The organism is Collinsella sp. AM43-1 (assembly GCF_003467925.1).
Lineage (GTDB): Bacteria > Actinomycetota > Coriobacteriia > Coriobacteriales > Coriobacteriaceae > Collinsella.
The window spans coordinates 59,475-116,198 of sequence record NZ_QSFR01000008.1 but is presented as its reverse complement, the minus strand read 5'-3'; the positions used below and the strand labels follow the sequence as shown (position 1 = coordinate 116,198).

At 59.5% G+C, this 56,724-nt stretch carries 53 protein-coding genes and 1 tRNA gene (2 of these 54 running past the window's edge); 37 read left to right on the top strand and 17 right to left on the bottom strand.

Annotation, left to right across the window (positions count from 1 at the left end):
- Both hypB and DW925_RS05425 read left to right on the top strand, forming a co-directional pair.
- Window positions 1–265, top strand: the 3' portion of a protein-coding gene (gene hypB, locus DW925_RS05430) for a hydrogenase nickel incorporation protein HypB (RefSeq protein ID WP_117736066.1). The gene continues 419 nt to the left of window position 1, outside the view; 265 of the gene's 684 nt are visible here — the last part of the coding sequence; its start codon lies beyond the left edge, outside the window; it ends in the stop codon at window positions 263–265.
- Window positions 266–319: 54 nt separating this feature from the next.
- Window positions 320–2,896 (top strand): DNA topoisomerase I, encoded by a 2,577-nt coding sequence (locus tag DW925_RS05425; RefSeq protein ID WP_117790557.1) that lies wholly within the window; start codon window positions 320–322, stop codon window positions 2,894–2,896.
- A gap of 142 nt (window positions 2,897–3,038) precedes the next feature.
- Here the strand turns inward: DW925_RS05425 and DW925_RS05420 are convergent, their stop codons facing one another.
- The gene (locus DW925_RS05420; RefSeq protein ID WP_117790556.1) at window positions 3,039–4,022 is read right to left on the bottom strand and encodes a zinc-ribbon domain-containing protein; all 984 of its coding nucleotides are present in this window, start codon (window positions 4,020–4,022) and stop codon (window positions 3,039–3,041) included.
- A gap of 240 nt (window positions 4,023–4,262) precedes the next feature.
- On the opposite strand from DW925_RS05420, the gene tmk reads away from it, so the two are divergent.
- From tmk to DW925_RS05355, 13 genes are all read left to right on the top strand, one after another.
- Window positions 4,263–4,946, top strand: a complete 684-nt coding sequence (gene tmk, locus DW925_RS05415) for a dTMP kinase (RefSeq protein WP_117790555.1) — start codon at window positions 4,263–4,265, stop codon at window positions 4,944–4,946.
- Window position 4,947: 1 nt separating this feature from the next.
- Entirely contained in the window at window positions 4,948–6,075 is a 1,128-nt protein-coding gene (locus tag DW925_RS05410; RefSeq protein WP_117790554.1) for an ATP-binding protein, read from the top strand.
- Window positions 6,066–7,766 (top strand): regulatory iron-sulfur-containing complex subunit RicT, encoded by a 1,701-nt coding sequence (locus DW925_RS05405; RefSeq protein WP_117790553.1) that lies wholly within the window; start codon window positions 6,066–6,068, stop codon window positions 7,764–7,766. The genes DW925_RS05410 and DW925_RS05405 overlap by 10 nt, the downstream gene beginning before the upstream one ends.
- A gap of 102 nt (window positions 7,767–7,868) precedes the next feature.
- Window positions 7,869–8,675, top strand: a complete 807-nt coding sequence (locus DW925_RS05400; protein WP_233509134.1) for a ComF family protein — start codon at window positions 7,869–7,871, stop codon at window positions 8,673–8,675.
- Entirely contained in the window at window positions 8,626–9,795 is a 1,170-nt protein-coding gene (locus tag DW925_RS05395) for a hypothetical protein (protein WP_147349514.1), read from the top strand. The genes DW925_RS05400 and DW925_RS05395 overlap by 50 nt, the downstream gene beginning before the upstream one ends.
- 750 nt (window positions 9,796–10,545) lie before the next feature.
- Window positions 10,546–11,538 carry an ABC transporter substrate-binding protein gene (locus DW925_RS05390; protein WP_158565746.1) on the top strand — a complete coding sequence of 331 codons (993 nt, stop codon included), beginning with the start codon at window positions 10,546–10,548 and terminating at the stop codon, window positions 11,536–11,538.
- A gap of 317 nt (window positions 11,539–11,855) precedes the next feature.
- A complete protein-coding gene (gene hpf, locus DW925_RS05385; RefSeq protein ID WP_117790550.1) occupies window positions 11,856–12,440 on the top strand; it encodes a ribosome hibernation-promoting factor, HPF/YfiA family in 585 nt (194 codons plus the stop codon).
- Between the two features lie 79 nt (window positions 12,441–12,519).
- A complete protein-coding gene (locus DW925_RS05380; protein WP_117635812.1) occupies window positions 12,520–13,473 on the top strand; it encodes a DegV family protein in 954 nt (317 codons plus the stop codon).
- Between the two features lie 98 nt (window positions 13,474–13,571).
- Window positions 13,572–14,651, top strand: a complete 1,080-nt coding sequence (locus DW925_RS05375; RefSeq protein WP_117790549.1) for an NAD(P)-dependent oxidoreductase — start codon at window positions 13,572–13,574, stop codon at window positions 14,649–14,651.
- A 5-nt stretch (window positions 14,652–14,656) separates the two neighbouring features.
- Window positions 14,657–15,085, top strand: a complete 429-nt coding sequence (locus DW925_RS05370; RefSeq protein WP_055310425.1) for a hypothetical protein — start codon at window positions 14,657–14,659, stop codon at window positions 15,083–15,085.
- 15 nt (window positions 15,086–15,100) lie between these two features.
- Entirely contained in the window at window positions 15,101–15,799 is a 699-nt protein-coding gene (locus tag DW925_RS05365; protein WP_117564743.1) for a HEAT repeat domain-containing protein, read from the top strand.
- A 6-nt stretch (window positions 15,800–15,805) separates the two neighbouring features.
- Entirely contained in the window at window positions 15,806–16,891 is a 1,086-nt protein-coding gene (locus tag DW925_RS05360; protein ID WP_117637059.1) for an isocitrate/isopropylmalate dehydrogenase family protein, read from the top strand.
- A gap of 126 nt (window positions 16,892–17,017) precedes the next feature.
- Complete coding sequence (locus DW925_RS05355) at window positions 17,018–18,106, top strand: hypothetical protein (protein WP_117790548.1); 1,089 nt, start codon at window positions 17,018–17,020, stop codon at window positions 18,104–18,106.
- A 113-nt stretch (window positions 18,107–18,219) separates the two neighbouring features.
- Here the strand turns inward: DW925_RS05355 and DW925_RS05350 are convergent, their stop codons facing one another.
- Both DW925_RS05350 and DW925_RS05345 read right to left on the bottom strand, forming a co-directional pair.
- Window positions 18,220–18,456 carry a helix-turn-helix transcriptional regulator gene (locus tag DW925_RS05350; RefSeq protein WP_117564746.1) on the bottom strand — a complete coding sequence of 79 codons (237 nt, stop codon included), beginning with the start codon at window positions 18,454–18,456 and terminating at the stop codon, window positions 18,220–18,222.
- Between the two features lie 9 nt (window positions 18,457–18,465).
- The gene (locus tag DW925_RS05345) at window positions 18,466–19,104 is read right to left on the bottom strand and encodes a DUF2975 domain-containing protein (RefSeq protein ID WP_117583568.1); all 639 of its coding nucleotides are present in this window, start codon (window positions 19,102–19,104) and stop codon (window positions 18,466–18,468) included.
- Between the two features lie 701 nt (window positions 19,105–19,805).
- Here DW925_RS05345 and DW925_RS05340 point away from each other — a divergent pair.
- From DW925_RS05340 to nagA, 8 genes are all read left to right on the top strand, one after another.
- Window positions 19,806–20,249, top strand: a complete 444-nt coding sequence (locus DW925_RS05340; RefSeq protein ID WP_117564748.1) for a PTS fructose transporter subunit IIA — start codon at window positions 19,806–19,808, stop codon at window positions 20,247–20,249.
- Window positions 20,249–20,530 carry a preprotein translocase subunit YajC gene (yajC, locus tag DW925_RS05335; RefSeq protein ID WP_117635806.1) on the top strand — a complete coding sequence of 94 codons (282 nt, stop codon included), beginning with the start codon at window positions 20,249–20,251 and terminating at the stop codon, window positions 20,528–20,530. The genes DW925_RS05340 and yajC overlap by 1 nt, the downstream gene beginning before the upstream one ends.
- Before the next feature lie 36 nt (window positions 20,531–20,566).
- Entirely contained in the window at window positions 20,567–21,049 is a 483-nt protein-coding gene (gene agaV / locus DW925_RS05330) for a PTS N-acetylgalactosamine transporter subunit IIB (protein WP_089572404.1), read from the top strand.
- Between the two features lie 90 nt (window positions 21,050–21,139).
- On the top strand, window positions 21,140–21,940 hold the full coding sequence (locus DW925_RS05325; RefSeq protein ID WP_089572403.1) for a PTS sugar transporter subunit IIC: 801 nt from the start codon (window positions 21,140–21,142) through the stop codon (window positions 21,938–21,940).
- A complete protein-coding gene (locus tag DW925_RS05320) occupies window positions 21,930–23,012 on the top strand; it encodes a PTS system mannose/fructose/sorbose family transporter subunit IID (protein WP_117790547.1) in 1,083 nt (360 codons plus the stop codon). The genes DW925_RS05325 and DW925_RS05320 overlap by 11 nt, the downstream gene beginning before the upstream one ends.
- Window positions 23,013–23,197: 185 nt before the next feature.
- A complete protein-coding gene (locus tag DW925_RS05315; RefSeq protein ID WP_117635805.1) occupies window positions 23,198–23,929 on the top strand; it encodes a GntR family transcriptional regulator in 732 nt (243 codons plus the stop codon).
- Between the two features lie 114 nt (window positions 23,930–24,043).
- Window positions 24,044–25,210: an SIS domain-containing protein gene (locus DW925_RS05310; RefSeq protein WP_117640368.1), complete on the top strand. Its 1,167-nt coding sequence runs from the start codon at window positions 24,044–24,046 to the stop codon at window positions 25,208–25,210.
- Window positions 25,211–25,328: 118 nt separating this feature from the next.
- A complete protein-coding gene (gene nagA / locus DW925_RS05305) occupies window positions 25,329–26,498 on the top strand; it encodes an N-acetylglucosamine-6-phosphate deacetylase (RefSeq protein WP_117790546.1) in 1,170 nt (389 codons plus the stop codon).
- Window positions 26,499–26,573: 75 nt separating this feature from the next.
- On the opposite strand, the gene DW925_RS05300 is transcribed toward nagA, so the two are convergent.
- Window positions 26,574–27,158: a flavodoxin domain-containing protein gene (locus tag DW925_RS05300; RefSeq protein WP_118372965.1), complete on the bottom strand. Its 585-nt coding sequence runs from the start codon at window positions 27,156–27,158 to the stop codon at window positions 26,574–26,576.
- 156 nt (window positions 27,159–27,314) lie between these two features.
- Here DW925_RS05300 and DW925_RS05295 point away from each other — a divergent pair, with 156 nt between their 5' ends.
- From DW925_RS05295 to DW925_RS05280, 3 genes are all read left to right on the top strand, one after another.
- On the top strand, window positions 27,315–28,196 hold the full coding sequence (locus tag DW925_RS05295; RefSeq protein ID WP_117790544.1) for an aldose 1-epimerase family protein: 882 nt from the start codon (window positions 27,315–27,317) through the stop codon (window positions 28,194–28,196).
- Window positions 28,197–28,255: 59 nt separating this feature from the next.
- The gene (locus DW925_RS05290; protein ID WP_035137670.1) at window positions 28,256–29,191 is read left to right on the top strand and encodes a hexose kinase; all 936 of its coding nucleotides are present in this window, start codon (window positions 28,256–28,258) and stop codon (window positions 29,189–29,191) included.
- A gap of 197 nt (window positions 29,192–29,388) precedes the next feature.
- Window positions 29,389–29,862, top strand: a complete 474-nt coding sequence (locus DW925_RS05280; protein ID WP_089572396.1) for a YhcH/YjgK/YiaL family protein — start codon at window positions 29,389–29,391, stop codon at window positions 29,860–29,862.
- A gap of 136 nt (window positions 29,863–29,998) precedes the next feature.
- Here the strand turns inward: DW925_RS05280 and DW925_RS05275 are convergent, their stop codons facing one another.
- From DW925_RS05275 to DW925_RS05265, 3 genes are all read right to left on the bottom strand, one after another.
- Complete coding sequence (locus tag DW925_RS05275; RefSeq protein ID WP_117766459.1) at window positions 29,999–30,364, bottom strand: hypothetical protein; 366 nt, start codon at window positions 30,362–30,364, stop codon at window positions 29,999–30,001.
- Window positions 30,365–30,378: 14 nt separating this feature from the next.
- Entirely contained in the window at window positions 30,379–30,888 is a 510-nt protein-coding gene (locus DW925_RS05270; protein WP_117790543.1) for a hypothetical protein, read from the bottom strand.
- A gap of 247 nt (window positions 30,889–31,135) precedes the next feature.
- A tRNA-Thr gene (locus tag DW925_RS05265) sits at window positions 31,136–31,211 on the bottom strand.
- A gap of 207 nt (window positions 31,212–31,418) precedes the next feature.
- Here DW925_RS05265 and DW925_RS05260 point away from each other — a divergent pair.
- Complete coding sequence (locus DW925_RS05260; RefSeq protein ID WP_117637050.1) at window positions 31,419–31,901, top strand: PTS sugar transporter subunit IIB; 483 nt, start codon at window positions 31,419–31,421, stop codon at window positions 31,899–31,901.
- A gap of 326 nt (window positions 31,902–32,227) precedes the next feature.
- Here the strand turns inward: DW925_RS05260 and DW925_RS05255 are convergent, their stop codons facing one another.
- Entirely contained in the window at window positions 32,228–33,280 is a 1,053-nt protein-coding gene (locus tag DW925_RS05255; RefSeq protein WP_117790542.1) for an aldose epimerase family protein, read from the bottom strand.
- A gap of 206 nt (window positions 33,281–33,486) precedes the next feature.
- Between DW925_RS05255 and DW925_RS05250 the strand changes: the two genes are divergently transcribed.
- A complete protein-coding gene (locus tag DW925_RS05250; protein WP_233540240.1) occupies window positions 33,487–34,251 on the top strand; it encodes a DeoR/GlpR family DNA-binding transcription regulator in 765 nt (254 codons plus the stop codon).
- A gap of 507 nt (window positions 34,252–34,758) precedes the next feature.
- Here DW925_RS05250 and lacG (DW925_RS05245) read toward each other — a convergent pair.
- The 3 genes from lacG (DW925_RS05245) to DW925_RS10255 all read right to left on the bottom strand — a co-directional run bounded on the left by lacG (DW925_RS05245) (window position 34,759) and on the right by DW925_RS10255 (window position 38,034).
- On the bottom strand, window positions 34,759–36,180 hold the full coding sequence (gene lacG, locus DW925_RS05245) for a 6-phospho-beta-galactosidase (protein WP_199577043.1): 1,422 nt from the start codon (window positions 36,178–36,180) through the stop codon (window positions 34,759–34,761).
- Between the two features lie 75 nt (window positions 36,181–36,255).
- Window positions 36,256–37,815, bottom strand: a complete 1,560-nt coding sequence (locus tag DW925_RS05240; protein WP_233540239.1) for a PTS lactose transporter subunit IIBC — start codon at window positions 37,813–37,815, stop codon at window positions 36,256–36,258.
- A 9-nt stretch (window positions 37,816–37,824) separates the two neighbouring features.
- Window positions 37,825–38,034 (bottom strand): hypothetical protein, encoded by a 210-nt coding sequence (locus tag DW925_RS10255; RefSeq protein WP_233540238.1) that lies wholly within the window; start codon window positions 38,032–38,034, stop codon window positions 37,825–37,827.
- Window positions 38,035–38,318: 284 nt separating this feature from the next.
- On the opposite strand from DW925_RS10255, the gene DW925_RS05235 reads away from it, so the two are divergent.
- Complete coding sequence (locus DW925_RS05235) at window positions 38,319–39,320, top strand: LacI family DNA-binding transcriptional regulator (protein WP_117790541.1); 1,002 nt, start codon at window positions 38,319–38,321, stop codon at window positions 39,318–39,320.
- A 412-nt stretch (window positions 39,321–39,732) separates the two neighbouring features.
- On the opposite strand, the gene DW925_RS05230 is transcribed toward DW925_RS05235, so the two are convergent.
- Window positions 39,733–41,493, bottom strand: a complete 1,761-nt coding sequence (locus DW925_RS05230) for a PTS lactose transporter subunit IIBC (RefSeq protein ID WP_022094682.1) — start codon at window positions 41,491–41,493, stop codon at window positions 39,733–39,735.
- Between the two features lie 176 nt (window positions 41,494–41,669).
- Window positions 41,670–43,118 (bottom strand): 6-phospho-beta-galactosidase, encoded by a 1,449-nt coding sequence (gene lacG / locus DW925_RS05225; protein ID WP_117790540.1) that lies wholly within the window; start codon window positions 43,116–43,118, stop codon window positions 41,670–41,672.
- Between the two features lie 344 nt (window positions 43,119–43,462).
- Here lacG (DW925_RS05225) and DW925_RS05220 point away from each other — a divergent pair, with 344 nt between their 5' ends.
- Window positions 43,463–44,491, top strand: a complete 1,029-nt coding sequence (locus DW925_RS05220) for a LacI family DNA-binding transcriptional regulator (protein ID WP_233540243.1) — start codon at window positions 43,463–43,465, stop codon at window positions 44,489–44,491.
- 267 nt (window positions 44,492–44,758) lie between these two features.
- Here DW925_RS05220 and lacG (DW925_RS05215) read toward each other — a convergent pair whose 3' ends face one another.
- Both lacG (DW925_RS05215) and DW925_RS05210 read right to left on the bottom strand, forming a co-directional pair.
- Window positions 44,759–46,198: a 6-phospho-beta-galactosidase gene (gene lacG / locus DW925_RS05215; RefSeq protein ID WP_117790538.1), complete on the bottom strand. Its 1,440-nt coding sequence runs from the start codon at window positions 46,196–46,198 to the stop codon at window positions 44,759–44,761.
- A gap of 70 nt (window positions 46,199–46,268) precedes the next feature.
- Window positions 46,269–48,038: a PTS transporter subunit EIIC gene (locus DW925_RS05210; RefSeq protein ID WP_117790537.1), complete on the bottom strand. Its 1,770-nt coding sequence runs from the start codon at window positions 48,036–48,038 to the stop codon at window positions 46,269–46,271.
- Between the two features lie 357 nt (window positions 48,039–48,395).
- Between DW925_RS05210 and DW925_RS05205 the strand changes: the two genes are divergently transcribed.
- From DW925_RS05205 to DW925_RS05175, 7 genes are all read left to right on the top strand, one after another.
- A complete protein-coding gene (locus DW925_RS05205) occupies window positions 48,396–49,400 on the top strand; it encodes a LacI family DNA-binding transcriptional regulator (protein ID WP_117790536.1) in 1,005 nt (334 codons plus the stop codon).
- Window positions 49,401–49,614: 214 nt separating this feature from the next.
- The gene (locus tag DW925_RS05200; protein ID WP_089572387.1) at window positions 49,615–49,953 is read left to right on the top strand and encodes a PTS lactose/cellobiose transporter subunit IIA; all 339 of its coding nucleotides are present in this window, start codon (window positions 49,615–49,617) and stop codon (window positions 49,951–49,953) included.
- 326 nt (window positions 49,954–50,279) lie between these two features.
- Window positions 50,280–51,269 carry a hypothetical protein gene (locus DW925_RS05195; RefSeq protein ID WP_117790535.1) on the top strand — a complete coding sequence of 330 codons (990 nt, stop codon included), beginning with the start codon at window positions 50,280–50,282 and terminating at the stop codon, window positions 51,267–51,269.
- 307 nt (window positions 51,270–51,576) lie between these two features.
- Window positions 51,577–52,005: a galactose-6-phosphate isomerase subunit LacA gene (lacA, locus tag DW925_RS05190; protein ID WP_006234830.1), complete on the top strand. Its 429-nt coding sequence runs from the start codon at window positions 51,577–51,579 to the stop codon at window positions 52,003–52,005.
- A 63-nt stretch (window positions 52,006–52,068) separates the two neighbouring features.
- Complete coding sequence (lacB, locus tag DW925_RS05185; protein ID WP_117758684.1) at window positions 52,069–52,593, top strand: galactose-6-phosphate isomerase subunit LacB; 525 nt, start codon at window positions 52,069–52,071, stop codon at window positions 52,591–52,593.
- Window positions 52,594–52,971: 378 nt separating this feature from the next.
- A complete protein-coding gene (locus DW925_RS05180) occupies window positions 52,972–53,853 on the top strand; it encodes an aldose 1-epimerase family protein (protein WP_117790534.1) in 882 nt (293 codons plus the stop codon).
- Between the two features lie 56 nt (window positions 53,854–53,909).
- Window positions 53,910–54,845 carry a hexose kinase gene (locus tag DW925_RS05175; RefSeq protein WP_117790567.1) on the top strand — a complete coding sequence of 312 codons (936 nt, stop codon included), beginning with the start codon at window positions 53,910–53,912 and terminating at the stop codon, window positions 54,843–54,845.
- A 241-nt stretch (window positions 54,846–55,086) separates the two neighbouring features.
- Here the strand turns inward: DW925_RS05175 and DW925_RS05170 are convergent, their stop codons facing one another.
- Window positions 55,087–56,715: a UDP-glucose--hexose-1-phosphate uridylyltransferase gene (locus DW925_RS05170; RefSeq protein WP_233540237.1), complete on the bottom strand. Its 1,629-nt coding sequence runs from the start codon at window positions 56,713–56,715 to the stop codon at window positions 55,087–55,089.
- Window positions 56,706–56,724: the final stretch of a galactokinase family protein gene (locus tag DW925_RS05165; RefSeq protein WP_117790533.1), read on the bottom strand. Its footprint extends 1,187 nt past the window's final position; only the last 19 of its 1,206 coding nucleotides appear in the window; its start codon lies beyond the right edge, outside the window; the stop codon is at window positions 56,706–56,708. The genes DW925_RS05170 and DW925_RS05165 overlap by 10 nt, the downstream gene beginning before the upstream one ends.

Sequence of the window (56,724 nt, the reverse complement as noted above, 5' to 3'; positions counted from 1 at the left end):
GAACCTGTCCATCATGATCCTCTCGGTGCCCGAGGGCGACGACAAGCCCATCAAGTACCCGGGCATCTTCCAGCACGCCGGCGCGCAGCTGCTCAATAAGGTCGACGTGGCCCCGGCTTTCGATTTTGACATGGATAGGTATACTAAGACACTCGATGACCTCAATCCGCAGGCGCCGCGGTTTGCCGTGAGCGCGCGCAAGGGCGAGGGCATGGATGCCTGGTGCGATTGGCTCATCGGGCAGATTGAGCAAGCAAGGGCGTAAGTCGGCCGCCAAGAGGGCGGGCGCAGCCGCAGACACACGAGATAGGAGCCTCTTTTGAAGCTCATCATCGCTGAGAAAAACGACGCCGCGCGTCAGATCGCCGAGCGTCTGTCCACGGGTAAGCCCAAAAAGGACAAGGTGTACAACACCGCCATCTACCGTTTTGAGTGGAAGGGCGAGGAGTGCGTGACGATCGGCCTTGCCGGTCACATCCTGGCACCCGATTTTTGCGACAGTGTGCTGTTCGATAAAAAGTTGGGCTGGTATTCGGTCACGGAGGACGGCGAAATGCTGCCGGCCGATATGCCCGATGGCCTGGCCCGCCCGCCGTACGACACCAAGCGCAAGCCGTTCCTTGCCGATGGCATTTCCATCAAGGGCTGGAAGCTCGAGAGCCTGCCCTATCTCACCTGGGCGCCCGTCATTAAGCTTCCGGCCGAGAAAGAGCTCATCCGCTCGCTTAAGAACCTCGCCAAAAAGTCCGACAGCGTCATCATCGCCACGGACTTCGATCGCGAGGGCGAGCTGATCGGTTCGGACGCCCTCAACAAGGTGCGTGAGGTGGCGCCCGATTTGCCGGTTGCCCGCGCCCAGTACTCTTCGTTTACCAAGGCCGAGATCACGCAGGCCTTCGATAATCTCGTCTCGCTCGACCAGAACCTGGCCGATGCCGGTGAGAGCCGCCAGCACATCGACCTCATTTGGGGCGCGGTGCTCACGCGCTATCTGACGCTCGCCAAGTTTGGCGGCTTTGGCAACGTGCGCTCCGCCGGCCGCGTGCAGACACCGACGCTTGCCCTGGTGGTCGAGCGCGAGCGCGAGCGCATGGCGTTTGTGCCCGAGGACTATTGGCAGATTTGCGGCATGGGTGCCGCGCAGGGCGCTGCCGAGGACGATCGCTTTAAGATCGCGCACAAGACAGCGCGCTTTACCGACAAAGATGCTGCCGAGATGGCGTACGGCCACGTCGACGGCGCTACGACGGCGACCGTTGCCGCGGTGACCAAGCGCTCGCGTAAGCAGCAGCCGCCCACGCCGTTTGCGACGACCTCGCTGCAGGCTGCCGCCGCGGCCGAGGGCATCTCGCCTGCGCGTACGATGCGCATCGCCGAGTCCCTCTACATGGCCGGTCTTATCAGCTACCCGCGTGTCGACAACACCGTGTACCCCGCGACGCTCGATCTGGGCGCCGTGGTGAGCGACCTGGCAAAGATTAACCCGGCGCTGGCGCCCGTATGCAAAAAGGTGCTCGCCGGCCCCATGAAGCCCACGCGCGGCAAAGTCGAGACCACCGACCACCCGCCTATCTATCCCACGGGCGAGGGCGATCCGTCCACGCTCGACGGCGGCCAGCGCAAGCTCTACGACCTCATCGCCCGCCGCTTCCTGGCGACGCTTATGGGTCCCGCGACCATCGAGAACACCAAGCTCGAGCTCGACGTGAACGGTGAGCCGTTCGTGGCTTCGGGCGATGTGCTCGTGACCCCGGGTTTCCGCGAGGCGTACCCGTACGGCCTTAAGCGCGACGAGCAGATGCCGCCGCTGGAGCAGGGCGATACGGTCGACGTGTTCGACATGAAGCTCGAGGCCAAGCAGACCGAGCCGCCCGCACGCTACAGCCAGGGCAAGCTCGTGCAGGAGATGGAAAAGCGTGGCCTGGGTACCAAGTCCACGCGCGCGAGCATTATCGAGCGTCTGTATGCCGTGCGCTATCTCAAGAACGATCCTGTGGAGCCGAGCCAGCTGGGTATCGCCATTATCGATGCACTGTCGCAGTTTGCCCCGCGCATCACGAGCCCCGATATGACCAGCGAGCTTGATGGCGATATGACCCGCGTCGAGCGCGGCGAGGATACCGAAGAGCATGTCGTGACGCACTCGCGCGCGCTGCTGGCTGGCGTGCTCGACGAGCTGCTCAAGCACACGCAGGAGCTGGGCGACGCCATCAGCGACGCCGTCACGGCCGATGCACGTGTGGGCGCTTGCCCCAAGTGCGGCAAGGACCTGGTTATGAAGACGAGCGCCAAGACCCGCGGCAGCTTTATCGGCTGCATGGGCTGGCCCGACTGCGATGTGACCTATCCGGTGCCGAGCGGCGTCAAGGTGAGCCCGCTCGAGGGCGAGGCGGCCGTGTGCCCCGAGTGCGGCGCGCCGCGCATTAAGTGCCAGCCGTTCCGCCAGAAGGCCTTCGAGATCTGCGTGAACCCAACGTGCCCCACCAACTACGAGCCCGACCTTAAGGTGGGCGAGTGCAAGGTGTGTGCCGAGGCCGGACGTCACGGCGACCTGATCGCGCACAAGAGCGAGAAGAGCGGCAAGCGCTTTATCCGCTGCACCAACTACGATGACTGCGGCGTGAGCTATCCGCTGCCGGCGCGCGGCAAGCTCGAGGCGACGGGCGAGACCTGCCCCGAGTGCGGCGCCCCCATCGTGGTGGTCAACACGGCGCGCGGTCCGTGGCGTATCTGCGTCAACATGGACTGCCCGACCAAGGAGAAGAAGCCCGCCCGCGGTCGCAAGACCACAACCAAGGCGAGCACGGCAAAGAAGACGACGGCTAAGAAAGCCACTGCCGCCAAGAAGACGACCGCGAAGAAGTCGACTGCCAAGAAAGCAGCCGCCGACAAGTAACGGCGCAGTCGAAACATTGCCCAAAAAAACGAGCGAGGACCCCGCGATCCTCGCTCGTTTTTTTGACCGGCAGTTAGGGACGTTCCTTTTCTGCCGGCAGTTTAGGAACGTCCCTAACTGCCGGCTCGGGAACGACAAAGCGCTAGTTCACCTCGACAGGTTTGGCGCCGGGATAGCGCTCCTCAAAGTCTAGGCGGTACTTATTGTCATTAGTGCCCGCCACGTTGTCGCGTGACAGCGGCGCCACGATCTCATTCTTGTGGTCCGCGGGCTTTGCGTACTTCAGGCTGATCTCCCAGGCATCGCAGATCGCGTCAATGCGGTGGTCCAGGTCGTCATACAGGGTAACGATGTCTTTCCAGGAGCTGTAGTTCTTAGAGCTCGTCGGGACGTCCAGGTCCTCGACGATGTCGTAATACTGCTCGATGGTGTCCTCCGTGCGCTCGGCGACGTCGGCGAGATTTTGACGGGTGGTTCGATCCTCTTCCAGATAGCTGCCGTTGAAGTTCTGCGCGCAGCCACGGACGTAGTTGTCGAGGTCTTCGAGCAAGTCGTAGTATTCGCTCAGTCGGCGGTAGAGGTTCTGCTCGGAGAGCGTTGCTTCGCCGCCATCCTCGTCGTCATCGTCATCATCGTCGTACAGGCTGTTGGGATCGCCGAGAGGCTTTAGGTCATCGTCGTCGACGTCATGGTGCAGCTTAGCTACCGCGGCAGTCGTCTGCGTGGCGGCGTTGTCGAAAGGCTTGATCACAAAGAAAATGACCAGGGCGATGATGATCGCCACCAGCACAACGATAACGGCGATAAGCGGCCCGGTGCCGCTCTTTTTGGGAGCGGGGGTCTGTGGCGAAGCGGGCGCGTATGCGGGAGCCGGCTGCTGTTGGGGCGAGCCGCTCGCGACGGGTATGCGCTGCGTGGTCTCGACGGCCTCGGTCCCTGCGGCGGGGTCGGGGCTATAGGCGAGGGGGTCGTCCGCCTTGGCTTGCGGCGTATCAAGGGAGCCGGTCTGCTCAAAAGCGGGCTGGCTATCGCTCGCGGCTGTTTGCTCAACGGGTGCACCGCACGAGGTGCAGAACTTGGCATCATCTGCAAGAAGCTTGCCGCACGAGGCGCAATACCGAGACATTGCCACTCCTTTCGCCACATTTCAATGCAATACGACGATTATACCCAGCATCCAAAATTCCCCATCATAAGTTGCGGTGAAATAGGGACTGTTTGGCGGTCTCAGAGCTTCAATCAGTCCCTATTTCACCGCAACTTTGGAAAGGCGCCTTTAGCCATTGGGGACGTGCCGAGCACTGGGGTATCATGGCTTGGTTGCTGTAACTCGCATTTACGCGCCTTGTAGGAAGGGGCTGCGCCCATGGCTTTTGAGCCTGCTCAACATAGCTTTATCACGCTCGAGGGCGTCGACGGTGCCGGCAAGTCCACGCAGGCGCACCTGCTCGCCCGTGCGCTCGAGCTCGCTGGCCACCAGGTTGTGAGCCTGCGCGAACCGGGCGGCACTGCCATCAGCGAAAAGATCCGTGCTCTGTTGCTCGACCCCGCCAATACGGCGATGGGCGACACCTGCGAGTTGCTGCTCTACGAGGCAGCGCGCGCCCAGTTGGTGCACGAGGTCATCGCACCCGCCCTTGCTGTCGGCAAGGTGGTACTGTGTGACCGCTTCTACGATTCCACAACCTGCTACCAGGCGTTTGCCGACGGCCTCGATCGCCAGATGGTGCGCGATGCCAACAACCTGGCCGTCGCCGGTACGCACCCGGCGCTCACACTCGTCTACCACATCACGCCCGAGCAGGCGGCGTTGCGCATGGCCGCCCGTGGCGCGGCAGATCGCATGGAGGCAAAAGGCATGGCATTCCAGGAGCGTGTCTACCAGGGCTTTTGCGCAATTGCTGCCGAGGAACCCGCCCGCGTAAAGCTCATCGACGCCACCGCGACCATCGAGGAAGTCTTCGAGAAGACGGTCGAGCAGGTTCGCGCGTACGGTCTCGACATTCCGCAGGAAGCCGTCGCCGCCGCGCTTGCCAAGGAGGCCGAGTAACATGGCCCCCGCTCAGGCAAGCCTGCTGGCCAAGCTCGACACCCAAGAGCGCGTGCGTGACTTTTTGACCAATGCCGTCGCTAGCGGTCGCGCATCGCACGCCTACCTGTTTTTGGGCGCTCCCGGCGCGGGCAAGCTCGACGCCGCGTGGGCGCTCGCCCAAGCCTTCCTGTGCGAGCAGGATGGCTGCGGCTCATGCGATAGCTGCGTGCGCGTCGCCCGCCATACGCACCCCGACGTGCACTATTACACGCCCGAGAGCGCCACGGGTTACCTCATTGCCCAGACCCGCGAGCTGCTCGATGACGTGCCACTGGCGCCCATCCGTGCCAAGGCCAAGGTCTACATCATCGACCGTGCCGAGCAACTGCGCGCCAACACCGCCAACGCGCTGCTCAAAACGCTCGAGGAGCCGCCCGAGGGTGTCATGTTCATCCTGCTGGGCACCTCGGCAGACGTGATGCTGCCCACCATCGTGAGCCGCTGCCAGTGCGTGCCGTTTCGGCTGGTGTCGCCCGCCGTGGCCGCGCAGGCCGTGAGCCGCGCCACCGGCCAGGACCTCGCGCGTTGTCGCATGGCGGTCGCCGTGGCGGGGAGCCCCACGCGCGGTATCGAGTTCCTCAAGAGCGCCGAGCGCCAGGACGCTCGCCGTCAGATGGTCCGTGCCATCGACTCACTCATTGCCGCCGACGAGGCCGACGTGCTCAGTCGCGCCAAGTCGCTCATCGTCGCCGTCAAGGCGCCGCTCGCCGAGGTCAAGTCCACGCAGGAAAAGGTGCTCGAGCAAAATGCCGACTACCTGTCGCGTGGAGCATTGAAGCAGCTTGAGGACCGCAACAAGCGCGAACTCAACGCGCGCGAGCGTTCGGGTATCATGGAAGCGCTGGCGAGCGCGCGGACGCTCATGCGCGACGTGCTGCTGACGCTTCAGGACGAGGCAGCCGACGTAGTGAACGAGGACGTGCGCGACACGATCGGGCGGCTTGCCGCCGCGACCAATGTTGCGGGTGCCACGCGGGCGCTCGAGGCAGTCGCGACCGCCGAGCGCAACATTGCCAGGAACGTTACTCCCCAGCTGGCCATCGAGGTCATGCTGTTCGATATCAGGAAGGCACTGAAATGCCGTTAGTCGTACCCGTTAAGTTTACCTACGCCTCGCGCGACCTGTGGTTCGATCCGCAGGATTTGGATATCCTCGAGGCCGATTATGCCATTTGCTCCACCGAGCGCGGAACCGAGATCGGCCTGGTCACGGCCGATCCCTTCGAGGTGCCGCAAGACGAGATCGGTCAGCCGCTCAAGCCCGTGCTGCGCGTGGCGAGCGACATCGACCTGCAGCTTGCCGACGACCTGGCCATCCAGGGCGACGAGGCCATGGTCGACTTCCGCCGCCTGGTCAAGGAGCTCGACCTCGAGATGAAGCCGGTCGGCGTCGAGTACCTGTTTGGCGGCGAGAAGGCCGTGTTCTACTTTGCGGCCGAGGAGCGCGTCGATTTTCGTCAGCTCGTCAAGGACCTGTCCTCGACGCTGCACATTCGCGTCGACATGCGCCAGATCGGCGTGCGCGACGAGACCCGCCTGGTGGGCGGCTACGCCCAATGCGGACAGGAGCTCTGCTGCACGCGCTTTGGCGGACAGTTTGAGCCCGTCTCGATCCGCATGGCAAAAGAGCAGGACCTGCCGCTCAACTCGTCCAAGATCAGCGGCGTGTGCGGCCGCCTGATGTGCTGCCTGCGCTACGAGTTCGAGGCCTACAAGGACTTTAAGAGCCGCGCGCCCAAAAAGAAGACGCTCATCGATACGCCGCTCGGCAAGGCGCGTATTCAGGAATATGACACGCCGCGTGAGCAGCTGGTGCTGCGCCTGGAGAACGGCAAAGTCTTTAAGGTCAACCTGGCCGATATGACCTGCTCGGAGGGCTGCAAGAAGAAGGCTGCCGAGCAGGGCTGCAATTGCCGCCCCGACTGCGTGACGCGCGATGTGCTCGAGCGCATCGAGTCGCCCGAGATGCGCCTGGCGCTCATGGAGCTCGACCGCGAGAACGGCGTCGACGTGGGCGATGGCCTGTCGAGCGCCGACCGTCTTGCTGGCACGTCGATGCCCAAGCGTCGTCGTCGCGATGCCGAATCCGATGCTCGCGCCGGTCAGAGCCAGGGCGAGAGCCGTGGCCGCGGAAAGGGCCGTGGCAATGCCGCAACGCCTGAGGCCGAGGAGGCCGCTGGCGGCCGTCGCCGCCGCAAGCGTGCGGGCTCTGCCGATGCCGGCGAGGCCGCAGCCGCCGGCAAGAACGGCGCTCGCGAGCGCGAGGTTCAACAGCCCCAGCAGCAGAATCGCGGCGGTGGCATGAACCCCACACGACGTCGCCGCCGTCATCTGTCGAGCGAGGAGCGCGAGGACGCCTTCCGCGCCGCAGCTGCTCGCGAGGCTGGTGCCGCTTCCAAGGGCGCCTCGGCCTCCGACGCGCCTGCCGACAAGGGCGGCAAGTCACGTGGCGAGGAGGAGCGCGCGCCGCGTCCGCGTCGTCGCCATTCCTCGGGCGCGCAGCAGAAGCCCTCAGTGCCCTCCGTTGCCGATCAGGTCTCGGATGGCGAGGTCAAGGTCACGCGCCGTCGTCCCGGAGATGGCGGGGGAGCGGCTGCCAAGGCTTCGCGTGGCGCCGCTCGCGACGAGCGCGAGCCGCGCGAGGATCGCGGTGGCGAGGGCTCGGCCGACCAGGGTCAAAAGCGCCGTCGCCGTCGCCGTTCCCGCAAGCCGCGCCAGGATGGTGGCGAGGGCTCGGCCCCGTCTTCGTCTGCACCACAACCGCCTGCCGGCGAATAACGCCCGCGAGCGGATTTAACCAGCCTTGCCCCAATCGCGTCGGGGTACCATAGCGCTGAATCAACAACCCTCCCTGCGATCGAACGTAGGGAGGGTTGTGTCGTGAAGAGCCATCTGAACATATTGAGCTGTCTGCAGGGTGCCGGTGCCCTACCGTTTGCGGACGAATTACTACCGTTTGCCGAGCGGGTGGCACGCGAGGCGCTCGAGGCATTGTCGCCAACACGATGTGCCGGCTGCGAGCGCGCCGGTACGCTTATTTGCCAAGACTGCCTGGCTGCGCTCACGCTCATCGACCCACGTCATAGCTGCACCCGATGCGGCGCCCCGTTTGGGGATTTGCTGTGCACTGAGTGTTCGGTCGAGGGCACGTCCTCGGCAATGGCGGAGGCGCTCGATCGCTGCCTGGCGTGCGCCGTCTATGCGCATCCGCTGCCGCGCATCATTAAAGCGTACAAGGATGCGGGCGAGCGACGTCTGGCTCCGTATCTGGCGGAGCTGCTCTACGACACCGCCCTGCATGCCCAGGTCGTAGCGCCCGATCGCTTAGGAGGTGTGCTGTCCGGTGCGGATGCGGTGGTGTTTGTGCCTGCGACGGCGGCAGCGTTTCGGCGGCGTGGTTTCGATCATATGGAGGCCATTGCGCGCCCATTTTGCGAGCTGTCGGGTGTTCCCCTGCTCGATGCCCTCGTCAAGTACGGGCATGGCGACCAGCGCGAACTCGGTCGTGAGGAGCGTCGCGAGCGTGCCCAAGGCATGTACGAGACGGTTGAGGACGTGCGCGGCCGCCGCCTACTGCTTATCGATGACGTTATCACCACGGGCGCGACCATGGCAGCAGCCTCGGCGGAGCTCAAGCGTGCCGGCGCTGCGGCAGTCGATGGCCTTGCTATCGCACGTGTTTGGTAGGGGTGGTTTTGTGGCAGTGAAGATTGAGCGGCGCAACGAGCCGACAGGCGAACAGCTAGCGGCTTCCGTAATCCTAACAGGCGCTTCAGCGCTGCGCATGATGCGCGCCGAGCGCCGGCAGATGGGCTATATCAGCTGGAAGGACCTTAATCCCGATGAAGAGCGCCGTGTGCTGCGCACGTCGTCGCCCTCGACCGAGGATATCTATCTTCCTGACTTGGTGCGAATTGGAGCCAAAAGTGGCGAGGTGCAAGAAGATCTGTGCTTGCTGGTGGGATCTGCGGCGCAGCGCCGCCGCATGCCTGGCGTAGGCTGGTCCGTGTGTTCCGGGTTGCCCGCCGGCTCGATTCTAGAGGTGGAACCGGGGGTGTACAGCCTATCTCCCGAGGCCCTTTGTGTTGCCGTTGCGCGCGAGGTCGGCTGCATCCAGGCGTTTGCCCTGGCCCAGGAGCTGTGCTCTAAGATTTCACTGAGCGACCGCGGGAAGTATCTGCCTCCCTACACCTCGCCTGTTACGAATAAACTTGCAAAGGACAAGGACCAGCCAGCAGACGTGGGCTACTTTGAAGTCGAACCGGTGCTGACGCCCGATCGCCTGGCAGATTACCTTACGACATGCAAGGGAAGCACGGCCAAACAATTGCAGCGTCTGTGTCCCTACTTGTCAGAAAACCTGCTCTCGCCCATGGAGTGCATCATGCTCGCTCTGTTTTCGCTTCCGTTTTCCTATGGCGGGTTTGCCTGCGGACCTTTTAAGACCGACTACAAGATCGAGTTCGATGACCGTGCGCAGGCAATCTCGGGGATGCCTCATGCAGTTTGCGATGCGTATCAAGAAGCGGCCCGGTTTGACCTGGAATACAACGGTGAGCTGGGCCATTCCTCTCGGAGGGGACGTATCCATGATGAAAAACGCAACACGGGCTTGATTACTATGGGAATCGAGGTCGCAACGGTCAACAACGAAATGCTTTGCGACATGGAAGCGATGGAAGCGCTCGCATGGCGCATCCACCAGCGTATGCGAAAGCGGTACCGGAATCGCGTCGATGCCCGCAGGAAGAAGCAAGAGGCGTTGCTTAACACGCTGCGGGCGTGTTTTGGGCTTAAGCCGGTCTAATTCACGTCGAAAATAGGGGGTTAATCATATGCCCTGGCCAAAATATGGCAAATATGAGTACTGTCACTAAATCAGTAACAGCAAAATCAAGGAATTTAGGACTCGGAGGCGGCATAAAGTAAGAAGATAATAAACAAATGTGGAATAACTAAGCATCAGGTTAGCGACATTGAGCGCAAAATCTGTCCGAGAGGCCAAAATTGCCTGTTACTAAATTGGTGACAGTACTCATATCTGCCATTTTTTGGCCACGGCACCCTAGGAAGGGTGCCCCGGAGCTCCCCATAGGGGAGCTCCGGGCTTCACAGAGGCACGAATAGCCCACTCCGACCTGCGAAATCTGTACTCGCGATGCGAATGACGCCCCTAACCTTAAACTTTAGCTTGAACTTAGCTATAATGCGCTACGTTCCTACCAGGCTGTGGTTGCGGACGGACGAAATGCCCGTCCTAGTCCAAGACAGACGCGGTCAAAGGGATCCACGTAAGCGACCGCGTGCGCGCGGCGCGATCATGGCGCGTCCTAGATGTAAGCCGCACCGTCCGTTCTACTTTCTTTGGGGCAATACCGCCTCGCGGGCGAGCGGGCCAGTCGTGAAGGTGGCTGCGGCCTCCCGAGCAAACACCCCGGTGCGCAAGTGTGGGGTCAAATACCAGGTCAGCTGGTGGGAACAATCTGATATTTCGTGCAACGCACGGATCGTATACGACACAGAAGGCAGGGTAGTGGACATGGTGAGGGGCAGCTTGATGCACGCGGCTCGGTTAGGTGCTGGGACCGCGGCGGTCATCGCCGTTTTGGGCCTGAGCGGATGCGCGTTCAACCCGCTGTCTGCGTTCACGACTCCCACGATCGACCAGATCGAGTACGAGACCGTCACGCCCACGGTGTCGGATGATGCCCTGGTCACTCCCGGTACCCTGACGGTTGCCCTCGATACCTCCGATGCGCCGCAGGCCATGCAGAGCGCTGACGGCGAGCTCACGGGGTATGCAGTCGACGCTGCCCGCGCCCTCGCAAGCCGCATGGGCCTTAAGGTCGCCTTTGTCGATGCGTCCTCGGCAGGTTCCGCGCTCGGCGACAAAAAGGCTGATATCTTTATCGGCGAGATCAACTCCACGGATGGGGACGTTAGCTCGCTCGGCACCTGCCTGCACGATGCCGCTTCCGTGTTCGGTAAAACCAGCGATGGTGGGTCGCTAAGCGTTTCCACCGATACCCTTAACACGTCTACTCTGGGTATCCAGATGTCCTCGGCCTCGCAGGAGGCGCTTGCTAAGCAGAGCATCACCGCCAACCAAAAGACTTACTCCAACATCAACGAGTGCTTTGAGGCGCTCGAGTCCGGCGAAGTCGACTATGTGATCTGCGACTCCACGGCCGGCGGCTACCTTGCACGCCTGATGAGCGAGATCTCCTATGTCGGTGCGCTCGAGGCGCCCTCGACGCTTGGTGTTGCGGGCCTCTCGTCCAATGACGAACTGTGCCGTGCCGTGAGCGATGCCCTCGACGGCATCACGGTCGACGGTACGCTCGAGGCAGTCCACTGCGTCTGGTATGGCACGATGCCCTACGACCTCACCACTAAGACAGTATCTGGTGTCAACCTTCAGTCGTCTGGCTCCGCATCCTCCGGCAGCGAATCCTCCGATTCCAACAATGAGACCGCACCCTCCGAAGACAAATCGTCCAGCCAGGAAGACACCATCACCGACGACGACATTAACAAGCTTAATAGCTAGTTATTGCTAGGGGTGGCGTCTCCTATGCGCTAGGAGAGATGCCTCTTCACGGTTTCAACACGCACTGCCGGGCTTCCCCAATAGGGGAGCCCGGCTTTTTCATCTCTATAAAACCAGCAGGTCAAAGCCAATTTTCGGGACCAAATACAAAGTCGCCGGCTCCCTCCTATAGCGCACTTTGCCACAGAAAAGTGCGAGACTTCGGTATGCGGTATCAAGCAATCGTTATTCGGGTCTTTGGGAATCCGCGTGATTAAATGCACGGCAATGGGTACATAGCCAGTACAGTAAGTCCCCGAGGCAGATTGGAGCCACGTATGGATATCAAGGTTTCTGGACGCAAGACGACGGTAACCGATGCTCTGCGTGCGCATGTGGATGAGAAGATCGGCGAGGCGCTCAAGGTTTTCGATATCGAGCCCATGACGGTCGACGTTGTACTTCGCTATGAGAAGAACCCCTCGAACCCCAACCCGGCAATCGTCGAGGTTACGGTTCGCGCCCGCGGTTCGGTGATTCGCGTTGCCGAGCACGGTGCAGATATGTACGCCGCCATCGACCTCTCCGCCGATAAGGTCACCCGCCAGCTGCGTAAGTTCAAGACCAAGGTCGTGGACAACCGCCAGGGCGGTGCCAGCGCCGCGGATGTTGCGCCGGTCGAGCGCGTTGACGATCTGGCCGACCTGCTGCTGCCCGAGGAGGAGGACGACCTGCTCGTCCGCGAGAAGGTTATCGACGTCACCCCGATGACTGAGGAGCAGGCGCTGGTGCAGACCGATCTGCTGGGCCACGACTTCTACGTGTTCGAGAACGCGACGACCGGTCTCATCAATGTGGTGTATCACCGTAAGAATGGTGGATATGGCATCATCAAGCCCCGCATCGAAACACTTGACGAGTAAAATACGTTAACTTGCATGAGTTAACGGTTGGCGGCCATCCCATGCGGGTGGCCGCCTTTTTACGTAAGGAGTCGCTTTGATGGACAAGGCCGCATCCGCCGGTCATTCGGACCGTTGCCGCATCGTCGTCGATACCTGCTGCGACTTTAGCCCCGAGGTCGCCGCGAACCTCGATGTCGATATCTTGGGTTTCCCCTTCATTATCGATGGCGAGGAGCGCACGGACGATATCTGGTCGAGCATCACACCCAAGGAGTTTTACGATCGCATGCGCGCCGGTGCCCGCGTGTCCACCTCGGCTGTGTCGCTCGGTCGCTATATCGAGTTCTTTACCGAGTGCGCCAAAGAGGGCACGCCCACGGTCTACCTGTGCTTTACCTCGGCGCTGTCGTCGAGCTACAACTCCGCGTGCCAGGCGGCGGACGCCGTGCGTGCCGAGTATCCCAACTTTGAGCTGTACGTGGTCGACAACGCTCTGCCCTGCGCGACCGGCGCGCTCTTGGCGCTCGAGGCCGTGCGCCAGCGTTCGGCGGGACTGACCGCCAAGCAGCTGGTCGACTGGGCAAACGAGGCTAAGACCTATGTCCACGGTTACTTTACGCTCGAGAGCTTTGACGCGCTGGCTGCCGGCGGCCGCATTCCGCCCGCGGCGGCGCAGCTCACGGCAAAGCTCGATGTCAAGCCCGAGCTCTCCTACGACCTGGCCGGCTCGCTGTCGCTGATTGGCGTCAACCGCGGCCGCAAGAAGGCGCTCAAGTCCATCCTCAAGTCGTTTCGCGAGAACTACGTGCCTGACCGTACCATGCCCATTGCCATCATGACGGCCGATGCCGAGAAAGACGGCGACTGGCTCGAAGCCGCCATCCGCAAGGAGGAGGGTTGCGCCGACGTCACGATCATCCGCAGCTCCGTGGGTCCCACCATTGGCTCGCACGTGGGCCCCGGCATGGTGGCCTGCGCGTTTTGGGGTAAGAACCGCGCCGACAAGGCGTCGCTTTCCGACCGCATCGCCCGCCGCGTGCGCGGTCAGTAGGCAAGCGCTGCGTCCGTAATCGCCCTCGACTCACAGCCCAAACGTTGGCATCGAGTATTCAACCTGGTAACAACACCCAACCCAAAAGGAAAGGTTTCATGGCAAACAAGCTCTCTGTCGCATTTATCGGCACCGGAATCATGGGTGCCCCCATCGCCGGCCACATCCTGGATGCTGGCTATCCTGTCACGGTCAACAACCGCACCAAGTCCAAGGCCGCCGCGCTTATCGAGCGCGGTGCCGCCTGGGCCAATACGCCGGCAGATGCCGTGGCTAACGCCGATGTCGTCTTTACCATGGTGGGCTATCCCTCCGAGGTCGAGGAGCTCTACCTGGCGGGCGACGGCCTGCTCGCGTGCACCAAGCCGGGCGCGGTCTTGATCGACCTCACCACGAGCTCGCCCGAGCTCGCCCGTGACATTGCCGAGGCCGCCCAGGTTTCTGGTCGCATGGCGTTTGACTGCCCCGTCACCGGCGGCGAGTCTGGTGCTATCGCCGGCACGCTTACGGCTATCGTGGGCGCCACCGAGAACGACATCGCGCCGGTCCGCGACATCCTTGCCACCTTCGCGGCCAACATCTGCTGCTTCGACGGCGCCGGCAAGGGCCAGGCTGCCAAGCTCGCCAACCAGGTGTCGCTGGGCGCCTGCATGGTCGGCATGGCAGACGCCATGGCATTTGCCGAGCTGAGCGGCCTTGACCTGGAGAAGACCCGCCAGATGATCCTGGGCGGTACCGGCAAGTCCGGCGCCATGGAGAGCCTGGCGCCCAAGGCATTCGACGGCGACTACAAGCCCGGCTTTATGGTCGAGCATTTCATTAAGGACCTGCGCTTGGCGCTCGCCTATGCCGACGACCGCGAGCTTGCGCTGCCCGGCGCCGACGTGGCCTTTACGCTCTACGACATGCTCGACGCCATCGGTGGTGCCAAGCTGGGCACCCAGGCCATCACGGTCCTCTATAAGGAGGAGGCCGACGCCATCGCCGCCGGTCTGGACTGGTCGAAGTATCGTCCCGAGGAACACGGTGCTCACGAGGAAGGCTGCGGTTGCGGCGAGCATGGTGACGACCGCGAGTGCGGTTGCGGACACCACCACGGCGAGGACCACGAGTGCTGCGGCGGCCATGCCCATGACGACGGTCACGAGTGCTGCTGCGGCCACCATCACGGGGAGTAGCGCCCATGAGCTGGACGTTCGTGGTGCTTGCGCTGGTGCTCTTTCTCTTTGCGATATACATCGGCTTTCTGTGCGGCCAGTGGGCGTGCGAAAAGCGCGTCATCACCAAGCGCGACTACTGGATCGCCAACTTTGCGGGAGCGGCGGCAGTCGTCCTGCTGACCTGGGTGTTCTCGCTGTTCCCGCTGGTGCAGTTTGCGCCGATCGGCTGGCTCGGCGGCTTTATCGCCGGCCTTAAGATGAGCTTTGGCGAGTCCGTCGGCCCGTGGCGCAAGCACGACGAGGTCTTTAACGTCAACAAGGCTCACCGCGCCGCCGCCGACGCGGGCGATGCCGAGGAACGCCGCCGTGCACGTCGCAATGGCGCGGCCGACCGACAGCTCATCTCGGTCACCGATGACAGCAAGGGTGCTGGCAAGCATGCTAAGAAATAGTAAGAAGAGGTAACTATGGCAGAAAATAAAGACGAACAGCTCACCGACGAGGAGCTGGCACAGCTCCAGCTGGCAGAGGAGAACGAGAACGCCGTCGACCGCCTGGTCCAGGAGCTCGGCTGCCCCACGCGCCGCATCCGCCAGTTTGCCGCCCGCGTGCTGCACCTGCTTGCCGAGCGCGATCCGCAGCGCGTCGTGCCCTGCGTACCCGCGCTGATCGAGGCGCTCGACCGCCCCGAGGCGCAGACCCGCTGGGAGGCCCTCGATGCCCTGACGGCGCTCGCCACCACCTGCCCCGAGCAGTTGGGCGATGCCTTTGAGGGCGCCGAGACCGCACTGTTCGACGAGATCTCCTCCACGCTGCGCTATGCCGCCTTCCGCCTGCTGTGCGTGTGGGGTGCCACGAGCGTCGAGCGTTCGCGCGAGGCTTGGCCCATCCTGGACGAGGCCATCCAGTGCTACCACGGCGACCTCGAGTATCGCGACATGCTCGGTTGCCTGTACGAGTTTTGCCAGGGCGAGATCGACGCCGAGGTTGCCGAGAAGCTCGCGCTGCGCCTTAAGTTCGATGCCGAGAACGGTAAGGGCAGCTATCTCAAGGCCCGTTCGAGCGAGATTTGCGAAATGCTTGTTAAACGTTTTGGCCTGGATCTCTCCAAAAAGAAGAAGCGTGCTAGCGTTAAAAAATCTGACGACGCCGAAGACGAGGAGTAACAGATTATGGCGCACGATGTAGTCCTGATTCCCGGTGACGGCATCGGTCCCGAGATTACGCAGGCCATGCGCCGCGTGGTCGAGGCCACCGGTGTCCAGATCAATTGGAACGTCCAGGAGGCCGGCGCCGGCGTCATGGACGAGTTTGGCACGCCGCTGCCCCAGCACGTGCTCGACGCGGTCGCCGAGACTAAGGTTGCCATCAAGGGCCCCATCACCACGCCGGTCGGCACGGGTTTCCGCAGCGTTAACGTGGCCCTGCGCAAGCACTTTGACCTGTATGCCTGCGTGCGTCCCTGTCTGTCGCAGCCGGGCGACGGCTCGCGTTTCCGCGACGTCGACCTGGTCATCGTGCGCGAGAACACCGAGGACCTCTATGCCGGCATCGAGTTCGACGAGGGCGCAGCCGAGGTCGAGGAGCTCTCGCAGCTTGTCGAGCGTTCGGGCCAAAAGACATTCGCCGCCGATTCCGCCATCTCGATCAAGCCCATCTCTATCGCCAAGAGCCGCCGTATTGTGGAGTACGCCTTTGAGTATGCCCGCCGCTGCGGCCGCAAAAAGGTGACGGCCGTGCACAAGGCCAATATCATGAAGGCGACCGACGGCCTGTTCCTGCGCGTTGCGCGCGAGGTGGCCGCGGGCTATCCCGATATCGAGTTCAACGACAAGATCGTCGACGCCACCTGCATGGGCCTGGTCCAGAACCCCAACGACTTCGATGTTCTGGTGCTGCCCAACCTGTACGGCGACATCGTGAGCGACCTGTGCGCCGGCCTGGTGGGTGGTCTGGGCATGGCCCCCGGCTCCAACATCGGTGCCGACTGCGCCATCTTCGAGGCAACGCACGGCTCCGCGCCCGATATCGCGGGCCAGGATATCGCCAACCCCACGGCCGAGATCCTTTCTGCTGCGATGATGCTCGACCACTTGGGCGAGAACGATGCTGCCAATCGCATTCGTGCCGCCGTATCTGCCACGCTCGACGAGGGCGAGCAGGTTACCGGTGACGTGCGTCGTGCCCAGACCGGCTCCGTTGAGGGCGCTGTGGGCACGCAGGCCTTTGCCGATGCCGTTATCGCGCACCTGGCCTAAGGCATGCAGACTGCAAACGCCTAAATAGTACTTAAGTGTTTGCGTATAACCTAAGAATCAATACGCCCGGCGCCTCGTCGGGCGTATTCTATTGAAGACTATGTTTCCTAACAAGGAGTAACTGATATGGGTCTGATTCAAAAGAAGGACGAGAAGGACGAGATCGACGGCATCCAGATCATCGAGCGCGGCGAAGGCCCCGACGGTGATGAGGACGAGAAGATCGACCTGGTCGCCGGTACGTCTGCCGAGCACATTGCTGCCGGCACGACCGCCGAGGAGGAGGACGCCCGACTGGAGGCTCAGATTGCCGCGGATGCCGCTGACGAGAATCTGATGCCCGAGGCCCAGGATGAGGACGAAACTGACGCCGACGCGGACGACCATGCATCCAAGCACAAGAAGACGATGATCGCCGCCTTTGTGGTCGCTGTCGTGATCGCTGCTGTGGTCGGCTTTTTTATCGGCAACGGCGGCTTTGGCGGCAAGGGTGTCGGTTCGTCGACCCTGACCGAGGACCAGCTCGATTCGACCGTGGCAAGCTATAGTTATAACGGCAAGAAGAGCGACATCACCGCGCGCGAGGCCATCGAGAGCCAGTACAGCCTCGATACCGTCAAGGATAGCAACGGCAACTACACCGCCCCCTCTGCCGACGTCATCCTGTCTTACGTGCGCAACAAGATTCTGCTCGATGCTGCCGAGGACGAGGGCATTACCGTCTCCTCTAAGGAGATGAAGAAGTACGCCGAGGATTCCATCGGCACCTCCGACTACAAGACCATGGCAAAACAGTACGGCGTGTCCAAGGATCAGGCCAAGCAGATCGTCCGCCAGTCCGCGACGCTGCAAGAGCTCTACAAGAAGAAGGTGGGCGATGCTTCCGCGAGCATGCCGACCGCTCCGACCGAGCCTTCTGACGGCAACGAGGACACCGCGAGCAAGGACTACGCCGATTACATCATCAACCTTGCCGGCGACGAGTGGGATAGCGAGAAGGGCACCTGGAAGGACGCCGATGGCACCTATGCTAAGGCGTTCGCCGACGATGCCTTTACGGCCGATAGCGCGACCTATAAGCAGGCCATGACCGCCTATTACACCGCCTACCAGCAGTATTCCTCGCAGGCTTCGAGCGCCAGCTCCAAGTGGACCGAGTACGCTAACGGCCTGTACGCCAAGGCCAACATCAGCATCTACGGCCTGTTCGCGTAAGGTTTGCCTGAGCTTATCGATCGCGTAGCCGAACTATCTGAATAAGCCCGCTAGAACGATATCCGTTCTAGCGGGCTATTTGCGTTTGGGCGCTGGTGGCTACATTATGCCTATTAATCTTTAAGTCCAAAGAGGTTATCGGCTTCATCGTCAGGCATATATTCCAGCACATCGCCCGGCTGGCAGTCGAGTGCCCGGCATATCGCGTCAAGAGTTGAAAAGCGCACGGCAGAAACCTTGCCCGTCTTGATACGCGACATATTGACCTGGGAGATACCCACGCGTTCCGCAAGCTCTTTGGATGAGATCTTGCGTTCGGCAAGCATGCGGTCGAGCCGCAGAATAATCATGGATTCCCCCTAGAGCAACTCGTCATCTTGTATTTGCAGGATACACCCGTACTGGAAGACGCTGGCAATCAGGCTAATAATCAGGCCTGCAAAGAGCATAGAGAGGTCGAGATGCTGGCCGCCAAGCGCATCCGTAAAGTTGCCGCCAAATCCTGAGAGTATCAGCCCCGTGACTATGGCACCAAGAAGCTTCACAGCAACGCCGCCAATAAGGAACAAATGTCCTACTTGACGTAGTATGCGGATGCATTCGAGGTCAAAGGGCCTGCCTGCCTTTTCAATGGTGGAGAAAAACCTGTATGCGCTTAGCACAATGGCAAGCGCAAGGCATGTCATCATGGCGCTCCCTATGGCAGTATGACCGTCGTGCGCGACAAGCATAAGAGGGGTCTGTTCATTGGCGCCGACGAGAGCGAGAGATGGCCCTTCGCCGGCATTAAGCTCTACGGATTGGAGGCAGAACCCTTGGGAGAGGCTAGGCAATATGAGTAGAAGCTCGATTGCAATGACTGCGAGGAGTCCCAGAGCGAGCGCTACGGCGGTGCAGATTGTGGCCCATTTGCAGATGTGAGCGAGCTTCCTCAGATCGGCTATTGCCTGTTCGCGGTTGATGGGTTCATTCGATTTGGATACGTTCCAGCGGATCATAGCTCCTCCAACCAATGTCTAGGATGATATTTAAATCTTATAACATACTTAATGATAAACGATAAACAATTACAGATTAGAGTAAGTTATGTTTGTAAGACGAATAGCGAGAGCTTATGGCATATTTAGGGAGTGAGAGTTTGGCACGTGGGGGATGGACGAGTATCGAAATTTCCCGCAACCACGCAAGTGCTTCATCGGGTCTCCCTAATTCATATGGAAAAGGAGCTGCAAACGATTGGAAATAACCGCTGAGCGGTCGAAAACTACCGTTCACCGATAATTTCTAAACTGGTTCTAACTGGTATTAAGTCAAAAAGACCAATTCACAAATCTTCACAATGACCTGCATTTTTTCTACATGCCTTTTTTGGCCACCCTGCGTTGTTTAGACACAGAAAAGGTTCCGATCTTTCGTCAAAGTATTTCGAAACGGTTTCAAAACCGCAGGTAGAAGTGTTAACGAGCGGTAAACGGTCGATTTATCGCCGTGAGCGGTGCAAAAACGTTTTATTGCGTGAATCAGCGAAAGCGACCTCTTCTGTGATGATATAGTGACAACAACACGTCACGTGGTTACTACCAGTTGAGAGACCACTGGTCTTCAAAGAACGCTTTCCAAGAAGCTTTAAGGGCGTCCGCCCGCTGGCTTCCGAAAACATCGGATTCAGATCGTACACACCTTCGGAAGGGAAATTTGAATGGTTGGCTTTATTCTTACCGGTCATGGACAGTTCGCACCCGGCCTCGCAAGCGCTATCGCTATGGTCGCCGGTGATCAGCCCGCTTTTACCGTCGTTCCTTTCGAGGGCGACCAGGCTGCTTCCTACGGTGAGGATCTCCGCGCCGCTATCACCGCCATGCGCGAGGAGTGCGATGGCGTGCTCGTCTTTACCGACCTGCTTGGTGGTACCCCGTTCAACCAGGCAATGATGATTGCCCAGGATGTCGACAACGTCGAGATTCTGACTGGCACGAACCTTCCCATGGTTATTGAGCTTCTGTTCCTCCGCGGCAACGCTACGCTCGCCGAGCTTGGCGAGCAGGCCGTGACCGTTGGCCAGACGGGCATCACCGCCCAGACGGTTGCCTCCGTCGCTGGTGCCGAGGAAGAGGATATCTTCGGTGACGAGGACGGCATCTAATGGCCGATTTCGGAGCCAGCGTCCTGAGCTCCTCGGTCGCTCTTTTAGGCCTGCTTGTCGTCATGGGCTTGATTTACACCATCTGGTCGCAAATCAACATGAAGAAGAAGCAGAAGTACTTCAAGGAGCTGCACACCGAGCTCAAGCCGGGTCAGGAGGTTCTTTTCGCCGGCGGTATCTACGGAACCGTCAAGGGCATCGAAGGCGAAAAGGTCCAGATCAAAGTCCGATCCGGTGCCGTCGTAGATGTTTCGCGTTACGCGATTCAGGAGATCGAGTAACTGTCGTCAGCAAATAACGAAAGGAAGCTGATCAACATGGCAGAACCCAACATTCTTCTTACCCGCATCGATAACCGACTGGTCCATGGTCAGGTTGCCACCCAGTGGAACTCCACCCTGGGCTCCAACCTTATCCTCGTCGCCAACGACGATGTGTCGACCAACACCATGCGCCAGAACCTCATGAAGATGGCCGCTCCCGCCGGCGTCGCTACGCGTTTCTTCTCCCTGCAGAAGACCATCGACGTCATTGGCAAGGCGAGCCCGCGCCAGAAGATCTTCATCGTGGCCGAAACACCGGAAGACGTGCTTACGCTCGTCAAGGGCGGTGTGCCTATAAAGAAGGTAAACATCGGCAACATGCACATGTCGGAAGGAAAGCGCCAAGTCGCCACCTCCGTCGCAGTTAACGACGAGGATGTCGCTGCGTTTAAAGAGCTGCAGGAATTGGGGGTGGAGTTGGAGATCAGGCGCGTTCCGAGCACGCCTGTTGAGGACACGAGCAAGCTCTTCTCGTAATCCTCGTGATCCACGTTGTCAGGATTGAAACCCTGACGTTCTGTACGTGATATCCAAAGTGCGTACATACATTTTGAAAGGAGGAGCAAGATGGAATACTCGATCATCCAGGTCGCTCTGGTCTTCATCGTCACGTTCGTCGCGGCAATCGACCAGTTCAACTTCCTCGAGTCTCTCTATCAGCCCATCGTCACCGGCGCCGTCATCGGTCTTATCCTTGGCGACCTCAACACCGGTCTTCTCGTGGGTGGTACCTATCAGCTCATGACGATCGGCAACATGCCGATCGGAGGCGCTCAGCCGCCTAACGCCGTCATCGGCGGCATCATGGCAGCCATTCTCGCTATCGCTACGGGCCTCGAGCCCAACGCGGCAGTCGGCCTTGCCATTCCGTTCGCTCTGCTTGGTCAGCTCGGCGTTACCCTGGTCTTCACGCTTATGTCGCCGCTCATGTCCTCCGCGGACAACATGGCTCACAACGCTGACACCAAGGGTATCGAGCGTCTGAACTACTTCGCCATGGCTCTGCTCGGCCTGATCTTCGCTGTCGTCGTCACCCTGTTCTTCATCGCTGGCGCCACCATCGGTCAGACCATCGCTTCCGCCATCCCGACTTGGCTGCAGACCGGTCTGTCCGCTGCAGGCGGCATGATGCGCTTCGTCGGCTTCGCCGTCCTGCTCAAGGTTATGATGAACCGCGATATGTGGGGCTTCTTCCTCATGGGCTTTGGCCTCGCGCTCATCACCGTTGCCAACGATTCGCTGGCAACCCCTGCCCTGCTCATCCTCGCTCTCATCGGCTTCGGCATCGCTTTCTGGGACTTCCAGCAGCAGACCGAGCTGAAGGGTGCAGCTGTTTCTGACGGAGGTGACTTCGAAGATGGCATCTAATGAGTATGTGATCCCGGAGCACTACGAGGATCTCACTCCTGCTCCGCAGCTCGACCAGAAGACCCTCAACAAGATGGCTTGGCGCTCCTGCTTCCTGCAGGCATCGTTCAACTACGAGCGCATGCAGGCCGCTGGCTGGCTTTACTCCATCATCCCCGGTCTGGAGAAGATCCACACCAACAAGAACGACCTCGCGGCTTCCATGAGCCACAACCTGGAGTTCTTCAACACCCACCCGTTCCTTGTCACCTTTGTTATGGGTATCGTGCTTTCGCTCGAGCAGAACAAGGTTGACATCCCCACGATCCGCGCCGTCCGCGTCGCCGCAATGGGCCCGCTCGGTGGTATCGGTGACGCCCTGTTCTGGCTGACGCTCGTGCCTATCACGGCCGGCATCACCTCCAACATGGCCATCAACGGCAACGCCGCTGCGCCGATCATCTTCCTGGTGATCTTCAACGTCGTCCAGTTCGCTCTGCGCTTCTGGCTCATGAACTGGTCCTATAAGCTTGGCACCAGCGCTATTGACGCTCTGACTGCCAACATGCAGGCCTTCACGCGTGCCGCTTCCATCATGGGCGTCTTTGTCGTCGGTTGCCTGGTCGTCACCATGGGTGGCACCCAGATCAACCTCCAGATCCCCAACGGCACCACCCGCGGCATTGCTGCCCACACGGTTGTCGTCTCCGAGGAGGAGGCCGAGAACTTCACCGGCCTCGAGGGTATTGATACCGAGACCGCTGAGGCTGGCACCATGGCCATGACCGACGCCGACGGTAACGCTCTTACCGCTTCTGATGCCGACGGCAACGCTGTCGAGTGCGGCGTCACCGATCTGGGCAACGGCATGGCGTCCGTTACCTACGGTACCGTCACCGAGGATCCGGTCAACTTCTCCGTTGCCGACACCCTCAACACCATCGTCCCGAAGCTCGTCCCGCTTATGCTTACGCTGCTGCTTTACTACATGTTCGCTAAGCACAGCTGGACCCCGACCAAGGGCATTCTCCTGCTCTTCGTCCTTGGCATCCTGGGCGCTGGCCCGCTTGGTCTCTGGCCGAGCATCTGGTAAGGCTCTAGCTTGAGGGGTGTGTCCCTACGCGGCTCACACCCCGACCCCTTAAGCCATGTGTATGTTAAAAGCCGCGTGCTCGAAAGAGCGCGCGGCTTTTGTTTTCTTAATGATTCGGGTGTTGCAGACCGATAATGCTTAACACCCTAGGTAGTTAGCCGAATTCGAGCAAAAGGGAGGATAGGATGGCGATCGGAGCGCGTAAGCAACCGCTGTACGATCAGCTGGTCGATATTCTGACCGAAAAGATTGACCATGAATATCGCGCCGGTGACATGATTCCTTCCGAGCGCGAACTTTCGGAGCGCTATGGTCTCTCGCGCACTACGGTACGCCTGGCTCTGCAGGAACTGGAGCGTTTAGGACTGGTGGTTCGGCAGCACGGTCGCGGTACCTTTGTGACCGACCGTTCGGCAAAGGCAACCAATCTTATGCAGTCCTACAGCTTTACCGAGCAGATGCGCGCGATGGGTCGTGACCCCGAGACCACGATTCTCGATTTTTGCGAGATGGAGGCCGATAAGAATCTGGCCGAGCATATGGGATTACGTATCGGTGATCGCATTTTTAAGCTCAAGCGCCTTCGTTCTGCCGACAACATGCCCATGATGGTCGAACGTAGCTATCTACCGGTTCGTCAATTTCTGTCCCTAAAGCGACCGCTGCTGGAGCGTAAGCCGCTTTACGATGTGATTGAGCAAGACTTTAAGCAAAAAATACGCGTGGCCGAAGAGGAGTTCTATGCGAGCATAGCCCGTCCCACCGATGCCCACCTTTTGGAAATCGTCGAGGGCTCGCCTGTGCTCGATTTGGTTAGGACTACGTATAACGAGTCAAACGAGGTTGTGGAGTATACGCTCTCGGTTGCTCGTGCCGATCAGTTTAAATACAAGGTTTACCACCAGCGTAGCGATTAGTGTCTGCACCGTTTCCATATGATGATTCTTTGTATTTAACTGGTTACTACCAGATAACCAACCGAAGTGTATAATTGCACGTCAGAGGATTACTTCTAGAGAGAGGTATTAGAAATGTTCGAGAAGAGTGTCGAGGAGCTCACCGAGCTCGGCGCCCAGATCACCACGGCCGAGATTGCTCAGCAGCCCGAGCTTTGGCGTGATACGCTCAACATCTATCGCGAGAACAAGGAGGCCATCGAGGCCTTTCTGGCCGAGGCTCGCGCTATGGGCGAGGGCCGTCTGTCCGTTGTCTTCACCGGTGCCGGTACGTCCGACTATGTTGGCGATACCTGCGCCCCGTATCTGCGTCACGCCGGCAACACTGATCTCTACGACTTTAAGCCCATCGCCACGACCGACATCGTGAGCGCCCCGCGCGACTTCCTGCGCGCCGAGGATCCCACGCTCGTGGTTTCCTTTGCCCGCTCTGGCAACAGCCCCGAGAGCCTTGCCGCCGTTGCCGTTGCCAAGGAGCTCGTCCACAACGTCAAGTTCCTCAACATCACCTGCGCGCCCGAGGGCAAGCTCGCCGTCGAGTCTGCCGATGATCCCAATGCGCTGACGCTGCTCATTCCGCGCGCCAACGACAAGGGCTTCGCCATGACCGGCTCCTACACCTGCATGACCCTGCTCTCTACCCTCATCTTTGACGAGGCTTCCGACGAGCAGAAGGCCGAGTGGGTCGAGACCATCGCCAAGATGGGCGAGGAGGTCATCGCTCGCGAGTCCGAGGTTGCCGACTACCTCGCTGGCGACTTCAACCGCGTGACGTACTTGGGTTCCGGCTCCTTCGGTGGCCTTGCCCAGGAGAGCCAGCTCAAGATCCTCGAGCTTGCTCACGGTCTGGTCGCTACTTCCTACGACACCTCCATGGGCTATCGTCACGGACCCAAGTCCTTCGTCGACGACAAGACCCTCGTGTTCGTGTTCGTCAACAACGACGCCTACACCCGTCAGTACGACATCGACATCCTCAACGAGATCGGTGGCGACAAGATCGCTCAGCACACCGTTGCCGTTCAGCAGGATGGCGCTACCGTCTACGAGGGCGAGTCCTTCACCTTTAAGGGCTACGAGGCGCTTCCCGAGGGCTACCTTGCTCTGCCGTTCGTGATGTTTGCTCAGGCTATCAGCCTGCTCAACTCCGTGCGCGTGGGCAACACGCCCGACACGCCGAGCCCCACCGGTACGGTCAACCGCGTGGTTAAGGGCGTGACGATTCACCCCTTCACCGCTTAATCGCGTCCCCCTGTAAGGGCGCCCGTCCGCTCATAACGGCGGGCGGGCGCTTTTTGTTTTTACATGGACCGGGTATAAGCATTACCACAGTCAACTGCTTTAGAAGCAAGGAGTGCATATGAGCACGTACGCAATTAAGGCTGACAAGTTCTTCTTGCCGGCAGGCCCGCAACTGGGCGGCTATCTTATGGTCGAGGATGGTGTTTTTGGCGCCTGGCAGGCCGACGAGCCCTCTTGCGAGATTAAGGACTACACGGGATCGTGGATCGCACCGGGTATGGTCGATACTCACATCCATGGCTTCTATAACCACTCGACTACCGATAACGACCCCGAGGGTATCGATATCAGCTCGACTGAGCTCGCTCGTCGCGGTACCACCAGCTGGCTGCCCACGACGTTCACCGATGGCGTCGAGCAGATCAAGGATGCCTGCGCCGCCATCGCCCAGGCTGACGAGGGCCGCGGCCCCGACTTCTGCGGTGCTCGCATTCAGGGCATCTACCTTGAGGGCCCCTTCTTTACCATGAAGCACGTGGGCGCGCAGAACCCCGCTTATCTTATCGATCCCTCCGAGGAGGTCTTCGACCAGTGGCAGGAGGCCGCGGGCGGTCGCATCGTTAAGAGCGCCATGGCGGCCGAGCGCGACGGTGCCGCTGCTTATGCGGCTGCTCTGAACGCCAAGGGTGTGGTGACCAGTATCGGTCACTCCGACGCCACCTACGATGAGTGCATCGCCGCCATCAACGCCGGCGCCAGCTGCTTTACGCATACCTATAACGGCCAGCGCGGGCTGCATCACCGTGAGCCCGGTGTCGTGGGCGCTGCCATGTCCACGCCCGAGACCTACGCCGAGATCATCTGTGACGGCAAGCACGTAAACCCTGCCGCCATCAAGGCGCTGCTGCAGGCAAAGGGCTGGCGGCACACGGTGCTCATCACCGACTGCCTGGGTTGCGGCGGCATGCCCGAGGGCAGCTACACCAGTGGCGGCATGGACGTCATCATGAAGGACAACCTGTGCTGGCTCGCCGACGGCAAGAGCATTGCCGGCTCGGTGCTCACGCTTGCCCAGGGCGTCAAGAACATCGTCGACTGGGGTATCGCCAGCGCCGATATCGCCATTCGCATGGCAACTGAGGTGCCGGCACGCTCCGCGCACATCGAGGATAAGTGCGGCAGCATCATGCCGGGTCGCGACGCCGACTTTGTCGTGTTCGACCATGAGCTCACCCTCATCGAGACGTATGTTGGCGGCCAGAGCGTCGGCAACGCCTTTACCGAGTAACGATAGAAAAAGACGGCGGGCCCGAATCTGCTCGGACCCGCCGTATGGGTTAAACGCTCAAAAGCACCTTAACAGTTACAGCTTGTTAGCGATCTTCTTTGCCGTGCGCTTGACGCCGGCCACAAGACCCCCCGCGGGATGCTCCTTTTCGTATGCTAGACGCTTCTCGCGCTTGGCGTACTCTTCGACGATGATGTCGCCATACTCGTCTTCGATCTTGTCGAAGAAGTCGACGGCGCCCTTAATTTCCTCTGCGGTCGGGTGTCCCTTCTGGACGCCGCCGGTGAGTTTGAACGGCCCCCACGTATCAAAGCCAGGGCAGCCGTAGACGCCCATAAAGATGGCCTGCCTCATGCGGCAGATGCCATCGATATCCTTGCCGTACCACTTGTTTTTGCCACCGTAGGTCATAAGGCCAAACACCTTATCCTGCGGCTGCAGCACGTTCGTGAGCACGCGCGCCATATCTTTGTCGATCTCGGAGTAATAAATGCCCGTGGCGACGCCGATCAGATGGTATTCGTGCAGGTCGGGGTACTCGTTTTTACCGAGTGACTTCACGTCGAGGGTATCGATTTCGGGGTGCGCCTCGACGATGGCGTCCACGAGCTTTTTCGTATTGCCGTGGTGGCGTGAGGCATAAAGGATGATGGTTCGCATAAGAAGGCCTTTCAGCTGTAATTGCATCAATGTCTGTATGGTACCCCGTTGCATGCCTGGGAAACCGGACGCATCGATGAACGTGCGGGTTTGTCCTTTGGTCAGGGCCGAGACGGGTTCTTGCGAGCAAAAAGCAGTTGTTCGAAAGGAAGGACAATGGAATACGCTCTCTCCAACGATTCGATTTCTATCAAGGTCTCCACGGCCGGCGGCTCGTTTACCTCGATTGAGGCTGGAGGTCGCGAGTACTTGTGGCAGGGCGATCCCGCCGTGTGGTCCGGCCAGGCACCGATTTGCTTCCCGATTTGCGGAGGTTTGCGTGATAACGGCGCCATGACGTTTGCCGGACATCATGTGAAGCTCGCCCGCCACGGCTTTGCGCGCAAGCAGGAGTGGAAGCTGTTGAGCCAAAGCACAAACGAGCTGGCTATGTGCCTGGCATCCGAGGATAACGCCGCGCTGCTGAGCGATTATCCGTATCCGTTTAAACTTGTCGCCCGCTATACGCTCGAGGACGCCGCCGTGCGTGTCTCCTATGAGGTTACCAACGAGGGCACCGAGGACATGCCTTTCTTTATCGGTGGACACCCCGGCTTTAGGTGCCCGCTCGACGAGGGTGAGTCCTATACGGACTACGAGTTGCGTTTTGAGAAAGACGAGGCTGCGGAGCTCTGCACCGCCGTTCCCTCGACCGGATTGATTGATGTGGACAGGCGCTCCAAGAACCCCATGGTGGGAAAGACGCTGCCTTTGTCGCATGAGCTCTTCGATTTTGCGGAGACCATCTTTGACGTGCTCGAGAGCCGTCAGGTCACGCTTTCCAAAAAGGGCGAGGACAAGGGCGTTCGCCTGAGCTTTGAGGGCTTCCCGTACCTCATTGTGTGGAGCAAGCCCGAGGGTGATTTTGTGGCAGTTGAACCCTGGGGCGGCCTCTCGACCTGTTCCGATGAGGATGACGTGCTTGAGCATAAGCGCGGCTGCCTTGTCGCCAAGCCCAAGGAGACCGTCGTTCGCTCGTTCACGATTGAAATTCTGTAATTCCGTTTTGTCGACTCGTATCGCGAGGCACTAGGAGCCTGCGAGATAAGGAGCTAAAAATGATCCTCACCGTTACGATGAACCCGTCTGTCGATACGCGCTATCAGCTCGATGAGCTCGTTATCGACGACGTCAACCGTGTGACGCCCGAAAAGACCGCCGGCGGCAAGGGCCTCAACGTGGCCCGTGTGCTGGGTCAGCTGGGCGACGACGTCGTGGCAACCGGTCTGCTCGGCGGCCACATGGGCGCCTACATGGCCGAGCTCATGGATGCCAACGGCATTAAGAATGATTTTGTGCCCATCAAGGGCGAGACTCGAATTTGCCTCAACATCCTTCACGCCGGCAACCAGACCGAGCTGCTCGAGAGCGGCCCGACGATTGCCCCCGAGGAGCTCGATGCCTTTACCGCCAAGTTTACCGAGCTTGCGGGCAAGGCCGACGTCGTCACCATCTCGGGTTCGCTGCCCCGCGGCGTCGAGGCGGACTACTACGCCAAGATCACGGGCATTGCCGAGAACGCCGGCGCCAAGGTGCTGCTCGATACCTCGGGTGCTTCGCTCGAGGCCGCCCTTAAGTCCGAAATTAAGCCCGAGCTGGTCAAGCCTAACCTGACCGAGATTAACGGCCTTCTGGGCACGAGCTTTACCACCGACGATGTGGACGAGCTCCGCGCCGCGCTCGCCTCTGATGCCCGCTTCTCCGATATCCCCTGGGTCGTCGTGTCCATGGGCGCTGCCGGCTCCGTGGGCTTCCATAATGGCCGTGCATTCCGCGCCAAGACCCCCGATATCCCCGCCGTTAACGCTACGGGCTCTGGCGATTCGACCATTGCCGGCTTCGCGCATGCGATTGCTGCTGGCGCGGATGACGAGACGGTGCTGCGTACCGCCAACACCTGCGGCAAGCTCAATGCCATGGATCCCATGACCGGCCATCTGGTCATGGACCGTTGGGACGAGGTCTACAACGGCGTTGTCGTGACCGAGCTGTAAAAGCCTGGGCGTCGGCCCCGGCATTGCTTGCTAGCTCATGTCGACGACAAGTGCGGTAGCATTATGCTGGGGCGCGACGCCGAGTTTGTCGTGTTCAATCCCGACCTTACCCTGGTCGAGGCGTATGTGGGTGGCAACAGCATCGGTAACGCGTTTGCCGATTAGCCGCCAAAGAAGCGATCCGAGAGGGGATTTAGATGATTTACGGTGCATTGGGCGATATCGAGGAGTACCGCGGAATGCTCAAGGGCCTCGACGTGCTGATCGACTGGCTCGAGGAGAACGACCCGGCACAGCTCGAGGTCGGCAGCCATCCGATTTTGGGTGAGAAGGTCTTTGCGAACGTCATGTCTCCCACGACGCGTCCCGAGGCCGAGGCTCACTATGAGACGCATCAGCGCTATCACGACCTGCAGATCGACGTCGAGGGTCGCGAGGCCTTTAAGGTCGCCACGGGCAGCCTGACGCTGGTTCAGGAGTTTGACGAGAAGGACGACTACGATCTGGTCGATTCCGACGCTTCGATCGCCGGCGATCTTGCCGACGATAAGTTTGCACTGTTCGTTGCCGGCGAGCCTCACATGCCCACGCTCGAGTTCCCGGGCGATGGCGCACAGCCGGTCAAGAAGATTTGCTTTAAGCTGCTTGCAGATGCTTACTGGGAGGAGTAGCGAACTGCTCGGCTGAGCTGCTCGTCTGATGGCGTGATCCCCTTAGGGAAAACACGCCAGGACCCCGCCAAGCGTTTTTTCCCTAGGGAAATCACGTTTGGCGGGGTTTTCGGTTTTTTGAATAGGGAAGCCTCATTTATTTGCGAAGAACATCGGCTAGCCGCAGGATTGAAATCATCGACCGATAAGTGAGTTCCACTTTTTCGCCCGCAAGCAGTCGTTTCGAGCCAATCTCATCTAGCCCCACAAGTCGAGAAAACAGCGGGCCGCTCATCGTTCCCTCGTCAATTGATTCCCTTATGGTCTTCAAAACGTCCGTATCATGAAGCGATGCCGAGCTGTAGGGGGCAACACGAGCGGAACTCTCAATTAACGACGAGACAAAAGGATGGAGATGCTTTGGACATAGTCCATCAAACACCACATCCCCATTGTCGTTCGAGCCGACCAGGCGCCAAGTATAATGATCGACCCAGTCATCTCCGTCATATATGGCGTTCATGAGCAACTTCCCGTCTAGAGAGAGAAACCTATTTGGACATCGGGGCGCAAGACCGCAATCCATATCGGGCCTCCAGCAGCTCCAACCCAACGCACCACATAGGTTCCCTTTCGTACATGTGTATCAATCTGCCCCGAAATGCCGGTGAATGCAATTCCAGACCCGTTTGTCGGATAGCAATCGACGTATTTTTGTTTTCCGCTCACAACCTTGTATAGATATATCGTTCCAGCAAAAGAGAAGGGATCGTTCGCAATTTTGTCCGGAAGAACTTGCCACCTCAAAATCCCGCTACCAATATGGTCAAGCTTGACCGTTCCGCCGTCCCCCTCAAAAGTGGCAAGGGGATTTACCCCAGACTGAGAGTCGGCATCGCCCTCCTTAGCAGTTATCAGCAGGCTGCCCGTATAAGACTGCTGAGGCTCACCTTCAGGACAGGCAGCCTCGGCCCAAGAAGGGCCACTCAGGCAGAACAGTCCGAGCAGCATCATTACCAACAAAAGAAAACCCTTAGTTCTTTTCATCTCTATCCCCAACGTCTTGTATAGCGTGACTATTTTAGATCTATATGGCCAATTCGAGCCCTCGCCATGGCATTTGTTGCACTGGGTTTCTTTTCATTAATTTTTCACTTTGGTAAATCCCCGCCCCTAAGTATTAAACCCGAAGTCCACCGAGTGGGCCGCTGTTGACGTGGCGATGCTTGGATTGGCACACGCGCACTCAAAATCGGCAACAAAAAAGCCGCCCGAAGGCGGCTATCTTGTGCAATGGAGCCAGCGACCGGGCTCGAACCGGTGACCCCCGCTTTACGAGAGCGGTGCTCTACCAACTGAGCTACGCTGGCGGCCATGTGATGACGCAACTGAGGCGTCAACGGCTGTCTATGATACGGGACATCGCACGTCCGCGCAAGGGTTCTGACGGCTTTTCTCACTTTAAATGCACTAATATTGGAGGCGTGATGTCTGCAGTGCCCATTTGTTACTTGACCTGCTGTTGAGTTGGTGGTCGACGTCCCGCTCGTATGGGTCTCAAACAGAATGGGGCAGCCATGGCTCAACCCAAGATTCTTCTTACGCGTATCGATGACCGTTTCATTTACGGGCAAGACGTTGAGCTGTGGAACGAAGCCGTGGGTTCCAACCTTGTCCTAATCGTCAACGATGAGATCGCGGCGGATTCGCGCCAATGGGCACCAATGAGGGTGGCGGTGCCAGAAGGCGTTTGGACGCGGTTTTTCTCGGTGCAAAGGACCATCGACATCATTCATACCGCAACGCCGCGTCAATGGATCTTGATCATAGTGGCCTCACCCGCCGATGCGCTCGCGCTGGTTAAGGGTGGTGTGCCAATAACCAAGATCAGCATTGGCCATATGCAGGCAGGGGAGGGCAAGCGCTCTGCAACGCCTACCATTGCCGTAGACGATACGGACATCGCCGCCTTCAAAGAGTTGCAAAAGCTCGGCATAGAGCTAGAAATCCGCTATCTCCCCAGTTCCGCCCCCGACCCCATTGGCAATCTGTTCAACTGATCCCTTGGGGACGGAGGAAAGCGGATCATTTTGCCCTTGCGAGGGACGCGTGCGATGCCGCCTGTCAAAAACTATGCCCATTTACTACGTTTGATTGGCTATCGTCGAGCATGTCGAATTTGAGATAAACAAAACCGCAGGTATACTGCTCACAAATGTAACAAAAACCGGTGCATGGTCGAGCATCCCGGGCTAAACGTAGTAAATGGGCATAGTTTTGATATGTCACTCATACAGTCACAGAAAAAACGAGCCTAAAAGATGAAAAAGCGCCCGCTGGCGGTGGTGCCGGCGGGCGCTGCTGTGCGATATGTCGCGTTGCGGGCTTAGTGCCTCATAAAGTGGTATTCGATCACATTGCTGTAGGGATGGCCCGGGCCCACAATGCCCTGCGGGAACAGAGGCTGGTGCGGCGTGTCGGGGTACATCTCGGCCTCGAGGGCAAAGCCGGCGCCCCAGCCATAGTTGGCATCGTCCTTGGCGTGCTCGTCGCCCAGCCAGTTGCCGGTGTAGAGCTGCACGCCCGGGGCAGTGGTGTAGTAGTCCATCTCACGACCGGTCCACATCTCCTCGACGTGCATCGCGCGGCGCAGGTTGCGGCCGTACTGATAGCCATCGATGCACAGGCAGTGATCGTAGCCACGGGCCTGCTTGATCTGCGGGTCGTCGGCCTCCATGCCGGGTGCGACGGGGCGAAGCTCGCGAAAGTCAAACGGTGTTCCCTCGACCGGAGCGATCTTGCCGGTAGGAACGTTCTGGTCGTCGATGGGCAGGTAGTGGGCAGCGTTAGCAACAAAGAAGTGTTCACAGTCCATGCCGGCGTTATGGCCGGCAAGGTTAAAGTAGGTGTGGTTAGTCATGGACACATAGGTGGCGCGGTCGCTCTCGCAGCCATACTCGATACGGAAGCAGCCGGTGCGCGTCACGGTAAACACGGCCGTAAAGGTGCGGTTGCCGGGCAGGCCCAGCTCGCCATCCTCAAGCGAGGTGGTCATGCGCACGGCGTTGTGAGTCTCGTCGAGCTCAGCGTCCCACACGCGCTTGTGCAGGCCGTGCTCAAGATCGCTGTGCAAGTTGTTGACGCCCTCGTTGACGGGCATATGCCAGTCCGTGCCGTCGATGGTAATCGTGGCGCCCGCGGTGCGGTTTGCCACGGGACCGATGGTCGCGCCAAAGCAGGCGGGGTTGTCAAAGTAATCCTCGAGCTTATCGAAGCCCAGCACCACATCGCGCACGTTGCCGGGGATGTCGGGCACGTCGATGCCCAACACGGTGGCGCCATAGTCCATAATGCGAACGCAGATCTCGGGCCCGTTGAGGGTGTAACGATGAACGGGGGTACCGCACGGCGCGGTGCCGAAAAGCTCGGAAGTGATCATTTGGTTCCTAACATCGAGGTATTTCCGACAAACTGTAGCGCGAACAGGCGAGATTATCACTACACCCCACTAAAGCAGGGGGTATTTTTCTCAAAAAAGTGATGATTGGAGCTGAGCGGGCGTTCATTTTTGACGCGCACGAGTCTGATACAATTTGTTCGTTACTGTTTGAATGATATGCGCGCAAAGAACGGCGAGGATTCATCGTGATTAAGGCAGAGCGACAGGATAAGGTTCGTCAGCTGCTCGAAGAGCAGGGCACGGTCTCGGTCAAGGAGATTTCGGATGCACTGGGCGTCTCGGATATGACGATCCGTCGCGATCTTGAGGAGCTTGCGAGCCTAGGCGAGATCGAGCGCGTGCACGGCGGAGCCCGTAGTGCACAGGGCCGTCCCCACGCTATGTTGCGCCACGAGTATTCGCACAGCGAAAAGCGCACCAAGCATGCCGAGGAAAAGCTGCAGATTGCGCGCCGTGCTGTGGAGCTTATCGAGGAGGGCTCGACCATCTTTTTGGGTACGGGCACTACGGTGGAACAGATGGCCTCGATGCTGCCGGCGTGTCGCCTGCGCATCGTGACCAACTCGCTTTCGGTGTTTAACCTGCTCGAGGCGCGCGAAGACTGCGACCTGTGCCTCGTGGGCGGTATGTACCGTCGCCGCACCGCCGCTTTTGTGGGACCAACGGCCGAGGATACCCTGCGTGCGTTGGGCATCGACGCGGCGTTTATCGGCGCCAACGGCATTCTGGATGGCGACGTATCTACGTCCAACATGGACGAGGGCCGTATCCAGCAGCTCGCCTTTAGCAAGGCCGACTCACGCTATCTGATCGCCGATTCCAGCAAGATCGGCAAGCGCGACTTCTACACCTTCTGTCGCTTGGACAGCCTGGATGCCGTGGTGTGCGAACCGGGTATCGCCGCCGAGAATCGTGTCGCCATCGAGGAACACACACAGGTCATCTGCTAGCTAACGCTATGGGATTGCCAACAGGCGATGCGGGAGGACTTTTACCTCCTGTCATTGTGGGGAATCAACGCGTGAGCGCTACGCGATATGACGCGTAAATGAGGACTCCACTATCAAATTGTCTCAACCTGTGACAGGTAGGGGTGAAATCACCAACCAGATGTTACAGATTGGGGGGATTGTCCTGTGCATTTGTCTCAATCTGTAACAGCTAGGACCCAAAAACTCGACTAGATGTTACAGATCGAGATTTTGTCTACCCAGCCATCATCTTTGTCTTGATCTGTAACAGTTAGACGGCCAAAAGCGAATCAGATGTTACAGATCTAGACATTTCGAACCGGGTGCCCCCGTTCATCTCAATTTGTAACAATTGGGGCCAAAAATCTCTGCTAGATGTTACAGATCGAGACAAATGGCCTGCTCGGGCCGAGCCAAAACAAAAAAGGCCGCATGCGAACCCGTGGAGGGATTCGTATACGGCCGACAGGGGGTATGCGGCAAAAGTTAGGCCATGAGCAGGCCGGTCTCCGCGACGTTCTTGTACCAGTACGCGCTCGCCTTGGGATAGCGCTTCTGGGTCTCAAAGTCGATGTAGAACAGGCCATAGCGCTTGTTGTAGCCGTTGGTCCAGGAGAACTGGTCCTGCAACGACCACACAAAGTAACCGTCGACGTTCACGCCGCCGTCGATCGCCTTGAGGATCCACGCGAGATGCTGACGCATGTAGTCGATGCGAGGGGCGTCATCGATAAAGCCGTCCTCGAAGTCGTCCTTATAGCCCATGCCGTTCTCGGTGATGTAGATCTTCTTGTAGTTGGGGTAATCGTTCTTAATGCGGAGCAGCAGGTCGTAGAGGCCCTCGGGATAGATGATCCAGTCCCAATCGGTGGTGGGTATGCCTTCGCGCACGCATGACTCGCCCACGCCCTTGAGGAACCAGCGCGAGGAGCCCTTGTCGCCGGTGCCATTGTGGTTGATGTCGTTTTCGCCCTCGGCGGCACGCAGGAACTGGCACTTGTAGGTGTTGACGCCCAGGCAATCGTTGTAGGGGAGCGCGGCGGTCAGCGCGGCGATGTCCTCGTCGCGGACGTCGAGCTCGCCGCCGGCGATATGGGCCAGCTTGGTCGCAGCCTCCATGGTGTCGGCTGCATAGTGGCCGCGGAAGGTGGCGTCGAGTACCCAGCGGTTGTTGATGACGTCGGCCATGCGAGCTGCCTCGCAGTCGGCGGCGTTGTTGGGGTCGAGGGGATACTTGGGCTCCAGGTTCTGGACAATGCCGATCTCGCCCTCAAAGCCGCCCTCATGGAACGCGACGACAGCCTTGGCGTGGGCCACCATCATGTTGTGCATGAGCTGGAAGGCCTTGTCCAGGCGATACTTCTCGCCGTGCGGCCAGTTGCCGACGATAAAGCTGCCCTCGGCGGTCGCGGGAATCTCGTTAAAGGTAAACCAGTGCTTGACCTCGGTGAACTCGGCAAAGCAGAACTTGGCGTACTCGACAAAGGCGTCGATGGTCGTGCGCGTCAGGAATCCCTCGCCGCCGTTCTGGTAAAAGGCCTCGGGCGTATCGAAGTGATCGAGCGTGACATAGGGGATAACGTCAGCTTTGTTGCAGGTGGCGAAAAGCTCGTGATAGAAAGCGACGCCCTCGGGGTTAACCTCGCCGGTGCCACTGGGGAAGATGCGGCTCCAAGCGATGGAGACACGGATGCCGTTGATGCCGAAGCGCTGGCACAGGTCGATATCGACCGGATATTTGTTGTAGAAATCGCTTGCGGGGTCGGGGGAGAAGCGACCCTGAGCAGCGAGGAAATCGTCCCAGGGCACTTTGCCCTTGCCGTGCGTGCGGGTCTCGCCCTCAACCTGGTAAGCGGCGGTGGCGCCGCCAAACACAAAGCCGTCGGGGAACTGCATGGGATTGGTCATGAGTCATCCTTTCTGTGGGATACGAATAGGGAGAGGTGCCCGAACTGGGGATCCGGGCACCAACAGAGGGAGGAACTAGTCGAGGTTCTCGCGGAGCCACTTGATGGCGCCAGCGGGGTCGCGAGTAAGGTCGATATATTCCTTGCCGCGCGGGGCGAGCAGCTTAATGCCCAGACGATCGGTGTCGGCCTTCATGTCGTTGTAGTAGCTACGGACCTGCGGGGCGAGCACGATGACGTCGTACTGATCCATGATGGCAGTGTGCTGGCCATAGGCGCCGGCAGAGGAAGCGATGTTCTCTCCGGTCTGCGCAGCACCTTCCTTGATGGCGTTGGCAAGCATGGCAGAGGTGCCGGCGCCCGCGCACAGGACGAGGACTTTCAGGCCGTCGACATCCTTCTTGGCGGATGCATCGGCAGCGGGCTCGGGCTGATCGGCGACAGGCTCGCTGTCGGCGGCGGCAACAGTCGTCTCGACGGAAGCGGTAGCCTGCTCGACAGCGGGCGCAGGGGCGTTGGCGGCGATGGCAGCGGCACCATCGGACTCGAGACCCAGCTCGACGGCGCGCTCGGCCTCCTGGTCGCAGAGCAGCTTATCGTATGCCTTCAAGAACGGTAGGTAGATGATGGCGTCCAGCAAGATGATGATCGCGACAAATACCAGGGCGATAAGCTGGAAGTTCGTGGTGATGAAAATGCCGATGGGGGCGGGGGTGGCCCAAGGCACCACGAAGGAGAAGCCGTTCATGCCCACGTTATCGATGAAGAACTTGGCAACACTCACGTTGACGCAACCGGCGGCGACAAAGGGGACGAGCATGTAGGGGTTAAGGATCATCGGCGCGCCAAAGAGCAGCGGTTCGTTGACGGCGAAGGCAACAGGAACAATTGAGGCCTTACCGACGGCCTTGAGCTGCTTGGACTTCATAAAGAGAATCAGCAGAAGCGGCACGATGAACGTGGCGCCGGTGCCGCCGAACTCACCCACGAGCGACATGTTAAAGGTGAGGGAGTGGGCGGGGTGACCACCGGCCAGCAGAACCTGCAGGTTCTCGGCCTGATTGGCAAGACGGATGGGGTCGATGCCCGGCTGGACGATCGAGGGGCCGTGGACGCCGATGAACCAGAAGAACGCGGTTGCTGCCTGGATAAGGATAAGGCCAGGATAGGTTTCTGCAGCGGTAAAGAGCGGGGAGAGCAGCTTGATAAGCAGCTCGGAGAACGGAACGCCCATGAGGTTGCGCACGATGACATCGATGATGCCGCAGATGATGACGGCACCGCCAAAGGGGATAATGTCGCGGAAGTTCTGAGCGATGGCGCCCGGGACCTCCTTAGGCAGCTTAATGGTCAGATCGCGCGAGACGCAGAACTTATAGACCCACACGGTAATGAACGCGGCGATATAGGCCGAGAACAGACCGCGCGTGCCCATGCTGGTGCAATCGAAGACCGAAAGTTCGGAGCCGTTGAACTTGGTGGTGAACTGCGTGACTGCGAGCAGCAGCATGCTGCACTGAGCGGCCACCATGGTGGAACCGTCGTTGAGCACTTTGCCGGCGGGCATGCGACGGTTCATGGAAGCCGTGAAGTTCTTGGCAGTGGTGCCGGCAACCATGATGCCCATGACGCCCATGGTGAAGTTTTACAGCTTGTTGCACCAGTCGATGAGCGGCTGGGGCAGCGTGATGCCAACCACGCCGGGAAGCGTGGCGATCAACAGAAAGATCGAAGAGGTGAGGACGATGGGCATGCACCCAAGGAATCCGTCCTTGATGGCCTGGAGGTAGATGTTCCTCGAGATCTTCTCAAAGAACGGCTGATGCTTTTCGAGCATCTTTACGATGGCGTCCATAGAGCTCCTTTGCTACTTGATGCGCGATGCATGTGGATGGAACTGGTCGTCGATGGATGGTCAGGACTGCCCGGAAACCTTCCTGCTTAAGGAAGGCATTGCGAAATGACAACGTTGTCATTTCGTTAATGACAACGTAAGACATTCTTGGAAGAGCAACAAGGATTTACGGGTGAACGGTCGGTATTGTCCGGTAAACGGCAAATTTGAAAACCGAGCAGGTAGTGTATGCTAGAACGCAAAGAACGATCGATAGGAAACCGACTGGAGAAGCAGTGGCAACGATGGACAAGAAAAATGTCTCAATGAACGATGTGGCAGTTGCCGCGGGCGTTTCTCTCAAGACGGTGTCGCGTGTGATCAACGAGCCCGATAGCGTGCGAGAGTCGACGCGCGATAGGGTCCATGCTGCCATGGAAGCGCTTGGGTTCCGGGCGAACTTTGCCGCGCGTTCACTCAAGTTGGGCCGTTACGGGTGCATCGGCGTGGTGCTGTTCCACTTGTCGGGCGGCAACGTGGACATGATCGACGGTATCGCCGATGCCGCCGAAGAGCGAGGCTTTGCGCTCACGATGATCAAAAAGCGGGCGGGGGAGAAGATGACCCTTGCCGAAGCGGCACGTAGGATGTCGCAGCTTCCCGTCGACGGCATGATTTTCAACCTGCGTCAGATGGTCGATGACTTTGATACCTTTGAGGCGCCGAAAGACCTCAAGACGGTGATTATTACGCCGATGGAGCATCCTACCTGCTCCACCGTCAGTGACGACCAAGAGGACGGCGCGCGCATGGCGTGCGAGTACTTCTTAAATCGCGGGCACAAGAACGTGTACTTCGTCTCTGGTAAGAAAGAGTCACTGTCGAGCCAGTGCCGTATGAAAGGTTGGCGTGCGGCACTCGAGACGCGTGGCATTGAGCCGCCCGAGCCTCTGCAAGGCGATTGGAATGCGGATAGTGGCTATGCTGCGGGCCTTGTGCTTGCCGATAAGCCCGATTGCACGGCGGTCCTCGCTGCTAACGACTGCATGGCAAACGGCGTGATGATGGCTCTACGTGACAAGGGGCTCAGTGTGCCCGACGACGTGTCCGTGATCGGCTTCGACGATGAGCTCTACAAGACGATTCCCAACTCGATTCTGACGTCGGTGAAGTTTCGCCATCGCGAGCTGGGTATCCGTGCGCTTAACGAGGTTGTCGCAGGTCTGGAAGCCCCGAGCTCCAGAAGCCGTACGCTCGTCTCGGGCGTGCTGGTCGAGCGTGCGAGCGTGCGGGATTTGCGGGCGTAGGCGTGCTCGGCTCGTTCATCTCAACCTGTAACAGGTAGGGCCGAAAATCTCAGCTAGATGTTACAGATTGAGATATTTCTGCTCGGGCGTTCTGTTTGTCTCGATCTGTAACAGTTAGGGGTGAAATGACCAGCCAGATGTTACAGATCTAGATTGATTGGATTGACCCATCTGTTTGTCTCGATCTGTAACATCTAAGCGGTCAAAAGCGGTCTACATGTTACAGATTGAGATTTTCGGCTTGGCCTGTGCGTTCACCTCAATCTGTAACAGCTGGGACCAAAAAACTCGGCTAGATGTTACAGATTGAGATGAACAGGAGGACGGGTGCGGTCTAAACAAAATGGCCCGCGCATCACACATCGATGCACGGGCCATTTATTGTCTGCGAGCGGCAGGTGGTGTCAGCGTCTTATGCCTCGAGGTTTTCCTCGATCCAGGCGACGGCACCCTTGGGATCCTTAGTGAGGTCGATGTACTGTTTGCCCTTGGGCGACAGCAGCGTGATGCCCAGGCGGTCGGTGTCGGCCTTCATCTCGTTGTAATAGGTGCGAACCTGCGGAGCCAGGACGATGACGTTGTACTGGTCCATGATGGCGTAGTGGCTGCCGTAGGCACCGGCGTTGGCGGTAATGTCGATGCCCAGCTCGTCGGCGCCTTCCTTAAGCGCGTTGGCGAGCAGTGCAGAGGTGCCGGCGCCAGCGCACAGAACCAGAACCCTCAGGTCCTTGCCCTTAAGGGCGGACGGAGCTGCGGAGGCCTCAGTGGCAGAAGCGGTCTCGACAACGGGAGCCTCAACGGCGGGGGCGGCAGCGGTCTTGACGGCCTTGGTCTCCTCGGCCTCTTCTTCGGCCAGGGTCTCGGCCTCCTGCTTGCACAGGACGTTGTCGTAGGCCTTACAGAACGGGTAGTAGATCAAGAAGTCAACGACCAGCAGGACGACAACCAGGACCAGAGAGATCGGCTGGAAGTTGGTGTCGATGAAGGTGCCGATCGGTCCGGGGAGTGCCCACGGCATGGCATAGATAAAGCCGTTCATGCCCAAAAAGTCGATGAAGAACTTACCAATGAGGACGTTGGCCACGGGGGCAAACAGGAACGGGATCAGGAAGTACGGGTTGAGGATGATGGGCGCGGCGAACAGCAGCGGCTCGTTGACGGCGAACATCACGGGCACGACAGAGGCTTTGCCGACGGCCTTGAGCTGCTTGGAGCGCATAAAGAGCAGGAAGATGATCGGGACAATGAACGTGGCGCCGGTGCCGCCGAGTTCGCCGATGTAGTTACCGAAGTTCTCGGTCAGGGCGAGGGCGGGGTGACCGCCGGCCTGCAGCGTGGCGAGGTTGGTAGTGATGTTGCCAAACAGCGCGGCGTTGAGGGCAGGCTTAACGACCGAGGGGCCGTGGATGCCCATGAACCAGAACAGCGGGATCATGAACCAGATGAGGGCGAGGCCGGCGTAGGAATCGGCAGCGGCGAACAGCGGGCTCACCAGCGTGGAGATGACGTTGGCAAACGGGACGGCCAAGCAGGTGCGGCAGATAACGTCGATGACGGCGACAAACAGGATGGAGAAGCTGAAGGCGAAGATGTCGCGGAAGTTCTGGGCGATGGCGCCGGGAACTTCTTTGGGCAGCTTGATGGTGATGTCTCGCTTAATGCAGAAGGCATAGATGTTGACCGTGGCAAATGCGGCGACAAAGGAGCTCAGCAGGCCCTTGGTGCCCATGTTGTCGGTAAAGAACACCGAGACATCGGCGCCGTCGATCTTGGCACTCGTCTGGGTAACGGCCAAGATGAGCATAGCGCACATGGCGGCGACCATGGTGCTCGTGGCGTTGATGGCCTTGCCGGCAGGCATGCGGCGGTTCTTGGAGCCGGTCAGCGCGCTTGCGGTGGTGCCGGCGACCATGATGCCCACGACGCCCATCGTGAAGTTGTAAACCTTGTTGCAGAAGTTCACGACGTCGACGTTCCACCAGTCGGGCAGCGTAAAGCCACCGACCGTGGCGACAACGCCCGGCAGGGTCGAAATAAGCAGGAAGACAGAAGAAGACAGAATGATGGGCATTGCTGCCAAAAAGCCGTCTTTAATGGCCTGAAGGTAGATGTTCTTAGAGACCTTGTCGAAGTACGGCTGACCTTTCTCCAAGAACTTAACGATCGATTCCATAGTTCACGCTCCTCTTTGCATGAAATCTTAATGGCATGGACGTTGAAAACCTATATGGTCTCCCGCTTGCTAAAAGCCCGGGTGCAGGCGGGGTCGGTCCCAGGGGGAGAGAGGGGAGCGGCTGGGTTTGTATCGCATAGGGCCGCTCCCCTCTCGGGGGAAAGCGAGGCGATGCGCTACTGCGCGTCCGCCATGGTGTCGGCGAGCTCCTTGTACCAGAGTGCCGACTGCTTGATGTAGCGTTTTTGCGTGTCGAAGTCGATGTAGAACAGGCCGTAGCGCTTGTTATAGCCATTGGCCCACGAGAACTGGTCCTGCAGGCTCCAGATAAAGTAGCCCTGGACGTCGACGCCCTCGGCGCGCGCCTGGAGCACCTTCTCCATGTGCTGGTCGACAAAGTCGATGCGCTCGGGATCAGCGACGATGCCGTTTGCGTCGGGCTCGGGGTCCTTGTGGCCCAGGCCGTTTTCGGTGATATAGATGACGGGGAGGTTGGGATAGGTGGCGCTGATGTGCTTGAGCGTGTCGTAGAGGCCTTGCGGGTAGATGAGCCAATCCCAGTCGGTGGTGGGGATACCCGGCATATCGACCTGCTGCCCGACGCCCTTAAACTTAAAGCACGAGGTGCCCTTGTCTCCGGTGCCGTTAAAGCTGTTGGTGGACTCGCCATCGTAGGCGGCGATAAACGCCGACTGATAGTAGTTGAGGCCGAACATATCGTTGCGGGGCGCCGCCTTGGCGAGCTCCTCCATGTCGCTGTCCTCAACCGTAAGTGTGGCGTTGTTGGCACGCAGAATCTCGTTGATGAGTGAGAGGGTGCGCGCGGAGTAGTGACCCAGGAAGGCGCCGTCCATGATGAAGTCGGTGTAGAAGGCGTTGTACAGGTCGGCGGCGTGCTGGTCGGCGGGCGAGTCGGTGGCAGGATATGCCGGCGTCAGGACGTTGACCATGCCAATGCGTCCGCCCAGGTGCTCGGTCTCGTCAAGATCCTTATACAGGTTGACGGCGCGGGCGTGGGCAACGAGCTCGTTGTGCTGGCTCTGGATGCCGCTCGTCACATCAAAGTGATGGTTGGGCGGGAAGTTGCCTTGGATGTATTGGGAGTGCGAGAGGCTGATGAGCTCGTTGATGGTGAACCAATTCTTGACCTCGCGGAACTCGCGGAAGCAGAACTCGGCATAGCGCACATAGGCGTCGACGGTCTTGCGGTTGAGCCAGTCGCCCTGGTTGAACAGGGCGGCGGGGGAGTCAAAGTGATGCAGGGACACATAGGGCTCGACGCCATACTTTTTGCAGCAGGCGAACAGCTCGTGGTAGTGCTTAACGCCCTCGGCGAGGGGCTCGGCATCGTCGCCGTTGGGGAAGATGCGGGTCCAGGCGATGGACACACGGATGGCGTTGAGTCCATGCTCGGCAGAAAGGCGGATATCCTCCTCGTAGCGGTTGTAGAAATCACTGGCCGGGTCGGGCAAAAAGCGACCCTGGGCGACAAGGTAATCGTCCCACATGGTCTTACCCTTGCCTGCCACCTTCGTGGAACCTTCCGTTTGGTACGCGGCGGTTGCGGCGCCCCAAACAAAGCACTTCGGCAGCTGCTGTACGCGGTTTAGCAAAGACATATGCATACACCCTCTCGTCTCGCTGTTCGATATTGTGCGTTTGTGCTCAGGAGGCTCCCTGGTTAGCGTTCAGCGGTGAAAAAGCCCGATAAACACTATCTTAAAATGATTAGAACCAAAATGAGCACGTGAACATTTGACAATGAGCACGTTAACATCCGGCTGGGATGTATAGAAACAAAACAACTTCAAACAGCCGCGAACGGTTGTATTTGTTCGGTAAGCGGTTTTGATTGACAGAAGTTTTCATGTTGTGGTATATGGCTCGGGTATCATGAGCACGTTATCAATGTATGTACGATGCGCCATGGGCGCGGGGAATAGTTGGGAAGCAGGTTAGCGTGGAAGGCATGGCTCAGCAGACAAGGAATGGTCGTTCGGCGAGCGCGGCAGAGGTTGCGGCGCTCGCTGGCGTGAGCCGCCAGACTGTGTCTCGCGTGGTCAACGGTATGCCCAACGTGACGGAAAAGACGCGCAAGCGTGTGCTGGCCGCCATGGAAGAGCTGGGCTTTCGTCCCAATTTTGCTGGAGCGGCGTTGCGCGGCGGGTCGTATCGTTCTATTGGCCTGTGCATGTACAACATCACACGTGTCGGTAACCTGGCGACGCTCGAGGGTATCATGCAAGCGGCGCGCGAGCACGATTTTGCCGTCACTATGATCGAGATGGGCGGCGACAAGCCCTATGCACTTGCCGATGCCTCGCGCCGCATGGTCGAGCGACCCGTCGACGGCATGATTCTCAACATGAACCGCATGGCTCCCGATTTTGAGGAGTTTGTTCCCCAGCCGGGAGTGCGAACGGTCATCCTGTCCATGTATGCGCATCCGCGCTGCACGACGATCGACTCCGACCAGTATGGTTCGTGCGAGCTGTTGACCAATTATCTGCTGGAACATGGTCACTCGAATATGCGGTTTGTGGCGGGTCCGGAAAACTCGATTTCCTCGCGTTTTCGTGAGGCCGGTTGGCGCGATACGCTGGGTCGTGCTCATGTCGATGCCGCTCCGATGCTGCGTGGCGATTGGAGTGCGGACAGTGGGTACGCCATGGGCGAGCGGATTGCGGCCGAGGTGCTTGCCGGCGGGTCGCAGGCGCCGACTGCCGTGCTTGCGGCAAATGACCAGATGGCGCTGGGCGTTATCGCCGCGCTCGAGAACGCGGGCCTGTCCGTGCCCGACGACGTGAGCGTGGTTGGTATCGACGACGCACTCGAGGGACTTGTTCCTCACAATCGGCTGACGACGCTGCGATTTGATTTGCGCGGCGTCGGCAAGCTTGCGTTTGAGGCGGCGATTGGAGAGAGCTCGTCTATCGAGGCGATTCATGTGCCGAGTACGCTGGTCGAACGCTCGACTGTTAGGGACATACGGGGTTAGGTCCTACTCCGTTTGTCTCGATTTGTAACAGGTAGACGGTCAAAAGCGGGCTACGTGTTACAGATTTAGATTCTTCGGAAAGCACAATCCTGTTCATCTTGATCTGTAACAGCTAGGACCGAAAAACTCAGCTAGATGTTACAGATCGAGACAAATGGTTGCCGACCCGCTCAAAAACAAAAAGGCCGGGGGCGGCGCGCCGTGTGACGTGCCGCCCCCGGCTGAGAAATGGGGACAGGTTGTGTGAGCGGGCAACCCCGCCAGCCACTAGTCCAGACGACGGGTCTGCGCCACGTGCTTGTACCAGTAGGCGCTCGCCTTGGGCGTGCGCTTCTGGGTCTCAAAGTCAACGTAGAAGAAGCCGTAACGCTTGTTGTAGCCATTGGTCCAGGAGAACTGATCCTGCAAGCTCCACAGGAAGTAGCCGCCCACGTTGACGCCTACCTCCATGGCCTTGAGCAACCAGCGCAGGTGCTGCTCGATGTAGTCGATGCGCGGCTGGTCGTCCACAAAACCGTCCTTGTAGGGGTCCTTGTAGCCCATGCCGTTCTCGGTGATGAAGATCTGCTTGTAGTTGGGGTAGCGCTGCTTAATGTAGACGAGCAGATCGAACAGACCCTCGGGATAGATGATCCAGTCCCAGTCGGTGGTGGGGATGCCGGGCTTGTTCACGTGCTCGCCAATGCCTTTGACGCGCCAGCGGCCGGTACCCTTCTCGCCCGTGCCGTTGTGGTGCAGGTCGTTCTCGCCATCGTAAGCCTTGAGGAAGCGGCACTGGTAGTTGTTGACGCCCAGGTAGTCGTTGTAGAGCGCTGCCTCGCGCATGATCTCGAGATCCTCCTCGCGGATTTCGATGGTGCCGCCGGAGACTGCAGCCAGGCGGTTGGCGCACTCGAGGGTGTCGGGGGCATAGTCGCCGCGGAAGGTGGCGTCGAGCAAGAACTGGTTCTGCAGCACGTGCTCGTTGTTGGCGGCCTTGATGTCCGCGGGGTCGTTCTCATTGAGCGGGTACTTAAACTCCAGCGACTGGATGACGCCGATCTTGCCCTTAAAACCACCGTTGTGGAAGGCCAACACTGCCTTGGCGTGGGCGAGCATCATGTTGTGCTCGCACTGGAAAGCTTCGGCCAGGTGCGCCTTGACGCCACCGGGGAAGGTGCCCTCGATGTAGGTGTTGGAGGCGTCGGCCCAGATCTCGTTAAAGGTGAACCAATAGGTCACCTGGTCAGCGTATTCCTTAAAGCAGAAGGTGGCAAAGTCCACAAAGGCGTCGATGGTCTCGCGGTTGAGGAAGTCGCCCTTCTCAAAGAGGGGCAGCGGCGTGTCGAAGTGATGCAGCGTGACAAACGGCTCAACGTGGTGCTTGTGGCACTCGGCAAAGAGGTCGTGGTAGAACTGCACGCCCTCGGGGTTCACCTTGCCGGTGCCCTCGGGGAAGATGCGGCTCCAGGCGATGGAGAGGCGAATGCCGTTGATGCCGAACTCCTCGCACAGCTCCAGATCGACGGGGTACTGGTTGTAGAAGTCGGAAGCGGGGTCGGGGGAGAAACGGCCCTGGGCCTCCAGGAAGTCGTCCCAGGCGACCTTGCCCTTTCCGTGGGTGCGGGTCTCGCCCTCTACCTGGTAGGCAGCAGTGGCGCCGCCAAAGACAAAGTCCTCGGGAAACTGCGCGGGCGGGTTGGTGACGCTAGCAGGGTTAACGGACATGATGAAATATCCAATCGTCTAAATCGAAGGGCCAGCCGGCCTTGGATGGTCGGCTGGCCCTAAGCGTTACTTACTTCGACAGCTGCTCGCTTACGAAGGCGAGAGACTTGTCGCCGTTCTGGGAGAGCTCGATGTACTGCTTACCACGGCAGGCGACGCACTTGTTGCCCACACGCTCGCAGTCCTTCTGCAGGTCGGCCAGGTAGCTGGCAGCCTGCGGGGCCAGGACGACCAGGTCAAAGTCGGGGAGCATGTCCACGTGGTTGCCATAGGCGTCGGCAGCGGTTTCAAGATCGATGCCGCGCTCCTTGGCGGCCTTGGCCAGCGCGTTGGCGAGCAGGCCCGAGGTGCCGCCGCCCTGGCAGAGCACGAGTACGCGCTTGCCGTTGAGGTCGCTGGCGGCCGTAGCCTCGGTGGCGGCAGCAGCGGGGGCGGCGTCGGTCTTTACGACCTCGGCAGCGGCGCCGGCGGCAACACTCTTGGCGTCGGCCTTACCCTGGAAGGCGTCGTTGAGCTTGGCGGCCTTCTCGGCGTTCTTGGCGGCGAGCTCCTCCTGGGAGATCTCGGCCTCCTCGGCGCACTTCTGGGCGTCATAGGCACGGAAGAACGGGTAGTACAGGGCAAAGTCGACGACTAGGATGATGGCGAGCATCACAAAGGCGAGCGGCTGGAAGCCCAGGCCCATGATGGTGCCAATGGGGCCGGGGACGGTCCAAGGCAGGGTGTACATAAAGCCGTTCATGCCCAAGAAGTCGATAAAGACCTTGAGGATCCAGATGTTGGCGATCGGGGCAAAGACAAACGGGACAAAGAAGACGGGGTTGAGCACGATAGGTGCGGCGAACAGCAGCGGCTCGTTGACGGCAAAGCACACGGGGACGATGGCGGCCTTACCGACGGCGCGCATCTCCTGGGACTTGGCCAGGAAGCAGAACATAAAGACCAGGACGAGCGTGGCGCCGGTGCCGCCCATGCAGACGACGAAGTACTGGGCGCCCTGCGTCAGGACGGCGGTGGCGTGCTCGCCGGCCTGGAATGCAGCCAGATTGTCGGTCATGTTGGCAACGAGGGCGGCGGCGATGGCGGGCTCGACGATCGAGGGGCCGTGGACGCCGACGAACCAGAACAGGCTCATGGCGCCGTAGATCACAGCGAGTCCTATGTAGCCGTCGGCAGCGGTGAACAGGGGCTGGAACACCTGGATGACGCCCTGGGCAAAGCAGAAGCCAAAGGCAGCGCGGAAGACGATGTCAAAGACCCAAAAGACGGTGATGCAGACGGAGAAGGGGATGATGTCCTTAAAGGTCTGCGAGATGTTGGGCGGAACCTGCTCGGGCATCTTGACGGTGATGTTGCGCTTGATAAAGAACTTGTAGATGATGCCGGTCACAAATGCAGCGATGAAGGCAGTCAGCAGGCCCTTGGAACCAAGGTAGGTGGTGTTGAAGCCGCTGGCGGCGTCCGTGGCGATGGTGTCGCTCGAAAGGAGCAAGAAGCCGATGATGGCCGCGCACATGCACGAGATAAAGTTGATCTGGTTGTTCTTGGGCAGGTCGCGGTTCTGGGCGTCGGCGAAGTGCTTGGCCGTGGTGGCGGCACAGGCGATAGCCAGGATGCCCATGGAGTAGTTGTAGCACTTCCACAGGGCGTTGTTGATGTCATCGGGCCAGTAGAAACCCCAGATGTTGGGGACCGAGGCTACCAGGCAGAAGATGGACGAGAAGATGATGATGGGGATGACGGAGATAAAGCCGTCGCGAATCGCCTTGAGGTACTTGTTGCGGGCGATCGCGTTGAAAAAGGGCTGGCCTTTTTCGATGGTGGCGATGAGTTGCTCCATGCAAAGCTCCTAAGAGTCGGTGGGTTAGCAACGATGGTAGCTTTTGACGTCTGGTTGCCAAAATGTTGACGTTGCCATTTTGCGACACAAAAAAAGATGTGAATCGGTGGCCCCTGTGCCTGTAGACCGTCGATTCCTTGCGTGTAAACGATTGAGCCGCCCGGTGGCTCTGTGTTTGCACAATGGCAACGTTAACATTTGGGCGACAATAGCCGTTCGGCGAAGCAGAATTGTCGGTGAACGGTAGGTTTTGGGTGGTGAGCGTATTGCGGGGGAGGCGTTGGATATACTTGAAGACGTTCAAAATGACTGCGCAGGATGCCGTCAATGGCATCGTTGACACAGAAAGATCGACCTATGGCCGCTGTTAAAAAATCGGTATCCGTCAAAGATGTGGCGCGCCTCGCGGGCGTCTCGGAGCAGACGGTCTCGCGCACCGTGCACGATTCGCCCAGCGTGCGCCCCGAGACCAAGGAGCGCGTGCGCGCCGCCATGCGCGAACTTGGCTACCGTCCAAACTTTGCCGGCCGGTCACTGCGCCGCGGCAAGTTCAAGACGGTCGGCGTCGCCATGTTCAACATTACCGGCACCGGTAACCTCGATCGTATGGAGGGCTTTGCCGCCGCTGCCGACAAACACGGCTATGCCATCACCCTTACTAAAGTAGACGGACACCCCTATACCCTCGAGAGCGCATCGTCGCGCATGAGCGCGCTGCCGGTGGACGGCGTGGTCGTGATCATGAACCGCATGCCGGCGGACTTTGGCACCTTTGAGCCGCTGCCCGGCATGCAGACGGTGCTCGTTACCATGTTGGAGCACCCGCTGTGCTCGACGGTCGATAACGACCAGTTCGATTGCTCGCGTCAGGTCGTCGAGTACTTGCTGGGGCAGGGGCACAAGACCGTGCACTTTATCTCGTGTCCCGAGCGCTCGCTTTCGGGCATGCAGCGCGAGGAGGGCTGGCGTGAGACATTGCGCGCGCATGGCATTGAGCCACCGCAGCTCGTCCGTGGCGACTGGACGGCGCAGAGCGGCTATGCTGCCGGTCAGGCTCTGGCAGACGATCCGACCTGCACGGCCATCTATGCCTCCAACGATGCCATGGCCTACGGCTGCATTCGCGGACTCGAGTCGCGCGGGAAGTGCGTGCCCCAGGACGTGAGCGTGGTGGGTGTTGACGATAGTCTGGGCGATATCGTGCCCGATCGTCGCCTGACCACGGTGCGCTTTGATAACAAGCGTGTCGGCATGTGGGCGGTCGACAAGATCGCCGGCGCCGAGGGAGTTGCGCCTGGCGTGGAGCACAGGCTGTTTCCGGGCGTGCTCGTCGAGGGCGATACGGTGCGCGATGTACGCTAGGGTGCGGACCTGTTTGGGTTGCCGATAATTGTGTTTGATATTGTTCGGACTGGCTTAAAAGCCGTTCACGGGCGAAAAGCAACCGTTCATAGCTCGAAATTGCGTTTTGCGCTGTTCTTTTTTGTTTGAATGTTAATGTTCCTGCCATACACAGCGCAGCGCGTATGCCCGGACGCGATGCTCTCCGTTGGTTCATATGTGAAAGGAACGCAATATGGCAACCAAAGAAGAAATCTCGATGGTTGGATTCGAGATTGTCGCATACGCGGGCGACGCCCAGACCGATCTGCTTGCAGCGCTCGATGCTGCTCGCGAGGGTGATTTTGAGAAGGCCGAGCAGCTGCACAAGGATGCCAGCGATGCACTTATCGGCGCCCACGACACGCAGACCAAGCTGCTTTCGCAGGAGGCCGGCGGCGGCGAGATGGAGATGACCTTCATCATGGCTCACGCCCAGGACACCCTCATGACCACCATGATTCTGGAGAAGCAGACCCGCTTTACCATCGATGCCTATAAGCGCATCGCCGCACTCGAGGCTAAGCTCGCCTAACGAGCTCTCACAACCAAGTCCCCTTCCAAAAGCTCTGCCGCTACCCGCGGCAGGGTTTTTCTGTCCTCCTCCAAGTTGCGGTGGAATAGGGATTGAATAGGGGCCGGCGGGCGCAAAACAATCCCTATTTCACCGCAACTCATCCCGTGATAGTCATTGGGGACGTTCTTAAACGACTAGTCGTTGGGGGCAGTCTTGGGGCTTCCGCACGCCCTCCCGTTCGGTTTTTCGATGGGTGGGTATACTTCCATCCGCAATACAGGCCGGACTGAGGAGGTATCCAAATGCCGGATAACGGGTCAATACAAAAAAGAGATGCGCATGAGATGGCTCATGGGCGTCCTGTCCAGATAACCGAGCACACGACGGTAACCGAGCTGCAGCCCAGCCTGTCCGATGTCGTGTGCGCAAACAAAAAGCTGCAGATTGGCTTTATCGTTGCGCTCGTGGTGCTGGCGTTGCTGTCGGGATTTGTCGCACGCCCACATTTCGCCGATACCAAGACTTGGGACTCCACCATCGAGGTTATCGACCAAAAGAAAGGTAACGTACTGGCGCTCACGGCCTCGTGCGTGGCGCTGTCTGCGGGCATTACCGCGCTGCCGGGTGATACGGGAACGCCGGTTGCCGAGCAGCTTGCGCAGCTTTCAGGCAACCTTGGTATCGTGCTTGCCGTGCTATACCTAGAGAAATACTTGCTCACGATTTTGTGGTCGGTTGGCTTGGGCATCTTAATCCCGTTTGCGTTGGTGCTCTTTGCGGTCTCGCTTGGTATTCACGGACGCTGGAGCACGAGTGCCGTCTTGCGCCGCGTGGCGACCCGCGTGCTGGTAGTCGCCATGATCGGCATGGCGTTGGTGCCTGCAAGCGTGTGGGTATCGCAAAAGGTCGACGAAACGTATCGCGTAAGTATTGAGCAAGCTGAGCAAAAGGCAGCGGACGCTGCGGACACGGCCGGCACCACGGACAAGTCAGCCGAGACCAGCTCAAAATCGAGCAAGAAAAAGTCCGAGACCACGGAGTCCAAAAACGTGCTTGAGCAGCTGACCGATGGGGCATCGAGCCTTGTTACGTCGGTAACCAGCGGTGCCAAGCAGATGACCGACGAGATCGTGCAGCAGGTGACCGACCTCATCGAAGGCGTCATCGTGATGATCGTGACCTCGTGCGTCATCCCGCTGCTGGTGCTCGCGGCGTTCCTATGGCTAGGACACGTGCTGCTGGGGATCGATATCTCTGGCCCGGCGAACTATTTGACGGGTCGTTTCTTGAGCGCTCCGTCCAAACATGCCAAGAAGAGCGGACAGTCTGAGTAGGCGGCAACGCGATCTTTGGAAGATCAACCGCAAGAAGGGCGGCCGAGACACGTTCTCGGCCGCCCTTTTGTTTGTTGAACACATGGTCGCTACATCTGCGCCGGGCCCAAGCGGTCAGCAATCATCCGTGAATGGTATTTGTTCAAAAAAGAACAAAGATAAACAAATAATTGTTGCAGTCGATGTTCGAATGTGTTCAAATAAACATGAACAGTGAAGAACCGCACATTCAGATGCCCGGACCTGAACGCGATTCAACACTTCCAAACAGAAACTACGCACCTGCGTATCTCTCAAGGAGGATGTCATGAGGGTTGTAATCGCTTCCGATGCCGACGGTATGTCGATGAAGGAGTCCATCAAGGAGATGCTCATCGCCGACGGTCACGAGGTCGTCGACTATTCAGAGACCCCTGCCGCGGACTTTGTCGATTCTGCGACCGCCGTTGCCAAGGACCTGCTGGAGCACAAGGATTCCCAGGGCTTCGCATTCGATAAGTACGGCGTCGGCTCCTATATGGCCGCCGTCAAGATCAAGGGCATGGTCGTCGCCAACATTTCCGACGAGCGTTCCGCCTACATGACCCGCGAGCACAACGGCTCGCGCATGGTCACCATGGGCCCGGGCGTTGTGGGCACCGAGGTCGCCAAGAAGATCGCCCGCGAGTTCCTGCGCGCCCAGTACGCCGGCGGCCGTCACCAGATCCGTGTCGACATGCTCAACAAGATGGCCTAACGAGAGCCACCGAGAACTCGAACTTCTACCTCAACTTGTGAATTCAGACGAAAGGACGTTCTGATGAAGAAGACCATCGCAATCGGTTGCGACCATATCGTTACGGACGAGAAGATCTATCTGGCCGACCGCCTGGAGCAGGCTGGCTACAAGGTGCTCGACTGCGGCACCTACAGCCACACCCGTACGCACTATCCCATCTACGGTAAGGCCGTGGGCGAGGCTGTCGCCAGCGGCAAGGCCGACTTTGGCGTGGCCCTGTGCGGCACCGGCATCGGCATCACCAACGCCGTCAACAAGGTTCCCGGCGCCCGCTGCGCCCTGGTTCGCGACATGACCTCTGCCCTGTATGCCCGTCGCGAGCTCAACGCCAACATCGTGGGCTTTGGCGGCAAGATCACCGGCGAGTTCCTGATGGCCGATATCATGCTTGCCTTCCTGGAGGAGCCCTACGAGAAGACCCCCGAGCACGATGCCCTGATCGCCAAGATCGATGCCTGCAATAAGGCCGACGCCGTGGCTCAGGCTGACCCGCACTTCTTTGACGAGTTCCTCGAGAAGTGGGACCGCGGCGAATACCACGACTAAGGAGGTTACGCGGTTTTGCCAAACCGCATAACGGGTCGACGCTGCGCGGCGCTCAGGCACCCCATCTCGCTGCTCAAACCGTCGCTCGCGTACATGAAGTACGCGTCGCTCCTCTTTCGCGGCGACCTGGGGCACCTGAGCGCCGCTCGCTGACGTTGGGGGTACCTGCAGGGTTACCACTGTTGTTGCGAAGCGTTCTGGTACGGCGAGCTGCTCCGATAACACGTTTGCTTGCTTGGCTTGAGTGCTTCGCTCTTGGCTGTATTTGGCGATTTGCAGCTTTTCAATTGACGGCTCGCGTTTCTGTGAGGGGGCGCGGGCCGGTTTTCTATCAGCCCTATTGACTTGGCGGGCTGTTGTAAGAAAGGGAAGGCTCCTATGGAGTTTGTTCTTGATAACGGTTCTATCCGCGTAGCACTGAGCACGGCGGGCGGCTCGTTCACCTCAATTGTGGCCGACGGTCGCGAGTATCTGTGGCAGGGCGATCCTTCGGTCTGGTCGGGCCAGGCACCCATTTGTTTCCCGATCTGCGGTGGCCTTCGTGACGGTCGCGCAATGACCATGGGCGGCCGCGAGGTAAAGCTCGCCCGCCACGGCTTTGCGCGCAAACAGGAGTGGAAGCTCGAGGAGCAGAGCGACAACATGGTTGCGCTGAGCCTAAGCTCTGCCGACCATGCCGAGTTGCTCGAGCAGTACCCGTATCCGTTTAAGATCGTTGCTCGTTACACGATCGATTCGGAAAAGGTGGCCGTGTCGTACGAGGTAACCAATGAGGGCACCGAGGACATGCCGTTCTTTGTGGGTGGCCATCCTGGCTTTAAGTGCCCGCTCGACGAGGGCGAGTCTTACAGCGATTATGAGCTTCGTTTTGAGCAGCATGAGGCCACCGAGCTCTGTACTGCTGTTCCCTCGACGGGCCTGATTGATGTTGAGCATCGCAGCAAGAACCCCATGATCGGACAGAACCTGCCGCTTACCCACGAACTCTTCGACTTCGCGGAGACCATCTTCGACGTGCTCGAGAGCCGCGTGGTCACGCTGACCAAGAAGACCGAGGACAAGGGCGTGCGCCTGACGTTCCCTGATATGCCGTACCTGATTGTGTGGAGCAAGCCCGAGGGCGACTTTGTGGCCGTGGAACCGTGGGGCGGCCTGTCCACCTGCTCCGACGAGGACGATATTCTGGAGCACAAGCGTGGCTGCCTGGTGGCTAAGCCGGGGGAGACCATCGTCCGCGGCTTTGAGATCGAGATCCTTTAACGAGTTATCGTATGTTTGGGGCCGCGCGTGTCGTGCCCCGGAAACAGGAGTTCAACATGATTCTGACCGTTACCATGAACCCGTCGATTGATACGCGCTATCAGCTCGACAAGCTGGTCATCGACGATGTTAACCGTGTGACGCCCGAAAAGACCGCTGGCGGCAAGGGCCTCAACGTGAGCCGCGTGCTGCTGCAGCTGGGCGACGACGTGCTCGCGACCGGTCTGCTCGGCGGCCACATGGGCGCCTATATGGCCGAGCTTATGGATGCCGACGGCGTCAAGAACGACTTTGTGCCCATCGCCGGCGAGACGCGCATTTGCCTGAATATTCTGCACGAAGGCAATCAGACCGAGCTGCTGGAGAGTGGCCCGCAGATCGCCCCGGCCGAGCTCGAGGCTTTTACGGCCAAGTTCGCTGAGCTTGCAGCGAAGGCGGACGTTGTGACGCTTTCGGGCTCGCTGCCGCGTGGCGTCGATGCCGGCTACTATGCCGAGCTCGTCAAGATCGCCGAGGAGGCGGGCGCCAAGGTGCTGCTCGACACCTCGGGTGCATCGCTGGAGGCCGCGCTGGAGTCCGACGCTAAGCCCGAGCTCGTAAAGCCCAACCTGACCGAGATTAACGGCCTGCTGGGTACGTCCTTTACGACCGATGATGTCGATGCCCTGCGCGAGGCGCTCGCCGCCGATGACCGCTTTGCCGGTATCCCCTGGGTTGTCGTATCGATGGGCGCTGCCGGGTCGGTGGGCTTCCATGAGGGTCGCGCGTTCCGCGCCAAGACACCCGCGATTGCAGCTGTGAACGCGACGGGCTCCGGTGACTCGACCATCGCCGGCTTTGCACATGCCATTGCTGCCGGTGCCGACGATGTCACGGTGCTCAAGACCGCCAATACCTGCGGCAAGCTCAACGCCATGGATCCCAAGACCGGCCACCTGGTCATGGATCGCTGGGACGTGATCTACAGCAACGTTGAGGTCGTAGAGTTGTAGCGGTTGCGACTCCTAATAGAATGAGCGTGGATAATCTCCCGCTTTTGGTGCCCATGCGAGCTCAAAGTGGGAGATTTTCCACGCTCGAGTCATTAGTCGTTGGGGACGTTCTTGTTTGACTAGTCATTTAAGAACGTCCCCAATGACTAGCCAATAAAACGGCGCCCGTCGGCGATGTTGCCGGCGGGCGCCGTTGTCTTGCAGGCGGAATGATCTGTTTTCCTCCGTCCCCAAGGGATCATTACAGTGAGTCGATAAAGCGCTGCTGGGCGGCGCGTCCGTCCTCGTCCCACTTAAAGACTCCGGCGTTGTCGAGCACGTGGCTAAACACCACGCCGACCTCCTCATGCAGGATGTCGATGGCGTTATCCGCCGTAAGCTCGTTCGCGCGGCGAGCAAAGACGTCCTCCGCCCATGCGGCGTGGCTGCGGCAAAGGTCGTCGCTCTCGAGAGCGCAGGCAAGATCGTAGCTGGCATCGGCCTTGGCCGCCAGCAGGTGCTCGCGGACAGCACCGAGCTCGGGAACCAAGCGCGGCGGCAGAATGGCCAGGCCCATGACCTCGATCAGGCCGATGTTCTCCTTTTTAATATGGTGGTACTCGGCATGCGGGTGGAACACGCCCAGCGGATGCTCGTCGGTCGTGATGTTGCAGCGAAGCGCCAAGTAGGCCTCGTAGATCTCGCCTCCGGCATTGCCGCGGGAGTCGACGCGGCGGATGACGGGCGTCACGGTGTTGTGCGCCACGCCATCGGCTGTGCGTGCGATGACGCCCACCGACTCATCGGTCCACTCGCGCCAGGCGAGGATAATCTTCTCGGCGGCATCGAGCAGCTGGGCGCGGTCGTGCGAGCGCAGGCGCAGCACCGAGAGCGGCCACTGCAGCACGGTGCCGCTGACCTGGTTAAAACCGGGCACGCTAAACTGCGAGACCTCGGCGGCGTGCATCATGGGGAACTCGTGCGCGCCACCCTGGAAGTGGTCGTGCGACAGAATCGAGCCGCCCACGATAGGCAGGTCGGCGTTGGAGCCGATGAAGTAATGCGGGAACAGGTCCACAAAGTCGAGCAGGCAGGTCAGGCCCTTGCGGTCGACGTGCATCGGACGATGCTCGGAGCTCATGGCAATGCAATGCTCGTTAAAGTACGCGTACGGGCTGTACTGGAAACCCCAGCGCTCGCCGTTGAGCTGGATGGGGATAATGCGCAGGTTCTGGCGAGCGGGGTGAGCGCCGCCGTCGGCTGCGGCGGAGCGTCCGGGATAGCTCTCGTTTTCGATGCAGAGCTGGCAGGCGGGATACTTCTCGCCCGTGTTCTTTGCGGCACCAGCCGCGGCGATATCGCGTGGGTCCTTCTCAGGCTTGGAGAGGTTGATGGTGATCTCAAGATCGCCCCAGTTGGTGGGGGTGCTCCATTTGATGTTGCGCGCGATGGCGGCACGGCGCACGTAGCCGGCGTCGCAGCACAGGCCGTAGAACCAGTCGGTTGCGGCGCGGGGCTCGTTGACGCCCATACGTCCGTTGAACTCCTCGTTTACAACCGAAGGCCTCGGCATGAGCGCACCCATGATGCGCATGGCGATGCGGTCGCGGCCTGACGCCGTGTCCTCGGCGGCACCGTTGGTAACGGCGGCCTCGGAAAGCGCGGCAAGCGTGCCTTCAAGATCAAAGTCGGGCAGGGTATTGGGGTGCAAGAGCGAGAGTTTCTCAACCTGGAGCGCCCAGGCCATATCGAGTGCGGGACCCGTGGCGCCGATGCACTCCAAAATGGTGTTGTATGCCCAGATCCGGTCGTCCTGGCCGATCATCGATCGGTGGATGGCGTACTCGATCAGGTTCTGCGCGGCCTCTCGCACGTCAGTCATTACAGCCATGCCGCGTAA

Excerpts from the sequence above, each read along its gene's own strand:
- DW925_RS05420 (WP_117790556.1), bottom strand. The coding sequence starts at position 4,022 with ATGTCTCGGTATTGCGCCTCGTGCGGCAAGCTTCTTGCAGATGATGCC.
- tmk (WP_117790555.1), top strand. The coding sequence starts at position 4,263 with ATGGCTTTTGAGCCTGCTCAACATAGCTTTATCACGCTCGAGGGCGTC.
- DW925_RS05410 (WP_117790554.1), top strand. The coding sequence starts at position 4,948 with ATGGCCCCCGCTCAGGCAAGCCTGCTGGCCAAGCTCGACACCCAAGAG.
- DW925_RS05405 (WP_117790553.1), top strand. The coding sequence starts at position 6,066 with ATGCCGTTAGTCGTACCCGTTAAGTTTACCTACGCCTCGCGCGACCTG.
- DW925_RS05390 (WP_158565746.1), top strand. The coding sequence starts at position 10,546 with ATGCACGCGGCTCGGTTAGGTGCTGGGACCGCGGCGGTCATCGCCGTT.
- hpf (WP_117790550.1), top strand. The coding sequence starts at position 11,856 with ATGGATATCAAGGTTTCTGGACGCAAGACGACGGTAACCGATGCTCTG.
- DW925_RS05380 (WP_117635812.1), top strand. The coding sequence starts at position 12,520 with ATGGACAAGGCCGCATCCGCCGGTCATTCGGACCGTTGCCGCATCGTC.
- DW925_RS05375 (WP_117790549.1), top strand. The coding sequence starts at position 13,572 with ATGGCAAACAAGCTCTCTGTCGCATTTATCGGCACCGGAATCATGGGT.
- DW925_RS05370 (WP_055310425.1), top strand. The coding sequence starts at position 14,657 with ATGAGCTGGACGTTCGTGGTGCTTGCGCTGGTGCTCTTTCTCTTTGCG.
- DW925_RS05365 (WP_117564743.1), top strand. The coding sequence starts at position 15,101 with ATGGCAGAAAATAAAGACGAACAGCTCACCGACGAGGAGCTGGCACAG.
- DW925_RS05360 (WP_117637059.1), top strand. The coding sequence starts at position 15,806 with ATGGCGCACGATGTAGTCCTGATTCCCGGTGACGGCATCGGTCCCGAG.
- DW925_RS05355 (WP_117790548.1), top strand. The coding sequence starts at position 17,018 with ATGGGTCTGATTCAAAAGAAGGACGAGAAGGACGAGATCGACGGCATC.
- DW925_RS05350 (WP_117564746.1), bottom strand. The coding sequence starts at position 18,456 with ATGATTATTCTGCGGCTCGACCGCATGCTTGCCGAACGCAAGATCTCA.
- DW925_RS05345 (WP_117583568.1), bottom strand. The coding sequence starts at position 19,104 with ATGATCCGCTGGAACGTATCCAAATCGAATGAACCCATCAACCGCGAA.
- DW925_RS05340 (WP_117564748.1), top strand. The coding sequence starts at position 19,806 with ATGGTTGGCTTTATTCTTACCGGTCATGGACAGTTCGCACCCGGCCTC.
- yajC (WP_117635806.1), top strand. The coding sequence starts at position 20,249 with ATGGCCGATTTCGGAGCCAGCGTCCTGAGCTCCTCGGTCGCTCTTTTA.
- agaV (WP_089572404.1), top strand. The coding sequence starts at position 20,567 with ATGGCAGAACCCAACATTCTTCTTACCCGCATCGATAACCGACTGGTC.
- DW925_RS05325 (WP_089572403.1), top strand. The coding sequence starts at position 21,140 with ATGGAATACTCGATCATCCAGGTCGCTCTGGTCTTCATCGTCACGTTC.
- DW925_RS05320 (WP_117790547.1), top strand. The coding sequence starts at position 21,930 with ATGGCATCTAATGAGTATGTGATCCCGGAGCACTACGAGGATCTCACT.
- DW925_RS05315 (WP_117635805.1), top strand. The coding sequence starts at position 23,198 with ATGGCGATCGGAGCGCGTAAGCAACCGCTGTACGATCAGCTGGTCGAT.
- DW925_RS05310 (WP_117640368.1), top strand. The coding sequence starts at position 24,044 with ATGTTCGAGAAGAGTGTCGAGGAGCTCACCGAGCTCGGCGCCCAGATC.
- nagA (WP_117790546.1), top strand. The coding sequence starts at position 25,329 with ATGAGCACGTACGCAATTAAGGCTGACAAGTTCTTCTTGCCGGCAGGC.
- DW925_RS05300 (WP_118372965.1), bottom strand. The coding sequence starts at position 27,158 with ATGCGAACCATCATCCTTTATGCCTCACGCCACCACGGCAATACGAAA.
- DW925_RS05295 (WP_117790544.1), top strand. The coding sequence starts at position 27,315 with ATGGAATACGCTCTCTCCAACGATTCGATTTCTATCAAGGTCTCCACG.
- DW925_RS05290 (WP_035137670.1), top strand. The coding sequence starts at position 28,256 with ATGATCCTCACCGTTACGATGAACCCGTCTGTCGATACGCGCTATCAG.
- DW925_RS05280 (WP_089572396.1), top strand. The coding sequence starts at position 29,389 with ATGATTTACGGTGCATTGGGCGATATCGAGGAGTACCGCGGAATGCTC.
- DW925_RS05275 (WP_117766459.1), bottom strand. The coding sequence starts at position 30,364 with ATGAACGCCATATATGACGGAGATGACTGGGTCGATCATTATACTTGG.
- DW925_RS05270 (WP_117790543.1), bottom strand. The coding sequence starts at position 30,888 with ATGAAAAGAACTAAGGGTTTTCTTTTGTTGGTAATGATGCTGCTCGGA.
- DW925_RS05260 (WP_117637050.1), top strand. The coding sequence starts at position 31,419 with ATGGCTCAACCCAAGATTCTTCTTACGCGTATCGATGACCGTTTCATT.
- DW925_RS05255 (WP_117790542.1), bottom strand. The coding sequence starts at position 33,280 with ATGATCACTTCCGAGCTTTTCGGCACCGCGCCGTGCGGTACCCCCGTT.
- lacG (WP_199577043.1), bottom strand. The coding sequence starts at position 36,180 with ATGACCAATCCCATGCAGTTCCCCGACGGCTTTGTGTTTGGCGGCGCC.
- DW925_RS05240 (WP_233540239.1), bottom strand. The coding sequence starts at position 37,815 with ATGGGCGTCATGGGCATCATGGTTGCCGGCACCACTGCCAAGAACTTC.
- DW925_RS10255 (WP_233540238.1), bottom strand. The coding sequence starts at position 38,034 with ATGGACGCCATCGTAAAGATGCTCGAAAAGCATCAGCCGTTCTTTGAG.
- DW925_RS05235 (WP_117790541.1), top strand. The coding sequence starts at position 38,319 with ATGGACAAGAAAAATGTCTCAATGAACGATGTGGCAGTTGCCGCGGGC.
- DW925_RS05230 (WP_022094682.1), bottom strand. The coding sequence starts at position 41,493 with ATGGAATCGATCGTTAAGTTCTTGGAGAAAGGTCAGCCGTACTTCGAC.
- lacG (WP_117790540.1), bottom strand. The coding sequence starts at position 43,118 with ATGCATATGTCTTTGCTAAACCGCGTACAGCAGCTGCCGAAGTGCTTT.
- DW925_RS05220 (WP_233540243.1), top strand. The coding sequence starts at position 43,463 with ATGGCTCAGCAGACAAGGAATGGTCGTTCGGCGAGCGCGGCAGAGGTT.
- lacG (WP_117790538.1), bottom strand. The coding sequence starts at position 46,198 with ATGTCCGTTAACCCTGCTAGCGTCACCAACCCGCCCGCGCAGTTTCCC.
- DW925_RS05210 (WP_117790537.1), bottom strand. The coding sequence starts at position 48,038 with ATGGAGCAACTCATCGCCACCATCGAAAAAGGCCAGCCCTTTTTCAAC.
- DW925_RS05205 (WP_117790536.1), top strand. The coding sequence starts at position 48,396 with ATGGCCGCTGTTAAAAAATCGGTATCCGTCAAAGATGTGGCGCGCCTC.
- DW925_RS05200 (WP_089572387.1), top strand. The coding sequence starts at position 49,615 with ATGGCAACCAAAGAAGAAATCTCGATGGTTGGATTCGAGATTGTCGCA.
- DW925_RS05195 (WP_117790535.1), top strand. The coding sequence starts at position 50,280 with ATGGCTCATGGGCGTCCTGTCCAGATAACCGAGCACACGACGGTAACC.
- lacA (WP_006234830.1), top strand. The coding sequence starts at position 51,577 with ATGAGGGTTGTAATCGCTTCCGATGCCGACGGTATGTCGATGAAGGAG.
- lacB (WP_117758684.1), top strand. The coding sequence starts at position 52,069 with ATGAAGAAGACCATCGCAATCGGTTGCGACCATATCGTTACGGACGAG.
- DW925_RS05180 (WP_117790534.1), top strand. The coding sequence starts at position 52,972 with ATGGAGTTTGTTCTTGATAACGGTTCTATCCGCGTAGCACTGAGCACG.
- DW925_RS05175 (WP_117790567.1), top strand. The coding sequence starts at position 53,910 with ATGATTCTGACCGTTACCATGAACCCGTCGATTGATACGCGCTATCAG.
- DW925_RS05170 (WP_233540237.1), bottom strand. The coding sequence starts at position 56,715 with ATGGCTGTAATGACTGACGTGCGAGAGGCCGCGCAGAACCTGATCGAG.